The following is a 57,671-nucleotide window of genomic DNA, read 5'->3' as shown; positions in this document are numbered from 1 at the left end:
ACGGTTTCCGCACTCGCTGAACCACCGACATCAAGGAAGTTTGCCGGACGGCCCCCTTCATAGTTGATCGTATCCATCGTACCCATAGCAAGACCGGCACCGTTAACCATACAACCGACATCACCATCAAGTTTAATATAGCTGAGGCCGAATTTACCCGCTTCGATTTCAGTCGGTTCTTCTTCACTCAAATCACGCATTTCATTGACCTGAGACTGACGATAAAGTGCATTGTTGTCAAAGCCCATTTTCGCATCAAGTGCCAGGAATTTGCCGTCGCCCGTTTTAACCAACGGATTGATCTCGATCATCTCTGCATCGTGATCCATGTAAACTTTATAAAGTGCAGATGCAAATTTGATAAACGTATTGATCTCTTCAACCGGAAGACCCAAACCAAACGCCAATTTGCGACCGTGGAAGCTTTGGAAGCCTGTCAACGGATCGATAGAGACTTTGATAATTTTTTCAGGGGTATTGTGGGCAACCTCTTCAATCGCCATACCGCCCTCAGTTGATGCCATCATGATCGGCATTTCAAGTGCACGATCAAGCAAAAGTCCGAGATAATACTCTTTTTTGATATCGGCACCCTCTTCGATGTAAACTTTTTGAACGAGTTTACCTTCCGGTCCTGTTTGGTGCGTTACAAGCTGCATACCCAAAATTTGAGCCGCCATTTCACGTACTTCAGAAGTCGAACGAGCTAGTTTTACACCACCGCCCAAACCGCGTCCGCCGGCATGGATTTGAGCTTTAACAACCCAAATATTTCCACCCAGTTCTTGAGCTGCTTTTACCGCCTCATCGGGTGTAAATGCAATATGACCGCGCAAGGTCGGTACATTGTACTTTTTGAATAATTCTTTTGCTTGATATTCGTGAATATTCATCCATTCCTCCTGTTATAAGTTTACGCTATTGGTCTTGTCATCTCTTCAGGGATGACATATTTATCGAACTCTTCGGCTGTTAAGAGACCCAGTTTGATGGCGGTCTCTTTCAGTGTGGAGTTCTCTTTGTGTGCTGTTTTAGCAATTTTTGCCGCGTTTTCATATCCGATGTACGGGTTCAATGCCGTTACCAACATCAATGAGTTGTTCAAATACGCATCGATTTGATCACGTACCGGCTCAATACCGACGGCACAATTATCGTTAAATGAATTCATAGAATCAGCGAGTAATCGAACCGATTGTAAAAAGTTATAGGCGATAACGGGTTTAAATACGTTAAGTTCGAAATTACCTTGGCTTGCCGCGAAACCGATACAGGCATCGTTACCCATAACTTGGCACGCAACCATTGTTACTGCTTCAGATTGGGTAGGGTTTACTTTACCCGGCATAATCGATGAACCCGGTTCATTTTCAGGGATCGTGATCTCGCCGATTCCGCAACGCGGACCTGATGCCAACCAGCGGACATCGTTGGCAATTTTCATCATATCCGCTGCAAGTGCTTTCAATGCACCGTGCGCAAATACCAACGCATCGTGAGACGTCAACGCGTGAAATTTATTTGGAGCGGTAACGAACTGATGCCCTGTGAGTTCAGTGAGTTTTGCCGCAACGCGCTCTCCCAATTCAGGATGAGCGTTCAACCCCGTACCGACCGCAGTACCGCCAAGAGCCAGTTCACGAACCGATTCGAGAGAATTTTTCGCCATTTTTTCACATTTGTTAAGCATCTCTACCCAACCGCTGATCTCTTGACCGAGGGTCAACGGAGTAGCGTCTTGTAAATGGGTACGTCCGATCTTAACAATATCATTAAATTCAACCGACTTGCTTATCAATGTGTTTCGAAGATGGTCAATTGCCGGAAGAAGACGAGTCTCAACCGCAATAACCGCCGCAACGTGCAGCGCTGTCGGATAGGTATCGTTTGAACTTTGTGATTTATTGACATCATCGTTTGGATGAACCAATTTTTGGGTACGGAAATCACCGCCGAGGATCTCGGTTGCACGGCTCGCCAAAACCTCATTATTATTCATATTTGACTGTGTACCTGAACCTGTTTGCCAAACCACAAGCGGATAATGAGCATCGAGTTTACCTTCTAGCATCTCATCTGCCGCTTGAGCGATAGCATCCGCTTTCTCACGTGATAGCATCCCTAAGTCACAGTTGACCAATGCAACCGCTTTTTTAAGAAGAGAAAAAGCACGTGTAATTTCATACGGCATTTTTTCTTCGCCGATTTGAAAGTTTTCCAATGAACGCTGTGTTTGCGCTCCCCAATAGGTATCGTTCGGAACCCGAACTTCTCCCATTGTATCTTTTTCGACACGATAACTCATGCTTTAGCTCCTTCAAAAAAATTGTTTGTATTTAGAGTATCGATTAACGATTGAACCGATGCACACGATGCGGCAAACATCTCTTTTTCCGCATCATTCAAGGTCACTTCAATAATTTTTTCAGCACCGTTAGCTCCGAGCATAACCGGAACGCCGCTGACAACATTATGGAAACCATATTCGCCTTCGAGGAAAACAGCACACGGATGGATTTGTTTAGTGTCTTTTAAAATCGCTTCGACCATGATCGCCGTCGCTTTTGCAGGAGCATAATAGGCTGATCCCGTTTGGAGAAGAGCTACGATCTCCGCTCCCCCTTTTCGAGTGCGCTGTACGATCTCATCAATCTCATCATGTGTCAAAACATCCGAGAGAGGAACGCCGGCAACCGTCGAATAACGAGGCAACGGTACCATATCATCACCGTGACCGCCCATAACCGATGCACGGATCTGTCCGCCGCCGTAACCGAGTTTTTCTTGGATAAATGCCGCCATACGAGCGCTGTCCAACACTCCCGCCATACCGATCACTCGGCTGCGATCAAATCCGCTCTCTTTGAGTGCGACATACGTCATTGCATCAAGAGGATTGGATACCATAATAACGATAGCATTCGGAGAGTATTTGGCTACACCTTCGATGACTTCACGGGTTACTTTAGCATTGATCATCAGCAAATCATCACGGCTCATTCCCGGAAGGCGCGGACTTCCCGCAGTAATAACGACCACATCACAATCGGTCATATCTGCCATAGTTTCCGCAACCGTTACTATGGAATGTGATCGAACAGCGGCAGCAGCTTGAGACATATCAAGCGCTTTACCTTTAGCAATTTCGATTTTGTTATCACGCAAAATGATTTCATGGCAAGAGCCAAGCATTGCAAGTGAGTAGGCGATCGTCGATCCGACATTTCCTGCCCCTACGATTCCGACACGTTTTCCGTTTATCATTTTCCTGCTCCTTGTGTCATATCAGTATTTCTCGTTCATAAAGAAATAAAAGACGATTCAATCGCCTTTTATCTATAGAGCGACTCTACAGATAAAAAACGATTCCGGCGAACCGGAATCTAAACATTTAGATTGCGCTAATAATAGCATTTAATGTTGCACTAGGACGCATTGCTGCCGTCACTTTTGCGATATCAGGATGGTAGTATCCACCGATATCTTGATGTTTTCCTTCTACAGAGAGAAGTTCTTCCATGATTTTAGCTTCATTTTCAGACAATGCTTTAGCTACAGGGGCAAATTTTGCCGCAAGAGTGGCATCTACTGTTTGTTCAGCCAAAGCTTTTGCCCAGTATTGAGCCAAAAAGAAATGACTTGCTTTGTTATCCGGTTCACCCGCTTTACGTGAGGGCTCTTTGTTATTGTCCAAATACGCCGCATTCGCTTCATCTAATGCCGCTGTAAGAGCAGTCAATTTGTTATCTTTTTTCGTTTTGTTGATGTGACGAAGTGACTCAGCAAGAGCCAAGAACTCACCCAATGAATCCCAACGAAGATGACCTTCGTTTACGAATTGCTCAACGTGTTTCGGAGCTGATCCGCCCGCACCGGTTTCAAACAAACCGCCACCTGCAAGAAGAGGAACGATGGAGAGCATTTTAGCCGATGTTCCAAGCTCAAGGATTGGGAACAAGTCAGTCAAATAGTCACGGAGAACGTTACCCGTTGCTGAAATGGTGTTTTGACCGGCACGTACACGTTTCAAAGAGAACGCCATAGCAACTTCTGGTGCCATAATGTGGTACTCGATCCCTGATTTATTGAATTCAGGAAGGTACGCGTTCACTTTTTTGATGATTTCAGCATCGTGTGCACGGTTTTCATCCAACCAGAACACAACCGGAACGTTTTCAATCTCTGCACGCTCTACCGCAAGGCGAACCCAGTCTTTGATCGGAACATCTTTTGCTCTCGACATACGCCAGATATCCCCTTTTTCGACGTTGAAGCTCATCAATACGCCGCTATCATCGCTAACGGTTACGACACCGTCTTCCGCTAATTCAAACGTTGTCGGATGAGAGCCGTACTCTTCCGCTTTTTGAGCCATCAAACCGACGTTAGAAACAGAACCCATTGTGGTTACATCGAATTGTCCGTTTTTCTTACAATCTTCAATACACTCTGAATACATCGTAGCATAACAACGATCCGGAATAGTCACAACACATTGTTGTACTTTTCCCGCTGGATCCCACATTTTACCGCCATCACGTACAACAACCGGCAATGATGCATCGATAATCACGTCATTTGACGCGTGAAGATTGGTAATCCCTTTGTCAGAATCAACCATTGCCATAGCCGGTTGAGTCGGGTAAACCGCCATAATAGCCGCTTCAATCTCCGCTTTTTTATCGGCTGGAAGTTTTGCCAATTTTTTGTACAAATCGCCAAGTCCGAGATTTGGGTTAACACCGATCTCTTTAAATTCTGCCGCGTATTTTTCAAAGACATCTTTAAAAAATACAGAAACGGCATGACCGAACATAATCGGGTCAGAAACTTTCATCATGGTCGCTTTAAGGTGAATCGACCAAAGGATATTTTTCTCTTTCGCTTCAGCAATCGCTTCTTCATAAAATGAACGAAGTGCATTTACGCTCAAGAATGTGCCATCTAATACTTCACTATCAACCGCATTGATCTCTTTAAGCGTTTTTCCGTTCAAAGCGATAACAACCTTGCCATCGCCTTTTTTCGTAATGGATTGCTCATTTGCATAGAAATCACCGCTGTTCATATGTGCAACACGAGTTTTTGAACCCTCATCCCACGCACGCAGTTTGTGAGGATTTTTCTTAGCAAAGTTTTTAACCGCAACCGCAGCACGGCGGTCTGAGTTACCTTCACGAAGAACCGGATTAACGGCAGAACCGAGACAGGTTGCATAACGTCCGAAAATCTCTTTTTCTTCATCTGTTTTAGGCTCTTCAGGGTACGACGGAAGATCATAACCTTGAGATTGAAGTTCTTCAATACACGCTTTAAGCTGCGGAATAGAAGCCGAAATATTTGGGAGTTTAATAATGTTGCCATCAGGATGAGTAGCGATAACGCCCAACTGTGCAAGATTGTCGGGGATACGCTGAGCATCACTCATACGTTCTGGGAATGTAGCGATAACGCGACCTGCAAGTGAAATATCACTTGTTACAACTTCAACGCCTGCGGCTTGTGTGAATGCATTTACGATTGGAAGTAGCGAATAAGTCGCTAGTGCCGGTGCTTCATCAATTACTGACCAAATGATTTTTGCCATCAGGTTCTCCTGTCATTTTTTTTATGAAAGCATCATAACACTTACGTTCGCCATTTTTTCACTTTGCATCACTGAAGGGTATAAAAAGTTGCCAATTTGTTTCATTTTGTAGCATTTACTATGTTTTTATGGTGTGTAGAAAAGTAACTACTGTAGATATGTTCCCCATTTTTACCTCGTACAAAATAGAGGTAATCCGTATGCGCCGGATTGAGTGCGGCGTGTATCGCTTCTTTAGATACATTACATACCGGATCAGTAGGTAGACCCTTGTTTTTATACGTATTATAGGGAGTTTTGTCCGTTCGTATTCGACGGGCTGTCACTTTTTGATGCGAATATTCACCGTAGTTCAAGGTGCCGTCCATTTGAAGTCTCATCCCCTTTTTGATACGATTGTCAATCACGGAGCTGACAAACGGCATGTCACTCTCTGAAGCCGCTTCTTTTTGAATTACTGAAGCTTTTGTTACAATTTGTAACCATTTTTCTTTTTCAAAAGGCTGATGGTACTCATTTGCCAAGCTTTTCATCTTTTTATCAGATTCATGTAAGAGATGGACTATGAGCTTTTCTTCATTTGGTTCATTGGGAATGCTATACGTTTCCGGAACGAAATTTCCCTCTTTATACGTAGCATGTTGATCATACGCTTTTTGGAGTAACGTTACATCCATCGAGAGTGCATCGGCTATCTGCTTTAAAAACACCGCCGTTGTTTCACCCGGAATAAGTGTAATCTGGCGTGTTGCCGCTTTCGCCGTCGTGAGCTGGTAAAGATATGCTATGCGGCTCATCTTCTCTTCTTTGATACTTATCCACCCTTGTTGCGGGGCGCCCAATAATCGTAAAATAAATGCGTCAAAAAAATGAAGGTTTACCCCTTCGGACTGGAGGTGTGCTATACTTTTAAAGACGGAACCTTGGGGAATATAGACGATTTTAGGTGATGTAACAGTAGAGAATAGGTAAGTCATGAAAGAAAAAATCATCACCAGTATTATTCCAAAAACCCATCGTAATATCATTCTTTTTTTGGGCTTTACTTTTTTACTCGGCTTTTTCACGTTTATCGCTTTACTTGAAGGAATTTGGATTGATCACCTAACATTTAAAGGTGTCACCATTGAGAAATTATATCTCAAATGGAACAATGAGCTCCTGATTCGTGCCTCGAAAGTTGATCTGAGTGCCCTTAAAAGTGACAATACCCCGATTACGCTGGAACCTCTCTCTAAGCTCCCGCCGTTTGTACGAGAGATAGAACGTTGGGTCAATCAGATTGATATTGATACTATTCAATATGATAACATTTATACGTCACTTCACTATAAAAAAGGCTCCAATGGGGAGTTAATCGTACGTCAAGGGGATTACTCCTGCCGCGGAACGTATAGCCTCAATGAAAAAAGTTTTAATCTTATTCTCCCTCCCTGTCAAATCGCTGATGCAAATCTATCTCTCCATCTTTTTGTAGAACTTTCAAAACAGCATCTCAAAGCCAATTTGTTTGTCACTCTTCCCAAAACTCCCACGCTCCGTGTCGTAGCATCGGGAGATACCGATACCTTGAATTTTCGTATCTATGCAGACGGCGCATTTCAAACCATCAAACCTCTGGTTAAATTTTTCCGTATTGATCCTGAAATCGAACCTTGGATTGATGAATATGCCAAGATAAATTCACTCACGCTGAAGCGATTAGAAGGTAAATTTCATTACGATAAACCCGAAGAGGTGTTAAAAACTCTGCGTGCGGAAGCAACGGTTTATCAGGGCGAATACACGTTTGCTCAAGGATTTGAACCCATTAAAGCACCGCGTGTGGACCTCTCTTTTATGCATGGAAAGCTCTATATTGCCCCTTATCAGGGAACATTTTATGCTCTTCCAACCGAACAAAGTATTCTCTACATCGATTTTACGACCGAGCACACTACCCTCTCCACCCATATTCAAACAGCTCACGGAATGTTGAATGACCCGATTTTAGCTCTTTTGCATTTTTATAAGATTGATCTTCCCATCAAACAAACCTCCGGCATATGCAATGTCGATCTGAATCTTACCGTCAATCTCCATACGCTCGATACTACGGCTCAAGGGGTATTCCGACCTAGTGCATCGGAAATTTTACTCGATCAAATCCCTTTACGTTCGGAAGGCGGGATCGTTAAACTCGATAACACCCGTGTTGGTTTTGAGAATTTCACCGCCCACTATGGAGATGATATAGCTCATGCCTACGTCAAAGGAGAGTATGATGCATCAACCGGACATGGTATTGTTGCCATTGATGCGTATTCAGTAACGCCCTTAGTCAATAAACAGCATCTCAATCTTCGTAATTTTCCCGATCCGCTTAGGGTCAATTATATTATTGCACCGAAAGGCGATACTCTCAAAATCGCTTCTTCGCAATGGAATGTACTGGGAAAAATACTCCGCATTGATGCCTTTAGCGCTCCATTTGATTATCATAATGCCCGCAGCACTTGTCAATCCGTCGCTTTTAACCTCAATGATTCCATTCACGGTAAAATCAATGCTTTATTTGACGGTTTGAACAAACAAACCGATATTCAAATACAGCTTGATGACTTTAAGTTGGAAGATATACAGCTTCAACACTCTCCTTTGAATATCGATATTCACTACGATCATAACGGTACCTCTTTGTCTACTCCTAATGTATCGGCATGGTCTGTCCATCAGCTCCCCCTACTTCTCTCACCGTTTAGCGCATCGGTGAAAGGGGATGAAATCACCTTTGAACATATCGAAGCGGTCTTAGGAGATATGCTCAAAGGAAAGTTCACAGGTAACTATCGGTTAGACACGCATCAAGGATCACTCCTTCTTAGCGATATGATCCCGTTGAGTCCAAAAATTTCCCCTCTAATCGATGCTCAAAAATCCCTCAACTTGAGTATCGATGCCTCCAAAGATGAAATAATCTTAGATGTTGAAGCTCTCAAAGCCCGTTTTTCAACAATTCAGGACGGATGGAAAATAGCCCTTAGCGATATTTCGCTTCTTTCACAAAAATCTCCTCTTCTGCGACGATACCATATCGATAAGGGTTATCTCAACCTCTTTTATTCGCCGAAAAGCTCCCGTTACAATTTTAACGGCTCCATCATCTATCCCTACCCTATTATGATGGTGGATGAAAAACCTATTTCACGTTATAACTTTAGCGGTGTCTATTATGATGGCCAAACCTCCATACGTATAAATGATCGGCTTGTTTTAACACGAAACAGTGAAAAAATCGACGTTACTGCCAAAAATGCCGGTATCAATATGCCTCACCTTTTCCGTTTTCTCGCAGAAGAGCAGCCAACGCCCTCAAAAACAAATCAACCCGTCACTGAAGATGCGGTTCCAATCCAGATTCATGCTGTACATACCTACCTTTATCTCATGAAAGGGCGTCGTATCATTGCCGATAATTTAGATGCTCAGATCATCGATGAAGATATGGATGCAACCCTCACGCACATGGGAGGAAATGCGACGCTGAAAATTCGTGATGGAGTATTTTTTATCGATGGCAGCGGATTCAATGATAAATTTATGGAACATCTATTTTTATTCAGTGATTTCAACGGAGGGAAATTTTCGTTTCAGGCCAAAGGGGAAGCAGACACATTTGATGGCATTATGCGGGTCGAAAATACTATTCTTAAAGACTATAAAGTACTTAACAATGTCTTGGCATTTGTTAACACCGTTCCATCCTTAGCGACGTTTTCCCTTCCTAATTACAATAGAGTAGGACTTCCGCTTAAAGAGGGATATGCTCATTTTGCGTATGATCACAATGTAGTACATGTCGATAACTTCACCCTCAACTCTCCAGAAATGAAAATACTCGGTGAAGGGCAAGCCGATATGAAAAATCAGACATTAAACGGAACACTTACTCTTAAAACCGATCTCGGCTCCGTTTTGGGAAAAGTTCCGGTGGTAGGGTATATCTTGTTGGGAGATGACGGTTCACTCTCAACCACCCTAACCCTCAGCGGTAAACTCGACGATCCAAAAGTAGAAACCGCTATCGCAAAAGAGATTGTCACCGCACCGTTTAATATCCTGAAGCGGACATTGGTTTATCCGTTTTTATGGATGATACCGGATGAAAAGAAGAAAAAATAACTGCTTTTTACCGATTTTTATACACCGCTAAAGAGCTGAATACTCCAAAATACCAAAAATCCGGCAAACAGCCAGAGGGTTGAAGAAGGTTTCTCCTCTATGGTGTGCGCCTCCACCAAAAGCTCATCCGTTACGAGATAGAGCAATGCCGCTACACCGAAAGCGAGAATAGCGCTTATAACGCTCGTCGAAGCCCCTGATAATAGATAATTCCCAAGCAAGGTACAGAGTAAAACTACACCCGCCAAGGCAACGCTCATAAATACGACACGCCATCCTTTGATGGTGTTTGAGACTAACGACAAGCCTAAAAACAATAACTCTACCGATAAACCCAATGCCAAAATAAGCCCTGTATTTCCTCCGGCGGCGAATCCTGCACCGATAATAAAGCCATCCACTGCCACATCGATGAATGTTGCGGCGATCAAGCCGTAGTTAAAAGCATTATCTCCTAAATGCTCTGTTTTTTCTTCTAATCGCATACTCCAAAGTTTCATAATATACATCATCAATCCGCCGAAGGTGAATGAACCGATAAGAACCCATGCCGGAGCATGTTCACGACCGATTTCCGGCAAAACTTCCACAGCCAATGCCGCCAAAACGACTCCCGCCGCGAAGTGCTGGATCAAACTGCGTGTTTGGTGTGACGGGCTCCAATAAACGGCTAAAAGGCCTCCTAAAGAAGCGACAAGTGCTGGGATAAACATTGCAATTAACGGGGTCATAGTACTCTTTCCAATTTAATTTTTTAGTGGACAACAATAGAGAAACAGTGTTGTCCTTGGTCATAATCGTATACCAAGGAGAAACCGTGTTTAGCGACAATCTTACTGACGATATTTAGCCCAAGGCCAAACCCTTCGGTCGTACGTGAACGTTCCTGACGGGTAAAGGGTGTTAAAAAATAGCTGAACTCTTTTTCCAAAGGTTTACCGTGATTGAAAACACTGATACGATTAGAGGTGATCTCCAATAGGATCGGAAATGTTTCAGCGTATTTCAACGCATTATCGAGAAGATTTTTCAGTGCCAATGAGAGGTACTGCAAATCCCCGTTTAAGGTAAAATTCTCTTGAATATTAACCAATAGGTTTGATTCATCGGTTAGATTGAGTTTCGAAAGAGCTTCCATAACCAGTGTTTCAGCACTGAAACTCTCCGTTTGCATCGTATCGGTTGCCTGAAGCTTTTCGATCTCTAACAGTTCCTGAGTCAATTGATCGAGTTCTTTAAACGAGTGTTTAAGGGTATCTCGTATTTTTGAATCCTCAATCTGTTCCAACGCAAACAATCCGCGTGCTATGGGGGTGCGTAATTCGTGTCCTACATCACGTAGAAGCTCTTGACGTGATCGGATCAAATTCTCGATGGTTTGTGCCATCTCGTTATAGGTGCGAGCCACTTCCCCGATCTCATCGTGAGATTCTACACTGCTACGGTTGCGATAATCTCCTTGTGCAAATCGACGCATGCTTGCTGTAATAGAATTTAAAGGGGTTAACATCCTCAAAATGATAATAAAAATGACGGCTAAGACAATGATATCGGCAACTACCAAGGCATTAAGAATCCATCCCTCCCTTAGAGACTCTTGCAGCGTCGTATCTCGTAAATAGATCTCATCATCGATGTAACGGATATGGAGAATATAATCCCCCTCGTCACTTTTTAATATCTCAAATAATCCAAAGGTATGCGATTGCCGCATAAGAACTTGTTTGGTTTGCACCGGGGGAATTGTGATTAGATTCAACGTTTTAAATTTGTCTTGAAGTTCATCGGCAGATGATGTCGCCATCCATTTAAATATTTTCCGCCCGTCAATAAGATACTTTTGCAGTACTATCGATTCATATTTTTGGGTATTGATGGTATCGATCTTATATCCGATGCCGATCATAAGAGTCAAACTTATAAGAAATAAAACAGTTATTTTGGTAAATATTGACATCATTTATCCCGTAAATTTATAGCCGATGCCCCATACCGACTTAATATAGCGGGGTTCTTTGGCATCATCGCCGATTTTGAGACGAATATTACTGATATGCATATCGATCGTACGGTGTTTTATATCATCGGAAAGTCCCAATGAGCCGATGATTTGATCACGTGAGAGATTTTTACCCCGATTCTTGACCAACAGTAAGAATATATCAAATTCAATGCGTGTGAAATCGATCGGGTACCCCTCTATCATAACCGACTTTGCCGATTCATCAATCGTAAAATCCGATACGACCAGTTCATCTTTACGCCCGTAACGGCGTAACACTGCCTCTATCCGCAAAACAAGTTCACGAGGCTCATACGGTTTATCGAGATAATCGTCAGCTCCCAAATCGTAGCCGTATATTTTATTTCCGATATCGGTACGAGCGGAAGAGATGATGATAGGGATATCGAGATGACTTTTAATCATCTTTGCGACATCAAATCCGTCCATTCCCGGAAGCATCAGATCTAAAACAACGATGTCAAAAGGTTTTTTCTCCACCAACAATCGATCAAGCGCTTTTTTCGGATCGGCATACCCCTCCGTTTCAAATCCATACGGTTCCAAAAAGGAACCGATCAATTCCTGAAGAGGAATATCATCTTCGATTAGGAGCACTTTTCTACTCACTGTCCAACTCCTCCAGATGTCTGCTAAAACGCCGTTTTTGTTCAGGGGTAAGAATCGTATGCAGCCGCTCAAACAATCGGATTCGAATCTCTATCGAACCTCTCTCCATCTCCAAACTTTTAGCCCGGAACGCCTCTGCATCAAATGATGGATTGAGAAACAACGCGTTGAGCTCTTCTTGGGCTCTCTCATTCTGATGATGATAGCGGCGATACGCGTATTGATACTCTTTCATCGCCTCTTCAAGGGAACGGTGCTGTTGCTTTGTCAGTCCCAAATCATGCAAATCCATCGGAAAACGGTGATCGTCATCCGCATAAATTGGATTGATACCAGATAGACATAGCACGGCAATCACACAGAAAATCCACTTCATTCTATCCTCTTCATAGTGCTTTTATCGCGTTATCTTCGATTGTACCCTGCTCAACATCGCTATGACACGCTTTGCAGTTTGCACGGCTTTTAACACGATCGCTTTTAAAAATATCATCCGATATATGTTGATGTCTTTTTTTCCAAAACGGAGTTTGGGTAATTGCTATCATATCGCGATTTTTAAGCGATTGCATCATTTTAACCGACATCTCCTGATTTGACGTTTCTGCCGAATGAGTCAAAAGATACGCTAAAACCGTTGTATGATCAACAGGGTCAAGCGAAGCATCATCACCGAAGTGATTCGGCAAATCTCCCATAAGTTTTACCCACGATTCCTTCGGTAATAGCGTAGGCGGATAGAGGGTATGGCAAGAGCCGCATTCATTGACGAATACCGGATTCTCCTGTTTATAGTCCACTTTTGGGTTATATCCCGCTATCAGGATATTATTCGGTACACTCAGTGTAACCATAAGCAATCCAACCGTTCCGCCAATCCCTATAATCGCTATAACCTTTTGCGGCACCGACAAAAAGGCATTTTCACCTTCAATATTTTTATAACCGTCGATAATAGACGGAAGTGTTCGATCTGTTTTATGTAATAATCGATCAGCCAATACTCCGCCTACATGTGCCGCTATAAGTACCCATAAGAGATTCACAAAAAATTCGTGTATCTCTTTAAAATCATCCATCTTTTGAAAATACTCTCCGTGCAAAAATGCTAAAACTCCGCGATTTTCTTGAACACCATATGCGAATATTCCGCTGATCACAGTAAGAACAACCGTAATCAGCATGGCAATCATGACAAAACTGGCCGCAGGATTGTGCCCGATGTAATGGCGTGTTGGATGCAGAATGCTTACAAGGTACTCTTTAAGCTCGCTCGCTTGGAAGTTAAAATCACCGAAACGGGAATATTTTGGACCCATCATTCCCCACACGAATCGAAATATCACCAACACCCCGACAGCACTCCCCATCGCAACATGCGTTGAAAGCCACTGATCTTCCTGTACAGTAATCCAGGCACCGACAATTAATGATACAAACAGCCCGTGAAATAGCCGTGAAGGAAGTGTCCAAACATAAACCCGTTTCATAATGAGCTCCTATTTATTCCCAGCGTCCGTAATTCGGTATACGAATTTCGCGTTCACGGTAACTTCCGTTTGTTGCTTGCGTATGACATGCGTTACAGTTTGCAAAACTTTTAACTTCCGGCTGTGTTACCATCTTTTTGGTCACTTCACGATGTTCACGAACAAAATACGGAGTCTCCGAAATGCGCAGAGCAACAGCACCTTTCATATCGCTCATTCGATCATTTTTAGATGCATGAGTCGCCAAATAATTTTGTATTGTTTTATGATCAGCGGGATCAAGCGTTGCATCGGTGCTGAAATGATTATCCAGCGTGTTCATCGTTTTATCCCAAGAACGTTTCGGCAAAAACTGCGGCTGATACGCCATATGACACGCTCCGCACTCTTTGGTGTACAACGCAACCGTTGCTTTTTCCTGTGGTGTTACCGGTTGTGCAACTCTACTGGAACGATGATTTTCATGTTCTTCATGTTCATCATCATCGGCATAAAGAAAGGCACCTCCTGCCAAGAGCATGGCAGCTACTGATAGATTTAATAGTGTTTTCATCCTATTTCCTTTAAATTAGTTTTTCATGATATAGGTGAGGACGTCACCTTTTTCTTGAGCCGAACCTTCACGGGCATAAACGTCCATAAAATTACGTTTCAACCATTTGGTCACTTCTTTGGTGCTGGTTAGACGCTGAGGATTGGCACGAGGAGAGAGCGGATCGATCACTTTTCCGGTAAGGGAATTTTTGCCGGAATTGGCAAGATTGACCGTATGGCAGCTGGTACATGACATCGGTTTACCCTGTTTTCCGGTGTGAGTCGAGGTAAAAATCTCTTTACCTCTCACAGCATCGAATCCATTAAAAGAGCTGTTTTCCACTTTGGCCGTTTTGGAAAGTTCATTCATATACTGAACCACTTCGGGAGAAGCCGCCATAAGCGACATCGAGAAGAAACTTACAATTGCGAGGTATTTCATAACCTGCCTCCTACTATTTGATATTCAAATGTTAGGAGAAAGGTGTCAATAGTTCACGGTGATTTTATTGACACTTTCTTGACAGTTATAGAAGAATAGACGAAGAAAGATTTAGCTTTTGACTACTCGTTCCGTAAAACGGTCAAAACATCCACTTCGGAGGCTTTTTTAGCAGGATACCATGCGGAGAGCAAAACGATCACAAACGCACCGATAATGATGGAAAAGAAATCGATAACACTCAAGTCAAGCGGTAATGTCGAGGTAGGATAAACATCAGCAGGAAGTGATATGATATCAAAACTACCTAACACCCATATACCTAGAAGCCCTAAAATTGTCCCTGTCGTAATCCCTAAAACCCCAATCACTATACCCAAACGAAGAAAAATAGTTTTCACCTCTTGTTTCGATGCACCGAGCGAGATCAACAGAGCAATTTCGCTTCGACGATTCATCACCGTCATTAAAAGCGAAGAGATGATATTGATCGCGGCGATCAGGATGATAAGCATCAAGACGATAAAGAGCGACATTTTCTCCATTTTCAAAGCGGCGAAGAAATTACCGTTGTCTTCCCACCATCCACGTATCGAGACAGTATCGGGCAAGACTGCCGATATACGTTTAATATCGGCTTCGGGATTGGGCGAGTGGATATGGATTCCGTCATAAAGGTTTGAAGGGATACCCAAAACACGTTGCAGTGCATCAAGTGATGTATAGGAGAACCCTTTGTCATACGCACTGAGTCCCGAATTAAACGTTGATACAACACCAAAGCGTTTGATCTTCGGGGTCAAAGCCAATCCGCCCGGTTCCATCTGAGTAAAGATATAGGTGAGTTTTTCCCCATCGCTAAGGAGAAATTCTTCTTTGAGCGATTTCCCCACCATCACTTCAAAACGCGTTGGAATCCCCTCTTTCAACCCTTCAGCAACGATACGGTTAACCTTGGCTTCCTGAGCGAAATCAACACCGAAGAGATAGCCACCCTCCATTTGATCCCCGCTTCGGGAAAGTACGGCAGAGGTAACGTAAGGGCTAAACGACAAATCCGGAAATTTTTCTCTAAGCTGTTCAACCAAAACGGTGTCACATGTTCCGTAAAATTTAGGCTGGATGGTGAGAGGATAGTTCATCACAGTGAGTTTTTTCTTGAACTCGTTGTCAAAACCGTTCATGAGTGCCATCGCAATGATGAGAACCATCACTCCAAGGGCAATTCCGGAAAATGCAAGGAGTGCGGAGAGGAAAATAAAAGGCTGCTCTTTGTCAAAGCGTAAAAATCGTTTGACGAGATAAGAGACGATATTCAAGAGGCAAATACCCCTTTTTTAGGTCCGCTTTTGCCGCAGCAGTTTTTGTATTTGAGACCACTGCCGCATGGGCAATCATCGTTACGGGAGATTTTTTTATCTTCGCTCTCGTGCTCTTGATGGTTGAGACTCATACGGAATGCTTCCTGCTTTTTTTCCAATTCCATTTGACGGGCTAACGCCTCGGCTTCTTCTTCAGCATTGTCAACTCTAAAACGGATGACGTGAAGTGTTTTGATCGTATCGTATTTGATCGTTTCAACAAGCTCACTAAAGAGGTTGAAACTCTCTTTTTTATACTCGACCAATGGATCTTTTTGGTTGTAGGCACGAAGGCGGATACCCGTTTTCATGCTGTCCATTTGATAGAGGTGTTCACGCCATGCGGTATCAAGGGTTTTAAGATAAATCTCTCTCTCAATTTCGCTTCGAAGCTTGTCATCCACAACCGCCATTTTTGCATCATAGCCGCTCTTAAGCGCATTAATTGCCGTTTCTCGGAGTGCATTAAAACTTTTATCCGTAAAAATCGACGCCTCTATATCATCATTGAGTTCCTCTTTAAAGGTCAGAACGAGGCGTTCTAAATCGATCTCGTCTTCATTCATTCCATCAAAAATACCGCATAAAGTAAGAGTGCGCTCTACGTATTGTTCACGAATCAAATCAACCTTTTCTGCAATCGCATAAGACGGATTGAGCAATTCACCGCGGAATTTATAGACGATTTTGCGTTGTTCATTCGCGACATCATCATACTCAACGATATTTTTACGCCCTTCGAAGTGCATACTCTCCACTTTTTTCTGCGCTTTTTCGACCGCACGGGTTACCATTGCCGATTCGATGTATTCACCGTCCTCAACACCCAAACGCTCCATAATCGCTTTAATCTTGTCCGAACCGAAAATACGGAGCAAACTGTCCTCAAGCGAAAGAAAAAATTGACTTGTCCCCGGATCACCCTGACGACCTGAACGCCCTCGAAGCTGATTATCGATACGTCGGTTTTCATGACGTTCCGTACCAAGAATATACAAACCTCCGAGCGCTTTGATCTCATCGCTCACTTTGATATCAACACCACGTCCTGCCATGTTGGTAGCGATGGTCACTGCCCCTTTTTCTCCGGCACTTTTGATGATTTCAGACTCTTGCGTATGATTTTTGGCATTTAACACGGTGTGAGGGATTTTTTGTCCCTTGATCAATTCGTGCAGTTTTTCCGATTTTTCGATCGAAGCCGTCCCGATCAATACCGGCTGACCTTTGGCATGAAGCTCTTTAACCTTAGCAATAACAGCGTCAAATTTTTCCGATTCCGTTTTGTAGATCAAATCATTAAGATCCTGACGAATGACAAGAACGTTGGTCGGAATAGAGATAACATCGAGGTTATAAATCTGAGCGAACTCGGTTGCTTCGGTTTGCGCTGTTCCCGTCATACCGCCGATTTTAGAATACATACGGAAATAGTTTTGGTACGTGATATCGGCGAGAGTTTGAGTCTCTTCTTTGATAATAACGCCCTCTTTCGCTTCCAATGCCTGATGCAATCCTTCAGAGTAACGACGTCCTTCCGAAAGACGTCCGGTAAATTCATCGACGATGACGATTTGTCCGTCTTGAATGACGTAATCGACATCAAGCTCAAAAATATAATTTGATTTTAATGCTTGATCAAGGTGATGCGAAAGAGCCGAGTTTTCGATACTGTAGAGGTTATCGACTCCGAAAAGCTCTTCGGCACGGCCGATTCCTTCTTCAGTGATGAGGATAAGACGATCTTTTTCATCAACGGTAAAATGTTCGTCTTTGACAAGCGCTTTGGCTACCGCATCGGCGCGGGTATAGTTTTCGAGTGTACGATTGGTTGGACCGGAAATGATAAGAGGCGTTCGCGCTTCATCGATCAAAATGGAGTCTACCTCATCGACGATAACATACGAATGTCCGCGTTGAACCATGTGCTCACGGGAATAGGTCATATTGTCACGAAGGAAATCAAATCCGAATTCATTGTTCGTTCCGTAGGTAATATCACATGCATACTGTTCGCGCTTATTGGCCGGATTGTAACCCTCTTCGACCAGTATCCCCGTCGAGTAGCCCAAAAAGCCATAGAGTACTGACATCTGCGTACCGTCACGGGATGCTAGGTAATCATTGACCGTAACAACATGCACACCGCTTCCGTTCATGGCATTGAGAGCAACGGCTAGCGTTGCGACAAGGGTTTTCCCCTCACCGGTTTTCATCTCGGCGATACGTCCTTCATGCAGAACCATACCTCCGATAAGCTGAACGTCGAAATGACGCATGCCGAGGACACGTTTGCTCGCCTCGCGGGTAATCGCGAACGAATCGACCAACACATCGTCCAAACTTTTAGTACCGTTTTGTACCGACTCTTTTAGGGCAGCAAATGCCTGTTGTAACTCTTCGTCGCTTTTAGCACTGAAATAAGATTCACGGGCATTGATCGCCTCGACGTTTTTACGATATTTTTTGACTTCTCGATCGTTTTTGGTACCGAAAATTTTTCCGACAAGCGATTGGAGCATTAAAAGCCTTCATTATGAACAGTATTGAAAAAGTTGGTGATTTTAGCATACGAAAACTATGGTTTTGGTAAATGAGCATAGGGTACAATACCACATTCACTTCTTTCAAGGATTTTGTGTGCGTTTTTTACCCGTCTTGTTTCTCCTGAGCCTCACCCTCTTTGCTTCTCCCAAAGACCTAACCTCATTTAACTCGAAATTTGTTCAAACCATCATTGACGACAATAATAAAAAAATCACCTACACCGGTGAACTGTGGGCAAGCAAACCTCAAAATGCTCTTTGGGCATACCAGAAACCAATCCAAAAAAGTGTTTATGTAAACGGATCCAAAATTACGGTTATCGAACCTCAAATCGAACAAGTCACTCTTCGTAACCTTGATGATGAGATCGATTTTTTACAAATTGTCCAAAAAGCAAAAAAAGTGGATGGAGATAAATACACGGCAACGGTAAAAGGACAAACCTATACTGTTGTGTTTAAAAATGATCTCCTCTCTTCTATTAATTATCAAGACGGCTACGATAACCGTGTTACAATAGTCTTCACCAATCCTGCCCAAAACAAACCGATCGAATCAAGCCGATTTAAGCCTGTAATTCCAGCTGATTTTGATGTCATCAAAGATAAATAATTTTTCTTTGCGTGTTACCCATTAGTTACTCTAGTCATCTTATGCTTATGTCCGAGTAAGAAATTTATCTTGCTACACCCGACAAGGAGTATGTCATGACCGTTAGTTCCAACTACACTAATGCGTATTCATCTTACAGTTCTTCAGCGACATCTTCAACAAAACAAATGGATAAACCGAGTTTTGAAGATTTGGCAAAAAAGTTACTGAGTTCAATGGACACAGATAACAGCGGTTCGATCGATAAAGCCGAATTTAGCGCAGCGGCGCAGGCACTTGCATCGAACTCAAACAGTACCGACACAAATAGTACGTCGGCAACAGATGTTTTCAATAAACTCGATACCAACAGTGACGGAAGCATGAGTTCCGATGAACTTATGACGGCGCTCAAAAATTCAAAACCGCCTGAACCTCCGCAAGGAAAAGATGGAGAAATGCCTCCTCCACCACCGGGCGGAATGCCTCCTCCAAGCGACTCCTCTTCCGCATCATCAGACAGTTCTAGTACCTCAAGTACAAGCGATGTCTTTTCTGCGCTTGACACCAATAAAGACGGTACTGTCAGTATCGATGAGTTATTAACATCGTTAGAAAATTCTAAACCCGATTCGTCCGGTAAAAACAACTCTACGACATCCGCAACCGATTCTTCCACAGCATCACAAACGGATACCTCATCCCAAAAATTGAGTGACATGTTGCTCAAAAGTATTCTCTCTTCGTATGGTAACAATGCCGCTTCGAGTAACACCACCTCCCTTTTAAGCATCAGTGCTTAAATCTCTACATGCCCCTCTTGGGCATGTTACTTACTTGTTACTTTTACCCCGATATAATCGTTTTATGATAAATGTTTTAATAATTGAAGATGATATCGAACTGGCACAACTACTAAAAACACGCCTTTACAGAGACAATATCGATCTAACTATTGCGACAACACCTTTGGATGGATTGAGTCTTTTTCAAACACGCACTTTTGACTTGTTGGTACTGGATCTCTCGTTGCCGCAGATGGACGGTATAGAGATTTGCCGTCTCATACGTCAAGAAAGCACTATACCCATCATAATCTCTTCCGCGCGCTCGGATATACGGGATAAAATGATGGGATTTTCACGCGGTGCCGATGATTATCTCCCCAAACCTTATGATCCGCAAGAGCTTATTTTCCGTATCGATGCGATTTTGCGCCGTCTTCATCCGGCTATGGCTAAAAAAGCAACTCCCTTTATCGTCGATGACGAACGTCACGAAATCAGTAAAAACGGTTCTGTTTTACGATTGACCCAAGCTGAATACGATATCGTTGCTTACATGCTAAAAAAAGATCGATTCGCCATCTCACGCGAAGAACTGCTCATGAATATCGGTTCGATCAAATATGAGAGCAGTCTCAAAAGCATCGATGTCATCATGGGTCGTGTACGTCAAAAAATCGGCGATGATACCAAAAACCCGCAATTTATTCTCTCTGTACGAGGGGTAGGATACAAATTTGTCAATGAATAAACACTCTATCCTGAGGCTCATTACCCTCTTTTTCTTTTTTATCTTTGCCCTCATCAATGTACTGTTTTGGGTTGCGTATCAATACTTTCTCACGCAATATCAAGAAGAGCAGTTACGACGTTTTATGCTCGCCGAGAGACTCGTCCATCACCGAAGCGGAAATTTTGATCATGAGCTAAAACAGCTTCTGATCCGTGTCTCGTCACACAGCCCAAATCTGCTCCTTTCGGAAGGGGAAACGGTTCGAATTTTGCCTTTCGGAAAAATGATCGACTACCAGCATAAGCACTATTTTATAGCCACGCCCCCTCCGAAAATGCCATTTGATCGATTTCGTGAGCATTCATTTGAGCCTCATCTTCTGCCACCTCGTGAATTTTTTTCAGTGGCAATCGAAGATTTGGCACCCCAATCCACAGTGCCGTTTTGGAGCATTGTTGTCATCATCGATCTGCTGATCTTGCTCTTTTTTGCCTATCTGGTTCGTAAATTGCTCCCCCTTCAGCGTCTTAAAAATGCCATTGTCCATTTTAAAGAGGGAGATACTCATCTCAAAATGCCTATCAACGGCGAAGATGAAATTGCTCAAATAACCCAAGAATTCAATCTGGTACTGGAAAAAATCGCTTCAATGAAAGAAGCACGTTCTCTGTTCTTACGAAACATTTTGCATGAGCTTAAAACACCGATAATGAAAGGCTCTTTGAGTGCGGATTGTATCGATGCCTCCGAAGACAAAGAGAGACTCAAACGTATCTTTAACCGGATGGATTATTTGTTAAACGAGTTCTCTAAAATGGAGAAATTCAGCAGCGGTGAGTGGTATCTTAACACCCAAGAATACCGTTTTGTGGATATCCTCGATCATACCTGCGATATATTATTATGCGATAAAAAAGATATTACGCTAAAAGGGGAAGAGTCCGCCCTTATCATCAAGGTTGATTTTGAACTTTTCGCGATTGCATTGAAAAATCTCCTCGATAACGCCTTTAAATATTCAAATACCAAACCGACGCTTCTAATATTGGGACATTCGATAGAGATATACTCGCTGGGCGATCCTTTACCTGATGAGAACCGAACTTTTACCAAACCCTTTAACCGCACCTATGAAAGTTCTTTGAACGGGTTGGGATTAGGACTCTATATCACCAATGCCATCCTCAAAAAACATGGATATAAACTCGAATATCACTATGCCGCTGGGATGAACTGTTTTCGGATTCGACTACACTAGTCTGATTTAGATATAATCTCTGCAATTAATTTTTGTTGCGGAGTATGAATGTCATTAGCCGAGATTGATTCACAAATCAACCTAATAAATTTCAAAGCTAGTTTTCGTGATAATTCTCTCAACATACCTCTCCCACCTCTACACAAAGTGCCAACGGAGGGGTTTTCTTCATGAACGATTTACAATCCCAACTTCAAAATCTAAAAAATCAAACTAACGGTTACTCGAAACCTCCTAAAACTTTTGAAGAACAGCTCGTACATTTAAAAAAGAAAAATCTCATCATCACCAATGAAACGTATACTCTCAAAAAGCTCTCCCATATTAACTACTATAGACTAAGTGCCTATTTTTTACCGCTACAACATCAAAAGAGATCCGAATTAGATGGCATTTTTTTAGACGATGTACGATTTGAAGATATTTTGGAACTCTATTTTTTTGATGCAGAGCTTCGTAAAACCGTCTTTAAAGCAATAGAATCGATCGAAGTCTATTTCAGAACACAGATCGCCTATCATCATTCACTTACTTATGGAGCATTCGGCTATCTTGATCCTGCGAACTTTAAAACATCCGCTGATTTTTTTGACAAAGTCATGCTGGCTATTCGAAAAGAAACTGGCCGTTCAAGTGAAACCTTTATCGCCCATTTTAAGGAAAAATACAACACCACTGATCTCCCCGTCTGGACAATGGTCGAAGTTGTCTCGATGAGCACCCTTTCTAAAATCTATGCGATGCTCAAAACCTCTGAACAACAAGCCGTTACACAAGCACTACACGGTGTTAGCAAAGATTTGTTTCATAACTGGTTTCATGCCCTTACCGTCATACGAAATATTTGCGCTCATCACAGCCGATTATGGAATAAAACGCTGGGAGTCAGTTTCGAAAAACCGCGTAAAATCAAAGAATTTCACTCTATGGAAGGGGATAAAGTTTTCTTTGCCCTCAGCGTCATAGCGTATATTCTCGATGCCATCGGTGAAGAGAGCGATTTTAAAAACGATATAGAATCTCTTATCGCAACACATCCGAAAATTAATATCAAGGCGATGGGGTTTGTTGACAGATGGGAACTAATGGCAGTGTGGGAATGAATATTAAGATGGAGATTTATCGATGAAAAAAATAATTAATGAAGCAAAAGCTGATGCCATCGCTGTTTACAATGCACTTGATATTGCCAGTGGAGGAAACCTTTCACTAATCAAACAAAGTATAGCTCAAACGTTTCATGGATTTTTAGAAGCAAAATTCAATAATCTTGTTTTAGATGTACTTTCCAATGATATAAGTGAAAATGAACTTATAGACTTTATTCATTCTCAATCCAATAGCAATAAAGAATTCATTGCAAATATTATTTTAAAAAATATGCACGCCGATAATCGTATAACAACTTTTCTATTAGCAAAATTATTGATTCAAAAAATGAAAAATGGATCACTTAACTACTATGAATCATCACTTTTTACTAATATTAATTCTTTAACATATGAAGATTTTGTGATATTTTATGAACTATGGAAAAATAAAAAAATTACTAATAATGGAAATTTTTATTATGAAATCAATGAACATCAATATTTTTACATTGATGCTCAAAACAAGTTATTTAGTTTAGGAATATTAGAGAAGCCAAACTTATATGGCGGATTCGCTCCCGAAGGAGCAATAGAGAGACGACTGAAAATATTTGATGGGACTGGATTTAGTGATTTTCTTTTTGATTTGTTGAAAGAGTTTTTTGAAACAAACTAAATCAATCCGATCAACGCCACCAACAACACCGGCGGCGTAATCACCAACCCTACTTTCATATACTCGCCCCATCCGATTTTGACCCCTTTTTGCGCCAGAACATGAAGCCACAACAACGTCGCAAGTGAACCGATTGGGGTCATTTTAGGTCCCAGATTACATCCAATGATATTTGCATACGCCAGTGCATGATTCCCCGCTTCGCCGATGGCGATATCCATTACCATGATGGTCGGCATGTTATTCATAACCGAACTGAGGATGGCGGATAAAAAGCCCGTTCCGATCACGGCGTAGACATTACCCAACGCCTGCAACTGGGTAATCAATCCTGCTAAATAGGTCGTCAAACCGCCGTTTTTTAGCCCGTACACGACGACGTAAAGCCCTATACTAAACCATACGACCTGCCACGGTGCGGCTTTGATCGTCATAATCGGTTTGGTCGCTTTAAAATAGGTGGCGATAGCGAGAAATACCAAAGCGCCGCCGAGAGCAAATACCGATACGGGGAGATGATAACGATCACCGATAAAATACCCGATCATCAACAGACCTAAAAACCACCAGCTGAGGCGAAACATCGTCAGATTTTTGATAGCTGATTCAGGGGTCGCCAATTGCGATATGTCGATATGAGTCGGGATATCTTTGCGAAAGTAAATCCATAATACGGTGATGGAAGCGATAATACTGAGGAGGTTCGGCAAAGCCATCGTTTTAGCGTATTCCCAAAATCCGATATGGAAATATCCTGCCGTCACAATGTTCGTGAGGTTACTGATTACCAACGGATTGGAAGCACTGTCGCCGATAAATCCCCCCGCCATCAAAAAGGCAAACATCGCTAACGGATTCATCTTGAGATGTTTCATTTTAGCCAGAACGATAGGGGTGAGGATCAGCGCCGCTCCGTCGTTGGCAAACAATGCCGATACAAGCGCTCCGAGGATAAGGATATAAACAAACATCAAATGTCCGTTTCCGCCCGATAGCCGTGCCATTTTCAGCGCCGCCCACTCGAAAAATCCAATCTCATCGAGCACCATCGAGAGGAGAATAATCCCGATAAAGGCGAGTGTCGCATCCCATACGATGGAGGTCACCGTCCATACATCGGCAAGGCTAACAACACCTAAAGCAATCGCAGCAATCGCTCCGGCTACCGCAGATGTCCCAATCTGTAATCCGCGTGGCTGCCAAATGATGAATATGAGGGTAACTAAAAAGAGTGAAACAGCTAAAATCATAAGATATTCTCTTCCAGCGGATTGGCAATAAATGCCTGCACTTTTGCTTCGATTGTATCACGAACTACACGTACTTGTTCCATAATTTCCTCATCACTTCCACTAAACGTTGAAGGATCAGGAAAGCTCCACATAATGATACGGCTTATTCCGGGAAAGATGGGGCAACGCTGTGCCGCTTCCGCATTACACACCGTAATCACATGACTGAAAGTACGCCCCTCTTTATAAAGATTAAAGACCCCCTTGGTTTCATTGCTTGATATATCTATCCCTTTTTCACCCATTGCGCGGACAACATAGGGATTGAGAGTTCCGGGTTCAATCCCCGCACTCTCGCTACTATCAGTGTTTATTGCATACTGATTGAAAAAAGCTTCTGCCATTTGACTACGAGCGCTGTTGTGGACACAGACGAATAATACTTTCAACATGGTATACCTTTTATTTTTATGATAGCACTATAGCTAAAAGCAGCATATTAAATCAATATATCTTGATATATTATTTTTATTTTGTTACACTGTCACAAATCGGAGGTATCGTAATGGACGTTTTTTTAGAAACCGCTTCAGCACTGAATGACGAAACCCGCATTAAACTCCTCGCATTTTTGGATACGCACGGAGCGTTATGCGTCTGCGATTTGCAGGAAAGTTTCGGGATGATCCAGTCACGTCTCTCTCGCCATCTGAAAATCCTCAAAGAGGGGGGATTTTTACGGGTAGATCGGTGCGGTACGTGGGCCTATTATTCCATTCGTTCCCCACTTGATCGCTTCCGAAGCGAAGCGTTGGCCGAAATCCGTTGTTTGGGAATTGAGCTCCCTCCACTTATTAAACTATCACAAACTGAAGGTTGTAAATTATGAAAAATGTTCTTATCCTCTGCACTGGCAATAGCTGTCGTTCTATTATGGGGGAAGCCCTTATTAATGCTAAAATGGGTGATTGTGTCAAAGCGTTTAGCTCCGGTGTAAAAGCAAGCGGTAAAGTGAATCCTCACGCGCAAGAGCTTTTGGAATCCAAAGGGTACTGGAGAGAAGAATATCACTCCAAAGTGATCGATACGGTTATCGATACTCCATTCGATCTCGTCGTCACCGTCTGCGATCACGCACACGAAACCTGCCCGATGTTCCCTAAAGCAGTGAAAACAATCCATGTAGCGTTCGAAGACCCAAGCGGCAAAGAGGTGGAAGAGTACGCTAAGACACTCGATCTGATCGAAGCAACACTTCTTCCGATTATTAAAACGGAGCTGTGCGACTGATGTGGCAAGAGAGCGTCAACGTCCTCATTTATGAATGGCTTAAAATGCCGCATGGAGAGAAACTCTCTGATGCCCTCAACTTTTTTATCTACGACACGGTAAAAATCCTCTTTTTGCTTACTGCGATTATCTTCGCTATCACCCTATTACGCTCCTACTTTTCGACCGAAAAGGTGCGCGTATACTTAAGTAAAAAGCATGAATTCACCGGAAATGTCCTTGCCGCACTGTTTGGGATCATTACCCCGTTTTGCTCGTGCTCGGCTATTCCGCTCTTTTTGGGCTTTTTACAGGCACGTATTCCGCTTGGAGTGACGTTTAGCTACCTCATCTCCGCACCGCTCAATAATGAAATCGCTATTGCGATGCTATTAACCATGTTCGGCTGGAAAGTGGCGGCACTCTACATCGGGTTTGGCTTACTCGTCGCTATTGTAGGCGGTATCGTTATCGGGCGGATGGAGCTGGAAAAAGAGGTACTTATCGAGGTAAAACCGATCAACGGAGAGATCACGGTAGATGAGCAAAAAATAGCCTTTAGCGTAAGACTAAAAGATGCAAAAGAATACACGCAAGACATCCTCTATAAAACATGGATATATGTCCTTGCCGGTGTCGGAGTGGGTGCTTTTATCCACGGATATGTCCCAACTGAGTTTATTGTTCGCGTAGCGGGAGCAGATAACATCTTTGCTGTCCCTCTCGCGACGCTGTTAGGCGTACCGATGTATTCCAATGCCGCAGGGGTTATGCCGCTCATTGAGGTGCTGACCTCCAAAGGGATGCTGATGGGGACGGCATTGTCGTTTATGATGGCGATCACCGCCCTCTCGCTGCCTGAGGCGATGATTCTCAAGCGAATCATGAGCCTAAAACTGATAGCGATCTTTTTCGGTACGGTGACACTGGGTATTATCGGTGTCGGGTATTTGTTTAACGCAATTTTATAATTTAATAGGAGTTAATATGAAAATCGAAATGATGAACCATACAGGCGGAGTCAAAGCTTTTCTTAGCGGTTTTAGTACCGAAGAATTAAGTGCGAAAATTGAGGCGTGTAAAACTGGAGAATGTACGTGTGAATGTGACCCTGCGATGATGCAAAAGATTGAATCAATTGATCTCGTTAGCGTTGATGGCGGTTCTACCATTACGATTACCGGAGATGTAAATGCCCAAACCCTCGCGCCGATGATGCAAGAATGCTTATTAGGAGAAAAACAATGAAAATCGAAATTTTAGGAACCGGATGTTCCAAATGCAAAGCTCTCGAAGAGGCAACGAAGCAAGCGGTAGCACAAAGCGGTAAATTCGCACAGATCGAAAAGGTCGAAGACATCATGAAGATCATGGAGTATGGCGTCATGAGTACCCCGGGGCTCGTGATCGATGGCAAGGTTGTCAGTACCGGCAAACTTCTCACGATAAACGAGATTAAAGAGTTGATCCAAGCACATTGATGGAAAGTTTTCTTTTAGGTCTGCTTGAATCACACGGTGCCCTTGTCTTTGCCGGAGCGTTCTGTATCGGCGCTCTCACTTCTCTCGCCCCCTGCTCCATCGTCTCGGTTCCTTTGTTAGTCGGAAGTGCGTTAGGGATGAGTTCACACCTCTCTCCTCGTGAGCGGGTACACTTTACCTATATTTTCGCATCGCTGTTTGCGCTGGGTGTGGCGGTAAGTTTCTCTATACTCGCCTATATGGTTGCCAAGATGGGATACTTTTTCTCGATCGCACCGCTGGAAGCGTACATCGCGGGGGGAATACTGGCCATCGCCATAGGTCTGTATTCGCTAGGAGTTTTACCTGAAGTGATCGACAAATCACGCTGGATGAGCCGACTTATCACGCTACGCTACGTAGGAGCGTTTTTGATCGGGATGCTCTTCGGTCTCGTCTCGACACCGTGTGCGTCTGCCCCTTTGGTAGCAATCATATCGGTTGCGGCTAACGCTCCTGAGTCGTATGCCTATGCTTTGGTACTCACGTTTGCATTGGGGCATTCATTACTTCTGCTAGCAGCGGGAGTATCGGTCGGATTTGCCCAAAACGTCGCGTCGAACTCAAAGATCGCTACTATCACCTCGTGGATGACGAGAATTTTTTCGTTTGCCCTGATTGGTATCGGGCTTTATTTTTTTACTTTAGCCTATCAACAACTCTAAAAGGATAACACCATGATCAAATTTTTATCCCTTCTCGCTCTGTGCGGTTCCCTATTTGCCGCCGAATTACAGCCGCGCCCGTATGCTCTTGTCAAACAAGAGATCGGAAAGGGTCAAGTCGTCATGGTCGAAGCGGGTTCAACCCGTTGTTCGTCATGCAAAGAGATGGGAGAACTTCTCTATCGTGAGATGGAGATTAACCCTAAGCGTAAAATCTTTTTCGTCAATGTCGGCGAAGAACGTGATGCCGCCCGTGAGATGAAAATCCAGATGATCCCCACACAGATTATTTATGACGGCAGCGGTAAAGAGATCGACCGCCATATCGGAGGATTAACGACCGATGCGCTCAAACAACTTTTAGCCAAGCATAAAATCTAAATGATTCAATTATTTAAAAACCTCTCATCCGACCAACGCCGTATCGGATTGGTCATTGCCCTCAATATCGCCATTGTCATCATCGAAAGCGCCGTCGGGGTTATCAGCGGTTCGCTCGCCCTCCTCTCGGATGCGTGGCACAACCTGAGTGACGTTCTCGCCCTAGTAGTCACAGCAATAGCTTTAGGATTAGGAACCCGTCCTGCAAACTCAGAAATGACCTTTGGATATATAAGATCAGAGATGATGGCGACCTTTATCAATGCCGGCTTTTTGTCGCTCCTGATGATTTGGGTTGCTGTTGAGGCGGTGGATCGACTGCTGCATCCCATGCCGGTGGACGGATGGCTCATGATGATTACTGCCGGTATTGCACTGATCATCAATACCGCCAGCGCGATAATTTTGGGGGGACACGCCCATGCGCATACCCATGAGGATGACGAAGCAGATGAAGCGGAGCACGATCTCAATGTCCGCGCGGCGTTTTGGCATATGGCAAGCGATGCGATTCTTTCCCTCGCCGTCGTATTGGGGGGAGGTGCGATGATCCTATGGGGGATACCGTGGATCGACTCGGTGTTATCCTTGGTATTTGCGGTGGTAATCCTGATCGCCAGCGGTAAGCTTCTGAAACGTTCCTTCGAAAGTCTGATGGATCATGCTGATCCAAAAATGGTTGGCAAACTCTCGCAGATTGTAATGAATCATCCGATGGTATGCCAGACCCACGATATCCATATGCATTGCCCCTCCAGCAAAGAGCGCTATTTTTCCGCCCATATCATCCTCGATGAAGCACTGAGTTTAAAAGAGGTAGAAGCCGTTATCGAAACCCTCCGCCATGATCTCTCCTATGCAGGAGCGACTCATATTTTACTTCAGCCGGAGACGGCAAAATATAATGGCAGTAATGAGCAGTGCAATGGGCATATTTGGCACAACCATTGACATGAAAAAAATGGATATACTTAACAATAATATTTATAAGGATCAGGCATGAAAACTGTCTTGCTTATTGTGCTTCTTACTTTTCCAATCTTTGCAGATAGTTTCGATGAGTATCTCAAACAGTTTGATTACAACGAGCGAACCGAAATGAAAATCAAAAGTCTCGAAGCGGTTGAACTCTATAAAATGGGGGAAGTGGAGTTTGTCGATATCCGCTTTAAAGAAGAGCAATCAACATGGGGATTCTCCTTTATGAAACATATTCCCCTCAATGAACTCCCGAATCGTTTAAATGAACTGGATAAGAACAAAACGATCGTCACCGTCTGCCCTCACTATGACCGTGCGGAAATGGCACGCATCTATCTAACACTGAAAGGCTATAAAAGCCGTTATCTGACCGATGGGTTACTGGGGCTTGCCGATTATTTGCGTGGGGATGAAGCCAAAGAGTTTGTCGAGGAAATGAAAAAGAAATAAAGGTTAGATTTGAACCGTTATAATCGCTACATGAAAATCACCTCTTTAAACCGTAACATCATAGCCCTCGGAGCCAATAGTTTCTTCACCGATTTCTCTACAGAAATGATCCTTCCCCTCTTGCCGATCTTTTTGGAGCGTTTTTTACATGCATCTAAAAGCGAAATCGGTCTGATCGAGGGGATGGCGGAGTTCGGGGTTGCAATGCTGATAGCCTTATCGGGTTTCTACTCGGATCGTCTCGGTAAGCGAAAAGGGATCACCGTATTCGGCTACGGCATGTCCAACCTCATCAAACCACTCGCATTTTTCGCCCAAAGCGCCACGATGATCGCTATGATACGGATCGGTGACCGTTTGGCAAAAGGAGTTCGTGTCGCTCCGCGTGATGCCCTCATAAGTGCCTATACCCCCAAAGAGATCAGCGGTTTTGTCTTCGGGTTTCACAAAATGATGGACGGTGCCGGAGCACTTGCAGGCTCGCTCACCGCATTTGGCGTCTTATGGTTCTGGGGGGAGAGTGAATCGTCATTCCGCACCGTTTTTGCCATCAGTCTGATACCGGGTCTAATATCCATGATGATCCTCATTTTTTTGGTTACCGACGTCCCCTTTACCCCCGTCTCAATCCGCCGATTTCGTCCGGAGGCACTCCCCGCACCGTTTTACTATCTGGTGGTATTTCAGAGCCTCTTTAGTCTTTTTGCAATGAACTACTCGTTTATGCTTCTCAAAGCCGAAAACAACGGTATCGCATTGGTCATGATCCCCCTCGCTTATGCCCTCTACAATCTCACCCAATCAGCGTTTGCCATACCGATCGGAAAAGCAGCCGACCGTTTCGGCAAACCGGTATTGCTATCCTTTATCTACCTAGCCTTTGGGTTGGGAGCGCTCGCTATGACTACAGGTTCAACTTTGGGCGTATGGCTCGGATTCGGCATTTACGGATTTTTTGCCGGAGGGTTTAACGCACTGGCCAAAGCCATCATCTCCGACACCGCTCCGCAAGAGCTCAAAGCAACCGCGTACGGAGTCTATTACACGGCGGTCGGAATCACAACCCTCATCTCTTTAACAGGTGCAGGATGGTTATGGGATCACTATGGAAGTAATATCCCTTTTATCATTGCATCCGCCTCGTCACTGGTTTTGGCGATCGCCCTCTTGTATATGCGTCGTCGTTTTACCCATTTATCTGCTATTTAAACACAACTTTGTTGTATCGATCATAGATCCATTCCGCAACTGCTTGACGTTCGTCATCTGAAAGTTTTCCTTTGAGCGAAGGCATTATTCCGAATTTTTCTATCGCCATCGGATGACACATACTGTACTGAACACTCGGATTTTGAATGTAGTCTTTAATAAACGCGACAATCACCTGCCGCTTAACATCATTATCATCATCAGCAATCAGGACATTCTCTTTAAGTCGATTCGAAACTTCAACCATCGGAGGTGCCTTCAATGAGCCTAAGTGCTTCATAACCTCTTGTTTTTCCATCATTTCGACATGGCATTGCATACAGTGTTTCTGATAAATACCGTAACCGTCCGCCCCCAAAAGTGTATATCCCATCATCGCTAAAATCCAAAATAGTTTCATTTATTCTCCCCTTTTGTACAACGTACCAAACGTTCATCATCTCTGTAATCAATCATTATTTTTCGTACACGCTCTTGCCAAAGTGTTCCAAACATATCGCGTTCACCCTGATCCGCCCGATTAGAGAGAATAAGCGGTAATAGCGCCCCAATCATTGGATCAGCAGGAACGAAAGAGGGATCATAATTCAACACAACACGTTCAAGAGTATCGGTTCGTTCCAATGCCATCTCACCCTCTATCTCTGCCTCGTAACTCAATAAATCACGCCGATCAAATTGTCCCCCTAAACCATGGAAACCGCCTTTTTCGGTTGCACCCGTAATCATCGAAGCGACATTGGCGATCACTCCTACGACACCATCACCTAGTTTACCCTTCATCAGAACTTTAATCTCGCCTCGAATAGGAGTTTTATCACCGTAAAGAGCCTTTAGCCCCTTTTGAATGATTAGATACGCACCTGCAACCGTAGGACAGGAGTGTCCTGCCAATTTCACCACCTCTTCGTAGTGATATTCCAAAATACCGTTCTCTGCCACCCCTAACACCTTCGCCAACGGATCAGCCATCGTGATTGGCGAAATAAGGTTAAAAAAATCGGGAGTTTTCATTTGTTGCCTTGCATAAATAAATTATTGAGATTATAAAGAAATAACGGATAATTTGACTTGACCGATATCAAGTGATACACTGTCGCAACACGTTATCCAAGGATGATCTTCGATGCTGCGCTCGATTCACGACTCATTAGAGCCTAAACTTGTTACCCTTTTTCGTCGCCAAGGCTACTCATGGTCTGATTTTAGTGCTGATACGATCGCCGGTCTGGCCGTTGCCATTGTCGCACTGCCACTCGCCATGGCAATCGCTATTGCTTCCAATCTCCCACCTGAACGAGGACTCTTTACCGCAATCGTTGCCGGTTTTTTGATTTCAGCACACGGAGGTAGTCGCTATCAAATTGGTGGTCCTACAGCCGCGTTTATCGTAACCGTTGCCACAGTTGCCATGAAACACGGTTACGAGGGATTGGTGCTCGCCACGTTAATGGCCGGAGGCATACTCATCATCATGGCTTTCTTCCGCGCAGGGGAGATGATTAAATTTATCCCCTACCCTGTCATCGTCGGGTTTACATCCGGGATCGCACTATTAATCGCCTTTTCACAGATACGAGATTTTTTCGGCCTTTCCATTACAACCGTCCCTCCCGATTTTCTCGATAAACTCACCGTTTATGTCACTCACTTGCATGAAACCAATTTTATCGCCATTCTTGTTGCGCTTACCTCTATCGGCATCATCCTCCTCACCAAACGCTATATCCCTAAAGTTCCGGGACCTATTGTCGTCGTGGTGCTCTCAGGGATGGCAGTTTGGGCATTGGGACTCCCAGTGGAGACGATCGAAAGCCGATTTGGGGCAATTCCCTCCATGCTACCGACCCCAGTATGGCCGACAATCACATTTGAAAAAATGCGTTTGCTTCTCCCCGATGCCATCACCATTGCCACCCTTGCCGCCATCGAATCGCTCTTATCGGCGGTAGTTGCTGACGGGATGAGCGGAACACGCCATAAATCAAATGCCGAACTCATGGGGCAGGGAATCGCCAATATCGCTTCCGCTATTTTCGGCGGCCTCCCCGCCACAGGAGCCATCGCCCGTACTGCCACCAATGTCAAAGCCGGTGCACGAACGCCGGTAGCTGGGATTATGCACGCAGTATGGCTATTTTTGTTTATGCTCTTACTCTCACCCTTAATTGTAAAAGTTCCTCTGGCGGCTTTGGCAGCTATTTTGATGGTCGTTGCATGGAATATGTCGGAACTAAAACACGTCCGAGAGATTATGCAGGCTCCTCGAAGCGATAGGATCGTCTTGATCGTTACCTTCTTGCTGACCGTCCTCGTCGATCTGAACTTCGCCATTCAAGCGGGGATTGCCCTTGCCTCGATCCTCTTTATCGATCAAATGATGAAAGCGACGCAAATACGCTCCGTGGAGAGTGAAGAGGATGATCCCGACTCAATCCACAATAAATCAATCCCAGAGGGTGTAGAGGTCTACGAGATCCAAGGCCCCCTCTTTTTCGGTGTTGCCGAAAAACTGGTAGATACCCTTTTACTTTTTGAAACCCCTCCTAAAATATTTATCCTGCGTATGCGATACGTCCCGCTCATTGATGCTGCAGGTTTGCATGCTCTCGAGATTTTACATGAACGTCTCACCCATAATCATACGGTATTATTACTCTCAGGAGTTAATCCTCAAGTGCGTCGCTTTATATCCCAATCCCATATCGATGAAAAAATCGGGGAAGAAAATATCGTCGATCACATCGACAAAGCAATCCTGCGGACAAATGAAATTTTAGGGCGAAAAAGCTAAAAAAGCCAATCGATGTTAATAATTCGATTGACAGCTCTGGATATCATAATTCAGTAACTCTTCAAACGTCGGTACCTGTACCGGCTTACTGCAAAGATACCCTTGGAAATAGCCGCATCCATGACGTTCTAAAAAATTAAACTGCTCAATCGTCTCAACCCCCTCCGCAATTACATCGAGATTAAAAATCGATGCTATCGAAAGGATCGTTTCGACCAATGCCGCATCATCTTTATCCGACATAATGTCACGAATAAAACTGCGATCAATTTTGAGCGTCGTAAACGGAAGCCGTTTGAGATATGCAAGCGATGAATACCCTGTACCGAAATCATCCATAGATAGACTGATTCCGGCCGTGCGAAGTCGATTCATTTTATTGATAACACTGTCCATTTTGTCAATAATCATCGATTCGGTAAGTTCAAGTTCAAGCATAGATGGGACAATTCCCGTTTCCGCAACAATACGGATCACTTTATCAACAAAATCACTCTGGCGAAACTGTACCGCACTGACATTAACCGCTATACGTTCAATATGCCATTTATTCATGTGAGCGGCTCGCCATTGTACAAACTGTGTACATGCTTCACGAAGCACCCATTCCCCAATAGAGACAATCAATCCGCTCTCTTCGGCAATATCGATAATTTCATCAGGCATCACCAATCCCATTTCAGGATGATTCCACCGTAATAATGCCTCTGCACCGACAATCCTTTTCGTCACAATTTCGAGCACTGGCTGATAATAAAGTTCCAATTCGCCATTTTTAATGGCATGACGCAGACCGTTTTCCAAAAAGAGCCGTTTCTTGATCCATTGATCCATCTTTTCCTGATAGAATCGGGTCGTATTTCTCCCCTCTTTTTTTGCTTGATACATTGCGGTATCAGCAAATTTTAGTAAATCATCCGCATTTTGATTATCAGAGTTAGCAATAGCAATTCCAATACTGGAACTGGTTATTATCGCTTCTGTCTGCCCTACATCAAATGGAATAGAAAGAGCATTATGGATTTTTTCAGCTACAGTCTCCGCACGCGTTGCTGCAACGTGAGGATTAGTTCCGAGTTCATTCAATAAAATAACAAACTCATCGCCGCCTAGACGAGCAACGGTATCCCCCTCTCGACAAATAGAGGTCAATCGTGATGCCGTTTCTATTAAAAGCAAGTCACCGATATGATGTCCCAAAGAATCATTTATACTTTTAAAATGATCCAAATCCAAAAACATTATTGCGATCAGATTATGATGGCGTCGATAGTGAGCTAATGACTGTTCGATCCGGTCTTTAAGCAGTATACGGTTAGGTATATCGGTCAGAGCATCAAAGTAAGCTTGATGTTTTATCTTTTCTTCGGCATTAATCCGTTCCGTAATATCGGTGACAATAGCGACACCGCCGATAATATTACGCTTAGTATCATACATCGGCGACGTACGTAACGTAATCCAAAGCTCAAGCTTTTTGATCATTGACGTATAGGGACCCTCATAGTATCCCTTATGCTCCCCGAATGGTGCACTTATTGCCTCATCTAAACACTTGTCGGGAAGTTTTTTCAAATCCAAACCGATCATATTTTCTTTGTTGATTTTCAATATTTGCATCATCTCAACATTTGAATCGATAACAATCAAATCACTGTCATAATAGAAAATACCGGCAGGTGCATCTTTAAAAATCGTTTCAAAACGCTCTTCGGAGAGATTCAAAGCTTGTGTTGCTTTTTCATGCAATATTTTAGATTTAAGAGCATTCATAATATTTTGATGTATTCGTCTAGCCGCACTGACCAAAAGAGCGAAGAATGCTATAACCAAAATACCCATCATTTGGTATTCCATACCACCGGTAAAAAACATCACACAAAACAAAGGAGCGAGAAGAAGTAATAAAAAAAGCACTGCTAACCCAAACAGTGAAGCCAACGTTCCCGATGCAATGGATGAAATTCCGGCAATCAGAAAAATGAGAAAAAATTGTTGAAGAACATTAGGCGATTCAAAAATAAAAAACGCCACACTACCCCACACCACTGCCGAACTCAACATCACATAGGCAAAATGCCTTTCCCATGTCCTCGTATCATGCTTTTCTGGATGAATACGGAAGATACGCAATAACCAAAGACGCCAAAGCAAGGTCAAAATAACTGCCAGGAACCATACAGTGGTTATTAAAAAAACTGGCGTTTGAAAAAACATATGCGCAATTATCACTCCTGCGAAAAAAAGAGGAAAAACCGACACAAATGATTGTTTATAAGCAATCCTAACTTGTTCAGTCCGGATTTGTTCTTTTTCACCCGTATCCAATTCCATTAAAAAATCTTTTTTTCTAAAAGTCATATCACAATCTACTTGATTTATAAAATATAAGAGGTAGGATAACGTAAGAGAGATGAAAAACAAATTCCGTTATGTTACAATTATAGAATGTATAAATTACTGCTGTTGATGTTTTGTTTTTTTACTCTAAATGGCTATGACTTGGCTGAAAACTATGAGTATGTTAATCACACGATTTATTCCAATGATCTGGTTCCCGATATTCCCAAAAAATTTGAACTTCTCCAAATTCCCACCGATAAGACTCAATACCGTATAGATGCTCAGGTCATTGCCAAAACATTTGAACTTAACGGATTTATACTCGATATTTCAAAAACCCGCTACGTCAACTTTACTCGCCATAGCCCTGTAGATTTCACCCCTATTAAACAACAACTTTCCGATTTGCTGAGAGAAAAATACCCTTCGATCCATATCGAAGGAATCACTATTACGCCGCGAGGCTATTTAGCTTCTTTAGGAAAAGAGACACGCGGTGTATTTGATTCAAGATTCTATCAAAATGCTGGCGGAACCTTTTATATTCTCGATCGTGAGGGCCTTAGACACTATCTCGATTACGCTGTTAATGCCTCTCTCGATGTTCTCCACACAAACCAAAAAGTTTTACGCAAAGAAAATCTGAACAATTCGAATACACAGCTCCAGAACATCCCGTTTAAATCATTTAGAGACACTCCCCTGACAGCCTTGCCTGATCACCCTTCACGATTTCGTTCCACGATCAAAGCTTCTCAACTTTTAACCGTCCGTAATGTCGAAGAAATTCCATTGGTTTTAAAAAATGCACAAGTAATCGTCGAGGTCCAAAATGAGTCAGTTATTGTGGAGTTTGGGGCTACTGCAACACAAGAAGGGTTACTCTATGATATTATTACGATCCAAAAAAGTGACGGCAAGCGTGTCAAAGCCAAAGTAATCGGAGAAAATCGGGTGGAATTACAATGAAAATCGTCGTAGGGATCAGCGGAGCAAGCGGTGCAGCGTTGGGTCTAAAACTCGTACGCGCACTCCCTTCTAATGTGCAAAAACACCTCATTGTATCTGATCATGCCAATATCGTTTTAGAAAAAGAAGAGAATCTTACCCTTCATAAAAACGACGAAATCTGGGCTTCCGTAGCATCAGGCTCGTATGGCGCCGATGCGATGATCATCACTCCCTGCAGTATGAATACCCTCGCTAAAATTGCCTGCGGGATTGCCGACAACCTCATTACCCGTGCCGCTGCGGTGATGATTAAAGAACGCCGCACCTTAGTCCTCGCTCCACGTGAAATACCATTTTCACCGATTGCCTTGGAGAATATGCACAAGCTCTCGATGATGGGAGTTATTATTGCCCCGCCGGTATTAGCATACTACGGGGATCAAGAAGACCTTGAATCAATGGAAAACTTTATGATCGGCAAATGGTTCGATCTTCTCGGAATCGAGAATAATCTTTATAAACGATGGAATCCTGATGCATAAAATTGCTCTTTATCCAGGGACATTCGACCCTATAACCAACGGCCATTTTGATATTATTGAACGGGGTATCAAACTCTTTGATGACGTAATTATTGCCGTTGCCGATTCTCAGGAAAAAAAGCCTATGTTTACTTTGGATGAGCGTGTCGAGATGGTTAAACTGGCGGTCAAAGACTTAGAACGAGTACAGGTTGTCGGATTTGACAACCTTACGGTTGAACTTGCCAATGCACTCGGTGCAACTGTCCTTATACGTGGTCTTCGGGCGGTAAGCGACTTTGAATTTGAACTGCAACTTGGCTATCTCAACAACTCACTCGATCCGAACATCGAAACCGTTTATCTGATGCCGAAACTCAAACACGCTTTTATCAGTTCGTCTATTGTTCGAAATCTGCTTAAGTTCAATGGCAAAACGGTCCATCTTCTTCCAACGGCTGTCCAAAATGTTATCGGGAGCATGAAATCATGTACGTTGCAATAGAGGGGATCGATACTGCCGGAAAAAGCACTCAGATCGAAGCATTACGTTCCCTTTTCCCGGATGCTTTGATTACAAAAGAACCGGGCGGTACACCGACAGGTGTTGAAATCCGGAACATGGTACTCTTTGGCAATCTCAAAAGCAAAATGGCCGAGATTTTGCTCTTTTTAGCCGATCGTGCCGAGCATACCGAATCGGTAATATTACCCAATATGAACAAGCTTATCATTAGTGACCGCTCCGCTGTATCGGGTATGGCGTACGCAAGCGTCCAAGATCTGTGTGACGAAGCAACACTGGTTATGCTCAACCGTCTCGCCACCGGAGGAACGTTGCCCGACACCGTATTTATTTTAAAGCTCACCCCCGAAGAGTTAGGCTATCGTCTAAGCCAAAAAGAGCACGATGTTATCGAATCACGGGGAATTGATTACCTCCTTAGTATCCAAGATGCTCTCATCGCTTCGGCGTATGCACTCGGAATCCAAACGCATGTAATCGATGCGACACAATCTATCGATACAATTACCAATGAAATTACCACCCTTATCAAAGGAGCCTTATGATCCAATCTTTGCGCGGAATGAACGATATCCTCTCCGAGGAGTATGAGCGTTTTGAATACTTTTTAACCACCGCTTCCACTATCGCCAAGCGATACGGGTTTCATTACATCGAAACTCCCCTACTCGAAGAAACGGCATTGTTCAAACGTTCCGTCGGCGAATCCAGCGACATTGTCGGCAAAGAGATGTATCAATTCATCGATAAAGGTGAGAATGATGTTTGTTTACGCCCTGAAGGAACTGCCGGAGTTGTCCGCGCATTCGTTCAGCACAAATTGGACAAAAAAGGCGGTATTCACCGTTTCTACTATAACGGACCGATGTTTCGCTATGAGCGTCCCCAAAAAGGCCGGCTAAGGGAGTTCCATCAATTTGGGGTTGAGAGTTTCGGTGTAGACTCTGTTTATGAAGATGCGCTGATGATCATGATGGTAGCTGATATCCTAAAAGCACTGGGAATCGGATACCGCCTTAAACTCAACTCTCTCGGAGATCAAAACTGTATGCCAGCCTACCGTGAACAGCTCGTCGGCTTTATCGAGAGCTGCGGTGATGCGATTTGTGGTGACTGTGAACGACGTAAACTTACCAACCCTATCCGCGTGTTGGATTGTAAAAATGAAGCCTGCCAAATCTTGTACATCAATGCTCCAAAACTTATCCACCACCTATGCGAAGGGTGTCAAAGCGATTTTGATACCCTTAAAACGATTTTAGATCAACACGACATCGCGTATGAGATCGATACGAATCTCGTACGGGGATTGGATTACTATTCCAAAACTGCCTTCGAATTCGTCAGTGATAACATCGGGAGCCAAAGCGCTATCGCCGGCGGCGGACGCTATGATCGTCTGATCGAGTTTCTGGACGGTAAACCGACTCCTGCCGTCGGATTTGCCTTGGGGATTGAGCGTTTGATGGAACTCATCGTGATGCCTGAAACGGTACGCGAGGGATACTATCTGGGCGCAATGGATGCCCAAGCCGTTACCCCTATCCTTTTGTGCGCTGAAAAAATCCGCCGTACCCAAAAGGCAGTCGTTGAATACGAACCTAGATCACTCAAAGCGCACCTCAAGGGTGCTGATCGTATCAATGCCCGCTATTGCGCCGTTATCGGTGAAAACGAGCTGGCTCAAAACACGATTTGGATCAAAGATTTGGTGGAAAAAACCGAATCGGTGATCCCGATGAACGAACTATTATCTCTATTAGCCCTATAAAGGATCAACATGCAAAACTATGGTATAGATATTTGGGGTGAAAACAACTTTATGATCGATCAGGGGATGGTTAAAGTTAACTATAAAAGTTCCCCCTCATTGATTGAAATCAGCCAAAAAATACGTAAAACCAACCTTCGCGGGCCATTAATCTTGCGTTTCCCCCATTTGATCGGAAAACAAATCGATCTTTTGTATTCTAATTTTCATCGCGCTATCTTTGAAAACGATTACACCGGAAAATTCCGGGCAGTATTTCCGCTTAAAGTAAATCAATTTCCTGAAGCGGTCGATGCAATCGTCGAACACGGCGAACGATACGGATATGGCTTGGAAGCCGGTTCTAAAGCCGAGCTTGCCATTGCTATGGCAAAAACAGCTATCGGTTCACCCATTACCGTCAACGGATTTAAAGATGAAGAGATGGTACGACTCGGATTTATGGCAGCCCAAATGGGTCATGACATTACCATCACGATCGAAGGTCTCGGCGAGCTTGAATGGATTATCGATGTAGCCCAATCATGTAATCTCAAAATACCGAATATCGGAATCCGTATCCGTCTCCAATCCGAAGGAAGCGGTATCTGGGCAAAAAGCAGCGGATTAGGTTCTAAATTCGGTCTAACATCAACCGAGCTTATCGAAGCAATGAACATGCTCCAAGAAAACAACCTCGTCGATCATTTCAGTATGATCCATTTCCATGTCGGTTCACAAATGCAGGATATCTCTACTCTAAAACGGGTTTTGCGTGAAGCGGGAAATATTTACGCCGAACTCAAAAAGATGGGAGCAGATAACCTCGGAGCGATCAATATCGGTGGGGGACTTGCGGTTGAATATTCTCAACATACGTCAAATCGGATGCGTAACTATACACTCGAAGAGTTCTCCAACAGTGTTGTTTTCCTTCTTCGTGAGATCATGAATGCAAAAGGGGTTGATCATCCTGATATTTATACCGAATCAGGCCGTTTTGTTGTTGCATCCCACTCCGTTTTGATCGCGCCGGTACTTGAGCTTTTTTCACACGACTATCAAGCAAAATCGCTCAAACTCAAAGAGAATAATCCGCCTCTCATCGAAGAGCTGCGTGAATTAAATTCGCTGCTCTCACCGCGTACCTGCATCGAGTACATGCATGATGCGTTGGATCACATGGAGTCATTGCTTACTTTGTTTAATTTGGGGCACATTGACTTGCAAGATCGTTCCAATGCAGAAATTTTAGTGCATCAGATTATCAAAAAATCGCTCTATCTTTCCCAAGACAACCCTATGCCTGAAATCGAACGTCTGCAAGTGAAGCTCCAAGAACGCTATCTGATCAACAGTTCTATCTTCCAAAGTATCCCCGATTACTGGGGATTACAGCAGCAGTTTCCGATTATGCCGCTTGATCGTCTCGATGTCCCAGCCATCCGTGCGGCAAGCTTGTGGGATATTACCTGTGACAGTGACGGCGAGATCCGCTTCAAACCTGAGGCTCCTCTTTATCTGCACGATATTGATTTGGACGAAGAGGAATACTTTCTTGCCTTTTTCAACGTCGGTGCTTATCAAGAGACATTAGGGATGAACCACAATCTCTTCACCCACCCGAGTGAATGTACCATCTTAATCAGTGATACCGGATATGAAATTGAAAATTTCACAGAGTCCGATAACATTCTCAATATCCTCGAAGATATCGGCTATGACGCTTCTAAACTTCTGACAAACCTTAAAAATAAACTTGCCGTGAGTGATTTTAGGACAGAAGAAGAAAAAAGTGATACACTTCAAAAACTCGAAATGTACCTGTACCAAAACGGGTACTTGCGAACCACACGATAAGGATTGAATTTGGGACTTTTTTCTGAAATTGCCGAAGATTTTTCGAACGTTTACAAGAATGATCCCGCTATCAGTTCTCGCATCGAACTCTTTTTCAACTATCCGGGTGTGTGGGCCATTTTTTGGTACCGTATCTCCAACCGACTCTATCGAAACGGCTTTCGTGCCGTTGCCCGCATATTGATGGGTATAAATCAGCTTTTCACCAACATTGATATCCATCCGGGAGCTACGATCGGTCGACGTGTCTTTATCGACCATGGCTTCGGCGTTGTCATCGGACAGACAACCGTGATCGAGGATGATGTACTCATTTATCAAGGGGTTACCCTTGGAGGGGTGAGCCTTGTCGCCGGTAAACGTCACCCTACGATCAAAAGCGGTGTTGTTATCGGTGCAGGGGCAAAAGTTTTAGGGAATATTACAATCGGAGCCAACTCTAAAATCGGAGCCAACTCCGTCGTCGTACGCGAAGTACCTGACAACAGCACCGCGATCGGTATCCCCGCCCACGTCATCCAAAAAGGGCGAGATAAAGACCCGTTCAGTCATAACAAACTTCCCGATATCAACAAAGAGATGTTTGAATATCTCCTCCGCCGAGTCGCCGTATTGGAACACTATATGGTGCAGGACAACACAGAAATCCTCGAACAAGATTTACAGCTCGAAAACATCTATGAATCATTTATCAAGGCAATGAAAAATTGATCTCTAAAATCGCTTTTTTTTGTAGCTTGATCATTATCTCTACACTCGCATTTCTCCCTGATTATTCGGGGCTTCCTCCAATTGCTTCTTTCAGTGACAGACTCAATCATGCAGCCGCATTTACAGTATTACTATTACTCTATCGTTTTGCTTTTATCCATACGATACAGCGTATTGTAGTGTCTATGCTTTTCTATGCACTCTTTATCGAAACGGTTCAATCTTTTTTACCGACACGAACGGCATCTATTGAAGATATTTTTGCAGATAGTATCGGATTAATGTTAGGGATAGTACTAAGTCGATTGATAGAAAAAAAGCGCCCCGTAATGGGGCGAGAAGGTATTAATTAAAAAAGTCCTGAAAGTGATTTTCCCAATGCTTCCTGTAACACCGGCTGCGCTTCCGCAAAATCGAGATTTACTTTATTTGCCGTGCTCACAACACGCGTACGATACGTTTTCCACTCTACTTTGCCACCTTGAATATCTTGTTTGACCTTAGTGGAAGTTCCTTGTTTAATATTCGCCGCTTGTGTCTGCGTTACTACTTCCCCTGCTAACGGGCGCTCACGAATCTGTACATCGGTAATCATACTAAAATAGGTATCATCTACCAATGCATCACCGATAAATCCAAGTGCCGCACCGGCAAGACCAACCGCAGCAGCATCTCTATTCCCGCCGTTAAATGCGTATCCTGTCGCAACACCTACAGCAGCTCCTGAGACAGCTCCGCCAAATCCGCTGGACAATGCACCCTGTGCTTCGCGAAGATCAGTTTTACCCACTTGGAGTACATTCACTTGCAACATAAAGTTGGCTTTTTGCGGACTATTGGTAATGGTATACCCTTGTGCTTGAAGGGCAGTGATGATAGGTGCTTTGACATTGATATCTTTATCGGATGTATTACGAACATCAATAAAAATTATTTTTTTCTCCGCTTCTGTCGGTTCTAAAAAGATCGTTTCCGACATTTTGGTCTGTACATCAAGATTACGTTTTTTGATCGCCGTATGAGCTGCCCCACATCCGGTAAATTGAATCGCGACCATGCTGAACATCCCTGCCAGCAAAAGCGATTTTGCAATAGTTTTTAATTCCATTCTCATATCCTCCGTTGTTAATACAATTTATTGTAAACAAACTCGCCTTAAATAAGGATAATAACGATTAATGTTCATCCATGGGATTTATCGTCTCTATGACATCTAATCCGAAACCGCTAAGCCCTGCAAAATCAGACACTTTTGATTCCGCAATAAGACGCATATGTTTCACCCCTAAAGATTTGAGAATTTGAGCACCTATACCGTATTCCTTCATATTCACCTGCTGATGATGCGGTTTGTTGATAAAGAGCAATACACCGCTATTATGTTTGAGATAATGGATCGAATCAATCAGATGAGCGTATTTGCTTTGATTAAGCAGTAAGTCGATATCCGGAACAACATTATGAACTTTAACATTCGCTGTCTCTCCCGCTTTATAGAAAACCACAGCCGTATGACGATTATCCTGATGATCGGCAAACTCGTATTTTTTAACGTGAACACCGAAAAACTCGATCTCCTCTTCTGACACTGCTTTAACCAAAGTCTCATTCGCGAGACGAAACTCAACGATGTCTGAGATATACACCGTTTTAAGGTTATGTTTTACAGCAAAGACATCCAAATCATCCCGACGTGCCATTGTTCCGTCTTCTTTCATGATTTCACAAATGACCGCAGATTCAGCTAGTCCGGAAAGTCGGCACAAGTCGACAGAGCCTTCCGTATGCCCGATTCGAACCAGAGTTCCTCCTTCTTTTGCGATCAGAGGAAAAATATGCCCTGGAGCGACCAATTCAGAAGAATGCGAAAGAGGATTGGCCAGAATTTTGATGGTCATGTCCCGCTCTGCCGTTGAAATCCCCGTAGTCGCTGCTGTAGCGTCCACTGAGATCGTAAATGCTGTTTCATGCATCGAAGTATTCGATTTCACCATCGGCTCAAGACTAAGGCGTTTAGCGATACTTGGATTGATAGCGACACAAATCAGTCCCTTTGCATGAGTAGCCATGAAATTAACATGATCCGGGGTTGAAAAAACAGAAGCGTAAACAAGGTCTCCCTCGTTTTCACGATCCTCATCATCGACCATAATTACCATTCGCCCTTTTTTAAACTCTTCGATAGCATCCAAGACCCGTTGCACTGCTGACATAAAAACTCTTTTGTGTAATATTTGGACTAATTATAAAGTAAAAGGGTTAAAAAACTATCACAATAAAAAAAATGCTCTTTTTTAACGCCGTTATTATCGAAGCACTTGACAAATTTGTTAAAAGTGTCTATAATTTCGGCCTCACAACACAATGTTGGGGTATAGGCAAATGGTATGCCAACAGTTTTTGGTACTGTAGATTGTAGGTTCGAGTCCTACTACCCCATCCACTTTTATACCGCGGAATAGAGCAGTCCGGTAGCTCGTCGGGCTCATAACCCGAAGGTCGTAGGTTCAAATCCTGCTTCCGCAACCAATCTAGACTTTAGACTTCTACCCTATAAAATATAGATAATAGAAACCCACTTTTTTTACCGCGGAATAGAGCAGTCCGGTAGCTCGTCGGGCTCATAACCCGAAGGTCGTAGGTTCAAATCCTGCTTCCGCAACCAATCACTAATTTATCTCTTATGTTATACTTCTTAATATGAATGAACTTCCAATGATAACTCCTTATATACTTTACATTCTTAGATGCAATGATGGAACTCTCTATACCGGAATCACCAATAATCTGGACAAAAGGATACTAGAGCATAATACCTCTGATAAAGGGGCAAAATATACTCGATATCGTCGTCCTGTGATACTGGTATATCAAGAGGCATGCATGGATAAAAGCACTGCCCTCAAACGTGAGCTTGTAATCAAAAAAATGAGCCGTCAACAGAAAAATGACTTATTAAGTCTTTCTCCTTAGGTGAGACCGTATCTCTGTTTTCATTTTGTTCTTAAAACAGTGTACAATCTCTTATTAAACTTCAACTATTACCATTAATCATTAAAGAAAAGGGTTTTTATGGCGCTATCACTACAGCAAAAAAACACTATCAAAGAGTCTAGCCTGCTTTACCGTTCTGAGATCAACCAAATCAACACTTGGGTCTATAATGAGCCTGATGATGATCGATGTGAAAAGCTCTATCTTCTCCGTGCCCTCTCCACCATCGAGCATACGAATCGTATCGGATTGTTAAATGATGATGAAATCTCTGAAACAGATCTTGAACTCGTGGCACAGGAAGTAAACCGTTATTTCCCGGAAAAAGATGATGCTGAGCTTTTCGATGACATTGCAATCTTGGAAGATGATATCAAAGATCGCTTTTTCGATAACCCAGCCAAAGAGAAACAAGCCCTTTTAAGCGAACTCGGACTGAGTTTTTAAATTCTAGGATACCCAATATGACTGTAATAACTGACGAAAATAATCATAACGTTTGCGTAGAATACCCTCGTGGAAGAACGTACGGGGAGTGCGTTTATGATGAGATCATGAGTATCCAGATGATAGAGGGAAAGTTTATTAGTACCTTGCATATCAAAGACAAACCTAAACGGATGAAACGCTCGGATGCCCTAACCTATTACACCCAGAAATTACGAGATGTCTGGGGTAATCATCCACTCAATGACAGTAATCCGCTATGAAAACGCTCATTCTGATCCGTCATGCAAAATCTGATTGGAGCAATCCCTTTTTACATGATTTTGACAGAGAATTGAATGCACGAGGTTTGTATGATGCTCCGTTGATGGGGACATCATTATCTCAAAAACATATTCATCCCGATTTAATCCTCTCCAGTCCGGCACAACGAGCCAAAACTACCGCTATGGAAATCGCCCGAAAACTCTCCTACCCGGAAGATACTATCACCTATAACGCATCCCTATATGACAGCGATATTGAAACCATCTTCGAAGTGATACGAGCTGTTTCAGACACATGCGAAACTCTCATGGTGTTTGGACACAATCCTGAGTTTACCGAGTGTGTCAATGCACTGTGTGGTGCAGATATAGAAAATATCCCCACCTGCGGCGCTGTAGCAATGCAGTTAAAAGAAGCCAACTGGAAAACTATCGGATTTGATGCAGCAGAATTACTCTTTTTTGATACACCGAAACAACACCGATAACGACTTTATATATTGTATTATGCTTTTTCATTAGAAATCACTTAATATTTACATGATAATATTTCCATGTATTACCCTTTTCTTCTTCAATCTTCATCGAATAGAAAAAATTGTTATTATCTTGCCAAAATTCATCAGTAAAGTAACAGCCAACATCATTTGAAAAATTATAAAAAGTTTTATAATTCCTATTTTGACTGATCATTATATGATTTCCATAACATTCCATCCCATTATATGCACCTGTAATGATATATTTACTATTTGGAGAAATATATGTATCTTCGGGACTGCCCATTTCTATATTTCCAGTGTTCAAATCAAATCCATAATCAGCCGGATATTCACCTTCTACAGATAAATAGTTTTCATTTGGATAGTAGGCTACAAACCAAATTGGATCATCGGGATTTGCTTTTGTTATTATTTTTCCTGCTTTAGTTGAAATTTTTATAATCATTCTCTGTGAATCATTTGGTACATCTAACATTTTTTTTGGTATACCAAGTTTAACCATTCCAGCCAATAGCTTTTTAGCAATATTTATGTCTGTTACTTTATAAATACTTTTTGGAGAATGTTTAGTACTTTTATAAGCTTGCAGATAAATCGATTTTGAAATTTCATTAATCCTCACATCTTTACTATTTTTAGCATGAAGCATAACTCCAGAAAAAAGTAAAAGAATGATTAAAGCTAAATATTGATTCATATTTTATTTTCCGCTATTTGATTTTTTCAAAGTGATAATGTCCGACTTGTAGGTTGAACCAACTTTCATGTAAAGTCCGCCGTCTTTTTCAAATAAAGTGGGAGTTATTGGAAGATATTTTTGTTGATTTAGTAGTTTTTTTGGAGTATAGCGCTCATCATCGAAGTTATCTCTGTAGAGTTTTTTAGCGGTATTATTCGATATGTCAATGACTAAAACTCCAGTTCCACTACCTGCATCTTCACCTTCCCATTCATCTTCAATAATAATGTATTCGTTATTTTTTGTATTGTTACATATTGATGCCTCAGTATGAATCAATGTTCCGGTATTTTTTAACGTCAAAGTATTTAATCTTATATTATTATTTTTAATTATATAAGATGTGTCTACCATAGTTCTATCATCTGGCTGTATTAAATAGTTTTTATACACAAAATATGTATTCATAGGTGGATCATAATCTTGTACTCTTTTATGCAATTCCATCTTATTGCAAGTCAAAAACTCACTATTAGCAGGCAGCTTTTCAGAAGCCGCATTAACTATTGAACTTACAAATAATGCTATAAAAACAGCAATTTCAAAACATTTCATCAGATTTCCTTTCTTATCTTAGTGTACTTGGATCGCCCTGTCTTTTTTTAGCAACCTCTTTTTGTGATGCACTTTCATCTGATGTTAATTCAGCAGGCAGCTTGTACTTCATATAAAAACCGGGATTAGCCCTATTATTTGAACCTTTTTTCAAATTGTTACTGCTTCTAATTTCAAAATGCAAATGTGGATCGGCACTTGTATCATATCCGCTTGTCCCCGTTTTTCCAATTTTATCACCAGCTTTTACTTCAACTTTTTCTCCACGTTCAAAAGCTTTTTTGATGGCTTCATCCACTTCTAAAAGATGAGCATAGAAAAAGTATAAATCACCGTTTTCAGTAAATTCAGACTCTTTTTCCATTTCACCTTGTTTCTTATAGGGCAAAGAATAAGCTTTTTTTTGACTTCTTACAAATGCAGGACATTTTGCTTTTAAAAGAATATATTTGCCATAACTAACTTTTTGTGGTGGCTTTGGTTGCATATCTCCAATTGATATGGTTCCATCTACACAAGCATATACTAATGTCTTTGGCATTGCTAATAAATCGACACCCCCATGCATTTTCCCCTTTCTACCCGTACCAAACACATTCCAATACGGAGCTTTACCCCCACCTTTTGTATAATTCGCCAACTGCGGATCTTTAATAGGATCAAACCATTTCTGATCTTTGCACTTTTCATCCACAATCGGCTTGACATCCCCTTTTATTTTTGTTCCATCACCTTTATTGGTTTGAGCTGTCTTTGATGTCGTTTGTGCCGTCTTAAGTTTATTGGTTTGCGTGTTTGTTTTCCCCTGTGGTAGGGTCGAGTTAGGAGCAACGGTTTTAGATAGAGAAGTATCAGGAACGATACCGTTAAACGGATTGCCATCAGAGTGTCCACGGTTAATAGAAGCTAATTGTGCCAATGCGCCTGCCATGTTTGCTAGCAACCCGCTCGGATCCACAAAGTTCACCGGATCATTCCCGACATATCTATAGAAGTTCGTATCCCCACCTGCAAATCCTATCGGGTCAGGGGTAATAAATCTGCCGATGGTGGGATCATAGTATCGTGCTCGGTAGTAGTACAGATCATCGGTGTCTGCTTCTCGTCCTGTGTAGCCGTAGGGGTTATAGGTCTCTAGGGTTTTGGTGTGCTGGGTGATGTTTCCGAAAGCGTCATAGCTGTAGCTCTCGATGCTCTTTCCCTCTTTATTTGTTAGAGAGAGAATCGAGTTTTGGTAATCACGTACTGCAATATTTAAAGTCTCCATAATTTAAATGAGTACTCTTCAATTTGCCCTTTATTACCATTATGTGTGCCATCTATGCCAATCAATACATTTTTTTCATCTTGACTGAAAATCACAGAACTAATCCGTCCTTCATAATGCATTTTCTGTAATATTTGATTTGTTTTCATAAAATGTAATTCTAAAATTTGATTGACTTCATCTACTACAGCTATATATTTTTGATTTTGACTTATGGAATAAATATATGTATCAGAATGTTTTCTAGTTGTTTTTCCATTTTTTTTATTTATCTGTAGTAATTTACTACTTCCAGCCAATACTGACTTTCCATCTTTTTCGCATACTGCATAATGAATATAATCATCTTGAAAAGGGTTTATTTTATTATTCCATATAAACTTTTTTGAATGATAGTCATATATAGACAAATGGGTATCATTGTAAAATAAATACGTGTTTGCATCACAAACTTTCATACTTGTAATCAAGTAGCTACTATCTGTTTGATACTGAACTTTATCACTTTGGATATCCCAAAAATTGATAGCAAACTCATCCTTCGTTTCAACTGAGTAGAGAATATTCCCATGAAAATCAAAAGCTGCTGTGGAAATTTCTCTGCCTTTAATTGATTTAATTAATGCACCAGTTGAAATATCCCACAATTTGATGGAGGTTTTTTCTGCAATCATTAGATAACTTTTATTATTGTAAATATCTATAGAAACAATTTCCCATTTATTCTTTGTATCGATTGGGAATTTGCGTAAACATTTTAATTCTTTTGTATCCCACATTTCAACGAAATTACCATTTCGAAAATAAAAATACTTACTATCTGAACTAAATAGCTCTTTATGCAATTCATTTCGTATTGTAAAACTATAGATATTACTACTTTCAGATGCTAAAATTATCGAAGTAAATAGTAAAAATATCAAAAAAATTAGAACTTTTTTCATGGTATTTCATCCGTCATCACCAATACAAATTTTTTCCCATTCCAAAATAAATAAGTATCAATACCAGCTCCCGTAGGAAGTATGATTCCTTCTTTAGTTTTTATAGTTTTCGGTAAAAAATCAGATAGTTTTTTTGCAGAAAAAAATTGGATTTTAAATGGGTATACCGAGCCAATTGTCTCTTGATAGTTACTATAATGTTCAACTACTACCTGCACTTTATTGCCTGTAATAATCAAAATTGCATTTCTCTTTTTACCGTTATACACTATCTTTGAATTCGTGAATGGATCATATACATTAGCTTTTGTAAAGTTACTATCCAAAACAATCTTCCCTAAAACAACGGTACTTTTTAGATTTATGTCTTCTACATAACCTTGATCGATAGAAGCAATATTGACAATATTCACCCCAATATTTTGAAGTGCCTGTTGTTCACTAGAATTTAATACCAATTCTTTTGCCATTAACTGAGTTATAGCTAGAAAAAAGATTATCGCGATACCTTTAAACATTTTTATTCTCCCTTTGGTAAGTTTGTAGATGATTGATCTAAAAATGCAGTAGGATTGATCAAATCCTCTCTCCTCAAATAAGGTGGATTTGATACATTTGTGAATTCACCTGTTGCTGTTCCTGTATACATTTCTAAGTGTAACATAGACATAACCGTTCCATCAGCAAAAACGAGTCTTCCAACATAACCAATATGCTGTCCTTGTTTTACTGTAGAACCAATTGATAAACCAGATGCAATTCCATGAGCATCAGGTTTTACTTCTCCATATCGAACAATAAAATCACCATGATCAATAGTAATTTGCCATGTGCCTGTATAAAAAAATCTATGTGCAATTATTTTACCATCTGACATAGCATAAATTTTCGTTCCTGCTGGAGCATACAAATCACAGCCAGCATGCTTTCTGGCGCCATTAGAACGATTTGATCCAAAACTTCTCATTCCAATCTTATAACTTTCTGATGGAATATGATCAAATGGGAACATTAACCCTCTCTTTTTCACCTTCAACGCTTCTCCATTCCCTTGTAAACAATTCATCTGCTTGTTTTTGGCAGATGGACAGCTGACGTTGAGCCATAAATGATCGAATTTATTAGGAGTAAACTTCTCCTGCCACAATTCCAAACTCGGTGATGTATCGGTTGGTGATGACTTTCTATCTTTTTTCGGACGTAGCTCCACTTCGATAGCTGCGTAAGTCCCTTGTGAAGTTTCAGTCACTTCGGTGAGTTCTGCTCCGTCTTTCAGTACGATGAGTTCTTTACCTGCTGTTGTCAGCATCGGTGATTTCTCATAGATTTTAAAGGTAACGTTTTGTCCTGCTGGGCATCCTCCTAAGGTTGCTACCAAAGTTACCTTTTCTCCAATAGATGCTTCGGTGATACGTAGAGACACTTCTTGTTTTTTGTAAAGTTTGAACGTGATTTTCTCCCCTGCATTGTAGCTATCTTTTGTTAATGCCTCTTCGATAGAAGCTTTGGTAGGGTATTTATCTCCGTAGGCACTTTTGACTTTCTCGTAGATAACTTTAGCAATTTGTTTTTTATGTGTGCCGCTTGTATTGTTATTATGTTCAAATACATAATTTGCGGTTCCGTCAACTACTTCTTGTTTGGTACGTTTAGCAAAATAGGCATTCGTAATCATGCAGTCTTTGGATGCTGTTCCGATAATTTTGCCTCCATCTCCTTTATTGACGGTTGCAGATTTATTAGGATTCGGAGAAAAGAAATTTCGTATTGCGTTATTGAAACTTTCAAAGCTACTCGATAGTGTATTTTGAGAAGAGTTTTGAGGATACCCGGTTCCTAGCAACCCACTCGGATCCACAAAGTTCACCGGATCATTCCCGACATATCTATAGAAGTTCGTATCTCCTCCTGCAAAGCCTATCGGGTCAGGGGTGATAAAGCGTCCTAGGGTTGGGTCATAGTATCGTGCTCGGTAGTAGTAGAGATCATCGGTGTCTGCTTCTCGTCCTGTGTAGCCGTAGGGGTTATAGGTCTCTAGGGTTTTGGTGTGCTGGGTGATGTTTCCGAAAGCGTCATAGCTGTAACTTTCTACGATTTCTCTCTCTTTGTTGGTTAGAGCGATTATAGAATTCTGATGATCTCTGTGGTAGTAGCAGGTATGGATAAGTGATTGTTCGTAAAGGTAATGTTCATCCGGATCGAGTTTTTCCATTTCCCAGGTACTGAGGGTGGGTTTATCGTAACGGCTGATGGAGAGCGGTGTGTCTATCCCCTCTTCGTGTAACAGTGTCGCCAACAGCTCATTGGTGTCGTTATCGTAAATCGCTACGATGTTATCTCCTGCGTAGAGGTAACGGTGGTGATAGGTCTCTTTTGAACTTTTATAGTGTTTACTGAGTCTTCGTCCTAATGGATCATAGATGAAAAAGATCGAAACGAGAACCTCTTGATGCAATCCGTCGTAACGGATATAGGCTCCGAGGTATCCTTCGATATTGTAGGTGTATTCGGTGATGGTGCTCGGTGTTTTTTTCTCTATCAGTCGTCCGAGGGTATCGTATTGGTAGGTTTCATCACCTCGTTGCATTAGGCGGTTGGTGATGGGGTCTATAAGACTCTGTTCATCATCGATACGGTTTCCGCTGATATCGTAGAGATAGGCGTTCTCCCCTGCTCTGATCAGTCGACACAGCTCATCGTAGGTATATGCGGTATCGTTACGGACGGTGATCATCGAGCTTTTATCGTAGGTGTAAGTTAGCTCAGTATCGGGGAGTTTTTTCTCGATGAGTCTGCCCAATGGATCGAAGGTGCTTTTCTCAGCGGTTTGGTTCGGGTAGCTGATGGAAGCGAGACGGTTTCCATAGAGGTAGCTTAGTTTATACGATTCGAGGGCTTTTTGTATTTCACTGAGGTTTCCGCTCTCATCACGTTTGAGCATATAGTGAGCGTTTGCGTATCCGATAAAGCGTCGGGTTCCATCAGCGTTATAGGCATACGAAACACTGTCGTCTCCTAAACGTTCCAATACGATATTGGCATTGACGTCATAGACGTATTCTACCACCGTTGTGCCGTCGTCTACACTTAGGATGTTGCCTAGGGTGTCGTAGGTGGTGCGGGTTGTCTTATCGCCAATGGTTCGTGAGATTAGGCGTCTCATTTTATCGTAATCCATTCGAATGTTTTTACCATCTTCAAGGGTCATCGATGTTCGCAGCCCTCGCTCATACGTAAAGGTACGACTTTCACCGTTTGGGAGGATCTCGCGAGCCAAAAATCCGTTCTCATCATAAGCATAACGGGTTGTGTTTCCAAGTGCATCGGTAAGTGCACTGTATCGCCCTGCTTTGTCATAATAGAGACGTATCGTATTTTTGGCGTTATCCGAGATTACAATGAGGCGGGAAAGTTTATCGTATTCGAATCTTGTGATTCGCTCCATCGGATCGATAATGGTGGTCATGTTGCCCAGTTCATCATACACGTATTGGGTGACTCCGCCCAAGGCGTCACTGACACGGATATGCTGTCCAAAATCATTATAAGCATATGAATACATACTTCCTGAACGATCGGTTTCGGAGACCATGTTGCCTCGATCATCGTAGGCATACATCTCTTTTGATTTGTCGTGATACGTGACACTAAGGAGGTTATAGCGCTCATCGAATGTCCGGGCGGTAATTTTATCCCACCGTGTCATTGATGTGTAATTCGGGTTGTTTCGATCATAGATATAGAGTGTCTCACGTTTATCTGCGCTGACTTCGCGAATCAAACGATGACGTTCGTCAAATACCTTACTATAGCTATTCCCACCCTGATCGACAGTGACGGAGGTACCGTCGTTAAACTCTTCGCGCGTTGTGGAGCCATCGGGATACGTAATAGCCCGAATTACACCCCAATCATCTAAACCGTAAAATGTTTGGTACCCTACTTCACACCCCAGGGTGGTATCTCTGGCTTCGCCATTCACCTTCTCGGTCTTTACCACCCGGTTCTTCTCATAGCGGTACGTGTAGCTTATTCCCCCTTCGCGGTAACTCAATACACATCCTGTCGTATCGTAACCCACTTCGAGAATCGTAATATTGCTCGGATCGATGATACGTTCCAGTAAATGAGGCTTTTGAACACCGTAACGATGATAGGTTACACCAGCCAGAGGATCGATGACCTCTATGAGATTATAGTGTTTATCATACGTATAGTTCCATGTACGATTGGTATGATCAACAATACGAGAAACGTGACCGTTGCGGTTATACTCAAATGTCAATGATGCGGAGGCGGAGGTCATCCGAACCAGTTTTCCGTTCGCTTCGCGGACAAAATTTAGAGTATTGCCGTTTAGGTCTTTAATCTCCAAAAGATGAGTGTTAACATAAAGTTCACTGCGAGGTTCATTATAGTATTCGAGTAAAAAGGTTTGAGCGCTGAGCAAAGTGAGTTTGGCACCCAATGCGTCGGTATCGATAAATCCTTTGTCGCTGTAAGAAAAACGGAACACCTGATCATCTCTGAACGTGAGACTGAGAGTATGCGGATCGGTTCGTATCAGTCTCGTTTCATAACTGCATTGCCATCCATTACCAAATATTCCAATACGAGCATCACCGATATAAATACGCTGAAGATGAAATCCGATCGGTGCGATAAACGTCGCGTCACTGACACGATAAAGCAGTTTCCCGCTTTTGAGGAGGACGGGTGAGCCTGTGCGTGCGCCTAAGGTTCCCGTTCCTGAATTATTTGTGGGTTTATTTTTGGCATAGGGCATTGCAATCGGCTCAGGTTGGGTATCTCCCTCGATTTTCCCTTCATCGGTAATATGCGCCGCGCTCCCGCTCTCGGAAGTGGTCACTTTACCGACGGTGTTTTTGTTTTGCATATACTGCACGTCGCCGACACGCACTACTGCTTTACCGTTTACAAATACACTCGGACTTGCCTCTATGGGATCGGATTGAGCTCCGACGGTTCCGGATTTGACACCACCCTTACTCCCTTTTTCATCTCCGGTGACTTTGGTACTGTGGGAAGTTTTTACATAAACGGGATCGCCATTAAAAAAGACATTCGGAGATACGGCATCTGCACCACTCAAATCCTGCTGTACGTCATAAGGGACATCCGGTGTGGAATCGCCACGGGGGGTTTTATTAACACTCGGAGAGGAACTTACGACTTTGTATTTGCTGTTTTTTCGTGCTCCGAAATTTTTAGCCATGATTTTCCTCTTGTTTGAATGAAATTTCTACTTTTTGGATCTCTTCTTCGATCAGATAACGGCTCCGCCATGTTACATATACTGAGCGTTTTTCGGGGTCTTCATCTTCGATATCGATAATCACCGTATCGATATTCATCGATTTTTCTATCGATCCCGTATTCATTACGAAACGTGCTATCAACGAGTATCCGGGCAGGTTAAAGGTAATGTTCGCATGCTCTCGCGTAAGATTAATCATTCGAAATTTCGCTGTTGATTGAAGATACCCTGGGTAAATAAGATCAGGATGGGCAGCTTGGTTAAAGGCCTCGTTATAATCTTGCGGCAAATTGGGGTGATGTGTCGCTAGCCATTCCTCATCGTATCGACCCGCATGTGCGAGTCGTATGTTCGTCACTCGATCGATTGCACCAAATCCCTGCGGCACATAGCGATGATACGGTTTACCCTCATCAATCGGATCATCAATAGCCTCTATTTGCGGAGCCATCTGTATTTTCAAAGAGTGTTTTTTTTCCAGTAATCCTCTTCCGGCTATGTTATCATCGTAAGAGAGTACACGCGTCCCCTCTTCATCGATAATTTCACCGCCGTACGCATACGCATACCGAATAGGCACTTGTAAACATTCACTAGGTTCATCAAGCTTCCAACCGATAAATCCACGCCGCCAAAAACGCTCACCGCACACCTGCAAGGTTTTATGAAGAATCGCTCTATCTTCTACATCCGCTATTTCCACCGAACATTGCCATCGTTGGCTTGGCTGATTATCGGGCGCAAAACTATGGGCATTGACAATAATATCGGTGTTCTTTTTGTAGGCTATATAATCGGATGGATAACGTAATTCTCGATCATCATCCTCATAATAGATATCACGTCCAAACAACTCACCCTGCTCCGGATCGATACGTAAATGGGTACCTGCATGATCCATAACGATTTTAAATTTAACACGACATACGACACTTATATAGGGTGTATTATTCTGATCCAGAGTTTCCCATGCCAGTGCCGGAAATGGAGTGTGATTTTTCAAACTCATATTAGTTAATATCCACCAATTTGCTTTTCATATCAACATGTTCACTGCCCACTATCGATATTTTTTTTCCCTGAATCATAATAGTTCCATCGTCATTCATAATCATACTGCTTGCTCCGACTTGCACTTCGTATCGTTTCCCGACTATCGTATATTTCATCACTCCCACTTGCTCCGTACTACTAATCCCCACCGTTTCATTCTTACTAGCCCCAACGGATACCTGATACCCTGCACCTATGGTTAGGGCTTTTGCTATGTCTATGGTTTCTGTTTTGCTTTTGTTGACTCTCTCAGTTCGGTAGCCGTGGATAGTAACGTCTTCGTTGTTGTCGACTGTTTCACTTCTATCGTGTTGGATATGTTCGGTTGCGTCATGGAGGACTAAGAGGCTGTAATCTTTTTGGGCTCGGATGTTGAGTTGTTCGTTGGAGTTAGCGTCTTCGAAGAGTATTTCGTTGTACCCTTCGGTATCGGTGTATTGTGGGGTGGTTTGGGTTTTGATGTAGGATTGGGTTTTGGTGTTGGGTAGATCGTAGGGGATGGTGTTCTCACCGTTATGGAGCATTCCGATAATGATGGGTCTATCGATATTACCGTTAAGGTAACTGATGATGA

At 42.6% G+C, this 57,671-nt stretch carries 58 protein-coding genes, 3 tRNA genes and 1 pseudogene (1 of these 62 running past the window's edge); 33 read left to right on the top strand and 29 right to left on the bottom strand.

Annotation, left to right across the window (positions count from 1 at the left end; translation table 11 throughout):
• The 5 genes from sucC to mltG all read right to left on the bottom strand — a co-directional run.
• Positions 1 to 893, bottom strand: partial view of an ADP-forming succinate--CoA ligase subunit beta gene (gene sucC, locus PHI47_RS12425; protein ID WP_299937930.1) — the 5' portion only. The gene continues 277 nt to the left of window position 1, outside the view; 893 of the gene's 1,170 nt are visible here — the first part of the coding sequence; the start codon lies at positions 891 to 893; its stop codon lies off the left edge, out of view.
• Positions 894 to 913: 20 nt separating this feature from the next.
• On the bottom strand, positions 914 to 2,305 hold the full coding sequence (fumC, locus tag PHI47_RS12420; protein ID WP_299937927.1) for a class II fumarate hydratase: 1,392 nt from the start codon (positions 2,303 to 2,305) through the stop codon (positions 914 to 916).
• Complete coding sequence (gene mdh, locus PHI47_RS12415) at positions 2,302 to 3,264, bottom strand: malate dehydrogenase (RefSeq protein ID WP_299937924.1); 963 nt, start codon at positions 3,262 to 3,264, stop codon at positions 2,302 to 2,304. Before mdh ends, fumC begins: the two co-directional genes overlap by 4 nt.
• Before the next feature lie 127 nt (positions 3,265 to 3,391).
• On the bottom strand, positions 3,392 to 5,587 hold the full coding sequence (locus tag PHI47_RS12410) for an NADP-dependent isocitrate dehydrogenase (protein WP_299937921.1): 2,196 nt from the start codon (positions 5,585 to 5,587) through the stop codon (positions 3,392 to 3,394).
• A gap of 101 nt (positions 5,588 to 5,688) precedes the next feature.
• Positions 5,689 to 6,579 (bottom strand): endolytic transglycosylase MltG, encoded by an 891-nt coding sequence (mltG, locus tag PHI47_RS12405; protein WP_299937918.1) that lies wholly within the window; start codon positions 6,577 to 6,579, stop codon positions 5,689 to 5,691.
• Here mltG and PHI47_RS12400 point away from each other — a divergent pair.
• A complete protein-coding gene (locus tag PHI47_RS12400) occupies positions 6,563 to 9,748 on the top strand; it encodes an AsmA-like C-terminal domain-containing protein (RefSeq protein WP_299937916.1) in 3,186 nt (1,061 codons plus the stop codon). The two genes, mltG and PHI47_RS12400, sit on opposite strands and share 17 nt — an antisense overlap.
• Before the next feature lie 17 nt (positions 9,749 to 9,765).
• Here the strand turns inward: PHI47_RS12400 and PHI47_RS12395 are convergent, their stop codons facing one another.
• From PHI47_RS12395 to secA, 9 genes are all read right to left on the bottom strand, one after another.
• Positions 9,766 to 10,479, bottom strand: coding sequence for a hypothetical protein (locus tag PHI47_RS12395; protein ID WP_299937913.1), 714 nt, complete (start codon positions 10,477 to 10,479; stop codon positions 9,766 to 9,768).
• A gap of 23 nt (positions 10,480 to 10,502) precedes the next feature.
• Complete coding sequence (locus PHI47_RS12390) at positions 10,503 to 11,708, bottom strand: ArsS family sensor histidine kinase (protein ID WP_299937910.1); 1,206 nt, start codon at positions 11,706 to 11,708, stop codon at positions 10,503 to 10,505.
• Positions 11,709 to 12,380 (bottom strand): response regulator transcription factor, encoded by a 672-nt coding sequence (locus tag PHI47_RS12385; protein WP_299937908.1) that lies wholly within the window; start codon positions 12,378 to 12,380, stop codon positions 11,709 to 11,711. It lies immediately after the preceding gene.
• Positions 12,373 to 12,756 carry a periplasmic heavy metal sensor gene (locus tag PHI47_RS12380; RefSeq protein WP_299937905.1) on the bottom strand — a complete coding sequence of 128 codons (384 nt, stop codon included), beginning with the start codon at positions 12,754 to 12,756 and terminating at the stop codon, positions 12,373 to 12,375. Before PHI47_RS12380 ends, PHI47_RS12385 begins: the two co-directional genes overlap by 8 nt.
• Before the next feature lie 10 nt (positions 12,757 to 12,766).
• Complete coding sequence (locus PHI47_RS12375; protein ID WP_299937902.1) at positions 12,767 to 13,870, bottom strand: cytochrome b/b6 domain-containing protein; 1,104 nt, start codon at positions 13,868 to 13,870, stop codon at positions 12,767 to 12,769.
• Between the two features lie 13 nt (positions 13,871 to 13,883).
• Complete coding sequence (locus tag PHI47_RS12370) at positions 13,884 to 14,423, bottom strand: diheme cytochrome c (protein ID WP_299937899.1); 540 nt, start codon at positions 14,421 to 14,423, stop codon at positions 13,884 to 13,886.
• 15 nt (positions 14,424 to 14,438) lie between these two features.
• On the bottom strand, positions 14,439 to 14,846 hold the full coding sequence (locus tag PHI47_RS12365) for a DUF1924 domain-containing protein (RefSeq protein WP_299937896.1): 408 nt from the start codon (positions 14,844 to 14,846) through the stop codon (positions 14,439 to 14,441).
• A gap of 122 nt (positions 14,847 to 14,968) precedes the next feature.
• On the bottom strand, positions 14,969 to 16,165 hold the full coding sequence (locus PHI47_RS12360) for an ABC transporter permease (RefSeq protein ID WP_299937893.1): 1,197 nt from the start codon (positions 16,163 to 16,165) through the stop codon (positions 14,969 to 14,971).
• Positions 16,162 to 18,729 (bottom strand): preprotein translocase subunit SecA, encoded by a 2,568-nt coding sequence (gene secA, locus PHI47_RS12355; protein WP_299937891.1) that lies wholly within the window; start codon positions 18,727 to 18,729, stop codon positions 16,162 to 16,164. Before secA ends, PHI47_RS12360 begins: the two co-directional genes overlap by 4 nt.
• 118 nt (positions 18,730 to 18,847) lie before the next feature.
• Here secA and lolA point away from each other — a divergent pair, with 118 nt between their 5' ends.
• The 6 genes from lolA to PHI47_RS12325 all read left to right on the top strand — a co-directional run bounded on the left by lolA (position 18,848) and on the right by PHI47_RS12325 (position 23,888).
• Entirely contained in the window at positions 18,848 to 19,366 is a 519-nt protein-coding gene (lolA, locus tag PHI47_RS12350) for a LolA-like outer membrane lipoprotein chaperone (protein WP_299937888.1), read from the top strand.
• 95 nt (positions 19,367 to 19,461) lie between these two features.
• A complete protein-coding gene (locus tag PHI47_RS12345; protein ID WP_299937886.1) occupies positions 19,462 to 20,148 on the top strand; it encodes an EF-hand domain-containing protein in 687 nt (228 codons plus the stop codon).
• Between the two features lie 64 nt (positions 20,149 to 20,212).
• On the top strand, positions 20,213 to 20,881 hold the full coding sequence (locus tag PHI47_RS12340; RefSeq protein WP_299937884.1) for a response regulator transcription factor: 669 nt from the start codon (positions 20,213 to 20,215) through the stop codon (positions 20,879 to 20,881).
• Entirely contained in the window at positions 20,874 to 22,121 is a 1,248-nt protein-coding gene (locus tag PHI47_RS12335) for an ArsS family sensor histidine kinase (protein WP_299937881.1), read from the top strand. The genes PHI47_RS12340 and PHI47_RS12335 overlap by 8 nt, the downstream gene beginning before the upstream one ends.
• Before the next feature lie 170 nt (positions 22,122 to 22,291).
• Complete coding sequence (locus tag PHI47_RS12330) at positions 22,292 to 23,224, top strand: Abi family protein (protein ID WP_299937879.1); 933 nt, start codon at positions 22,292 to 22,294, stop codon at positions 23,222 to 23,224.
• Positions 23,225 to 23,246: 22 nt separating this feature from the next.
• Positions 23,247 to 23,888 carry a hypothetical protein gene (locus tag PHI47_RS12325; RefSeq protein WP_299937876.1) on the top strand — a complete coding sequence of 214 codons (642 nt, stop codon included), beginning with the start codon at positions 23,247 to 23,249 and terminating at the stop codon, positions 23,886 to 23,888.
• On the opposite strand, the gene PHI47_RS12320 is transcribed toward PHI47_RS12325, so the two are convergent.
• The gene (locus tag PHI47_RS12320; RefSeq protein WP_299937873.1) at positions 23,885 to 25,138 is read right to left on the bottom strand and encodes an arsenic transporter; all 1,254 of its coding nucleotides are present in this window, start codon (positions 25,136 to 25,138) and stop codon (positions 23,885 to 23,887) included. The two genes, PHI47_RS12325 and PHI47_RS12320, sit on opposite strands and share 4 nt — an antisense overlap.
• Complete coding sequence (locus PHI47_RS12315; RefSeq protein WP_299937871.1) at positions 25,135 to 25,572, bottom strand: arsenate reductase ArsC; 438 nt, start codon at positions 25,570 to 25,572, stop codon at positions 25,135 to 25,137. The genes PHI47_RS12320 and PHI47_RS12315 overlap by 4 nt, the downstream gene beginning before the upstream one ends.
• 113 nt (positions 25,573 to 25,685) lie before the next feature.
• Here PHI47_RS12315 and PHI47_RS12310 point away from each other — a divergent pair, with 113 nt between their 5' ends.
• The 10 genes from PHI47_RS12310 to PHI47_RS12265 are packed head-to-tail and all read left to right on the top strand — an operon-like array spanning position 25,686 to position 31,595.
• Positions 25,686 to 26,009, top strand: a complete 324-nt coding sequence (locus PHI47_RS12310) for a metalloregulator ArsR/SmtB family transcription factor (protein ID WP_299937868.1) — start codon at positions 25,686 to 25,688, stop codon at positions 26,007 to 26,009.
• Positions 26,006 to 26,410 (top strand): arsenate reductase ArsC, encoded by a 405-nt coding sequence (locus PHI47_RS12305; protein ID WP_299937865.1) that lies wholly within the window; start codon positions 26,006 to 26,008, stop codon positions 26,408 to 26,410. Before PHI47_RS12310 ends, PHI47_RS12305 begins: the two co-directional genes overlap by 4 nt.
• The gene (locus tag PHI47_RS12300) at positions 26,410 to 27,360 is read left to right on the top strand and encodes a permease (RefSeq protein WP_299937964.1); all 951 of its coding nucleotides are present in this window, start codon (positions 26,410 to 26,412) and stop codon (positions 27,358 to 27,360) included. Before PHI47_RS12305 ends, PHI47_RS12300 begins: the two co-directional genes overlap by 1 nt.
• A gap of 16 nt (positions 27,361 to 27,376) precedes the next feature.
• Entirely contained in the window at positions 27,377 to 27,637 is a 261-nt protein-coding gene (locus tag PHI47_RS12295) for a hypothetical protein (RefSeq protein ID WP_299937862.1), read from the top strand.
• Complete coding sequence (locus tag PHI47_RS12290; protein ID WP_299937860.1) at positions 27,634 to 27,870, top strand: thioredoxin family protein; 237 nt, start codon at positions 27,634 to 27,636, stop codon at positions 27,868 to 27,870. The genes PHI47_RS12295 and PHI47_RS12290 overlap by 4 nt, the downstream gene beginning before the upstream one ends.
• Positions 27,870 to 28,574 (top strand): cytochrome c biogenesis protein CcdA, encoded by a 705-nt coding sequence (locus PHI47_RS12285; RefSeq protein WP_299937857.1) that lies wholly within the window; start codon positions 27,870 to 27,872, stop codon positions 28,572 to 28,574. The genes PHI47_RS12290 and PHI47_RS12285 overlap by 1 nt, the downstream gene beginning before the upstream one ends.
• Before the next feature lie 12 nt (positions 28,575 to 28,586).
• Positions 28,587 to 28,955 (top strand): thioredoxin family protein, encoded by a 369-nt coding sequence (locus tag PHI47_RS12280; protein ID WP_299937854.1) that lies wholly within the window; start codon positions 28,587 to 28,589, stop codon positions 28,953 to 28,955.
• Positions 28,956 to 29,906, top strand: a complete 951-nt coding sequence (locus PHI47_RS12275; protein WP_299937852.1) for a cation diffusion facilitator family transporter — start codon at positions 28,956 to 28,958, stop codon at positions 29,904 to 29,906.
• Positions 29,907 to 29,954: 48 nt separating this feature from the next.
• The gene (locus PHI47_RS12270) at positions 29,955 to 30,386 is read left to right on the top strand and encodes a rhodanese-like domain-containing protein (RefSeq protein WP_299937850.1); all 432 of its coding nucleotides are present in this window, start codon (positions 29,955 to 29,957) and stop codon (positions 30,384 to 30,386) included.
• Between the two features lie 30 nt (positions 30,387 to 30,416).
• Positions 30,417 to 31,595 carry an MFS transporter gene (locus PHI47_RS12265; RefSeq protein ID WP_299937847.1) on the top strand — a complete coding sequence of 393 codons (1,179 nt, stop codon included), beginning with the start codon at positions 30,417 to 30,419 and terminating at the stop codon, positions 31,593 to 31,595.
• Here the strand turns inward: PHI47_RS12265 and PHI47_RS12260 are convergent.
• Entirely contained in the window at positions 31,588 to 31,995 is a 408-nt protein-coding gene (locus PHI47_RS12260) for a cytochrome c (protein ID WP_299937844.1), read from the bottom strand. The genes PHI47_RS12265 and PHI47_RS12260 overlap by 8 nt on opposite strands.
• On the bottom strand, positions 31,992 to 32,609 hold the full coding sequence (locus PHI47_RS12255) for a hypothetical protein (protein WP_299937843.1): 618 nt from the start codon (positions 32,607 to 32,609) through the stop codon (positions 31,992 to 31,994). Before PHI47_RS12255 ends, PHI47_RS12260 begins: the two co-directional genes overlap by 4 nt.
• Positions 32,610 to 32,721: 112 nt before the next feature.
• Between PHI47_RS12255 and sulP the strand changes: the two genes are divergently transcribed.
• On the top strand, positions 32,722 to 34,389 hold the full coding sequence (sulP, locus tag PHI47_RS12250; protein ID WP_299937841.1) for a SulP family inorganic anion transporter: 1,668 nt from the start codon (positions 32,722 to 32,724) through the stop codon (positions 34,387 to 34,389).
• A gap of 15 nt (positions 34,390 to 34,404) precedes the next feature.
• Here sulP and PHI47_RS12245 read toward each other — a convergent pair whose 3' ends face one another.
• Positions 34,405 to 36,423, bottom strand: a complete 2,019-nt coding sequence (locus tag PHI47_RS12245) for an EAL domain-containing protein (protein ID WP_299937839.1) — start codon at positions 36,421 to 36,423, stop codon at positions 34,405 to 34,407.
• 414 nt (positions 36,424 to 36,837) lie between these two features.
• Here PHI47_RS12245 and flgA point away from each other — a divergent pair, with 414 nt between their 5' ends.
• Genes flgA through PHI47_RS12205 form a run of 8 tightly spaced genes read left to right on the top strand, consistent with a single transcriptional unit; the run spans position 36,838 to position 43,404 of the window.
• A complete protein-coding gene (flgA, locus tag PHI47_RS12240; protein ID WP_299937837.1) occupies positions 36,838 to 37,701 on the top strand; it encodes a flagellar basal body P-ring formation chaperone FlgA in 864 nt (287 codons plus the stop codon).
• Positions 37,698 to 38,225: a UbiX family flavin prenyltransferase gene (locus tag PHI47_RS12235; RefSeq protein ID WP_299937835.1), complete on the top strand. Its 528-nt coding sequence runs from the start codon at positions 37,698 to 37,700 to the stop codon at positions 38,223 to 38,225. Before flgA ends, PHI47_RS12235 begins: the two co-directional genes overlap by 4 nt.
• Positions 38,218 to 38,709 carry a pantetheine-phosphate adenylyltransferase gene (gene coaD, locus PHI47_RS12230; protein WP_299937832.1) on the top strand — a complete coding sequence of 164 codons (492 nt, stop codon included), beginning with the start codon at positions 38,218 to 38,220 and terminating at the stop codon, positions 38,707 to 38,709. Before PHI47_RS12235 ends, coaD begins: the two co-directional genes overlap by 8 nt.
• Positions 38,694 to 39,275 carry a dTMP kinase gene (gene tmk / locus PHI47_RS12225; protein ID WP_299937829.1) on the top strand — a complete coding sequence of 194 codons (582 nt, stop codon included), beginning with the start codon at positions 38,694 to 38,696 and terminating at the stop codon, positions 39,273 to 39,275. Before coaD ends, tmk begins: the two co-directional genes overlap by 16 nt.
• A complete protein-coding gene (gene hisS, locus PHI47_RS12220) occupies positions 39,272 to 40,501 on the top strand; it encodes a histidine--tRNA ligase (protein ID WP_299937826.1) in 1,230 nt (409 codons plus the stop codon). The genes tmk and hisS overlap by 4 nt, the downstream gene beginning before the upstream one ends.
• A gap of 9 nt (positions 40,502 to 40,510) precedes the next feature.
• Positions 40,511 to 42,340 (top strand): biosynthetic arginine decarboxylase, encoded by a 1,830-nt coding sequence (gene speA, locus PHI47_RS12215; RefSeq protein ID WP_299937824.1) that lies wholly within the window; start codon positions 40,511 to 40,513, stop codon positions 42,338 to 42,340.
• Between the two features lie 9 nt (positions 42,341 to 42,349).
• Positions 42,350 to 43,051: a serine O-acetyltransferase gene (gene cysE, locus PHI47_RS12210; RefSeq protein ID WP_299937821.1), complete on the top strand. Its 702-nt coding sequence runs from the start codon at positions 42,350 to 42,352 to the stop codon at positions 43,049 to 43,051.
• The gene (locus PHI47_RS12205) at positions 43,048 to 43,404 is read left to right on the top strand and encodes a VanZ family protein (RefSeq protein ID WP_299937819.1); all 357 of its coding nucleotides are present in this window, start codon (positions 43,048 to 43,050) and stop codon (positions 43,402 to 43,404) included. Before cysE ends, PHI47_RS12205 begins: the two co-directional genes overlap by 4 nt.
• On the opposite strand, the gene PHI47_RS12200 is transcribed toward PHI47_RS12205, so the two are convergent.
• Positions 43,401 to 44,159 carry a complement resistance protein TraT gene (locus PHI47_RS12200; RefSeq protein WP_299937817.1) on the bottom strand — a complete coding sequence of 253 codons (759 nt, stop codon included), beginning with the start codon at positions 44,157 to 44,159 and terminating at the stop codon, positions 43,401 to 43,403. The two genes, PHI47_RS12205 and PHI47_RS12200, sit on opposite strands and share 4 nt — an antisense overlap.
• A gap of 67 nt (positions 44,160 to 44,226) precedes the next feature.
• Positions 44,227 to 45,264 carry a bifunctional 3,4-dihydroxy-2-butanone 4-phosphate synthase/GTP cyclohydrolase II gene (locus tag PHI47_RS12195; protein WP_299937815.1) on the bottom strand — a complete coding sequence of 346 codons (1,038 nt, stop codon included), beginning with the start codon at positions 45,262 to 45,264 and terminating at the stop codon, positions 44,227 to 44,229.
• A gap of 155 nt (positions 45,265 to 45,419) precedes the next feature.
• Here PHI47_RS12195 and PHI47_RS12190 point away from each other — a divergent pair.
• The 7 genes from PHI47_RS12190 to PHI47_RS12160 all read left to right on the top strand — a co-directional run bounded on the left by PHI47_RS12190 (position 45,420) and on the right by PHI47_RS12160 (position 47,246).
• Positions 45,420 to 45,494 (top strand) — tRNA-Gln (locus tag PHI47_RS12190).
• 9 nt (positions 45,495 to 45,503) lie between these two features.
• Positions 45,504 to 45,580: transfer RNA gene (locus PHI47_RS12185), tRNA-Met, on the top strand.
• 59 nt (positions 45,581 to 45,639) lie between these two features.
• A tRNA-Met gene (locus PHI47_RS12180) sits at positions 45,640 to 45,716 on the top strand.
• Positions 45,717 to 45,751: 35 nt separating this feature from the next.
• Positions 45,752 to 46,024 (top strand): GIY-YIG nuclease family protein, encoded by a 273-nt coding sequence (locus tag PHI47_RS12175; protein WP_366882966.1) that lies wholly within the window; start codon positions 45,752 to 45,754, stop codon positions 46,022 to 46,024.
• A gap of 99 nt (positions 46,025 to 46,123) precedes the next feature.
• A complete protein-coding gene (locus PHI47_RS12170; RefSeq protein ID WP_299937813.1) occupies positions 46,124 to 46,492 on the top strand; it encodes a hypothetical protein in 369 nt (122 codons plus the stop codon).
• 17 nt (positions 46,493 to 46,509) lie between these two features.
• On the top strand, positions 46,510 to 46,755 hold the full coding sequence (locus tag PHI47_RS12165; RefSeq protein ID WP_299937811.1) for a hypothetical protein: 246 nt from the start codon (positions 46,510 to 46,512) through the stop codon (positions 46,753 to 46,755).
• A complete protein-coding gene (locus tag PHI47_RS12160) occupies positions 46,752 to 47,246 on the top strand; it encodes a histidine phosphatase family protein (RefSeq protein WP_299937808.1) in 495 nt (164 codons plus the stop codon). Before PHI47_RS12165 ends, PHI47_RS12160 begins: the two co-directional genes overlap by 4 nt.
• 37 nt (positions 47,247 to 47,283) lie before the next feature.
• Here PHI47_RS12160 and PHI47_RS12155 read toward each other — a convergent pair whose 3' ends face one another.
• The 8 genes and pseudogenes from PHI47_RS12155 to PHI47_RS12120 all read right to left on the bottom strand — a co-directional run.
• Positions 47,284 to 47,958: a hypothetical protein gene (locus tag PHI47_RS12155; protein ID WP_299937805.1), complete on the bottom strand. Its 675-nt coding sequence runs from the start codon at positions 47,956 to 47,958 to the stop codon at positions 47,284 to 47,286.
• A 3-nt stretch (positions 47,959 to 47,961) separates the two neighbouring features.
• A complete protein-coding gene (locus tag PHI47_RS12150) occupies positions 47,962 to 48,555 on the bottom strand; it encodes a hypothetical protein (protein WP_299937802.1) in 594 nt (197 codons plus the stop codon).
• Positions 48,556 to 48,568: 13 nt separating this feature from the next.
• A complete protein-coding gene (locus tag PHI47_RS12145) occupies positions 48,569 to 49,822 on the bottom strand; it encodes an RHS repeat-associated core domain-containing protein (protein ID WP_299937800.1) in 1,254 nt (417 codons plus the stop codon).
• Positions 49,810 to 50,766, bottom strand: a complete 957-nt coding sequence (locus PHI47_RS12140) for a hypothetical protein (RefSeq protein ID WP_299937798.1) — start codon at positions 50,764 to 50,766, stop codon at positions 49,810 to 49,812. The genes PHI47_RS12145 and PHI47_RS12140 overlap by 13 nt, the downstream gene beginning before the upstream one ends.
• Positions 50,763 to 51,236, bottom strand: a complete 474-nt coding sequence (locus PHI47_RS12135; protein WP_299937796.1) for a hypothetical protein — start codon at positions 51,234 to 51,236, stop codon at positions 50,763 to 50,765. The genes PHI47_RS12140 and PHI47_RS12135 overlap by 4 nt, the downstream gene beginning before the upstream one ends.
• Positions 51,237 to 51,286: 50 nt before the next feature.
• Positions 51,287 to 56,002: an RHS repeat-associated core domain-containing protein gene (locus PHI47_RS12130; RefSeq protein WP_299937793.1), complete on the bottom strand. Its 4,716-nt coding sequence runs from the start codon at positions 56,000 to 56,002 to the stop codon at positions 51,287 to 51,289.
• Positions 55,995 to 57,053 (bottom strand): DUF2169 domain-containing protein, encoded by a 1,059-nt coding sequence (locus tag PHI47_RS12125; RefSeq protein ID WP_299937791.1) that lies wholly within the window; start codon positions 57,051 to 57,053, stop codon positions 55,995 to 55,997. The genes PHI47_RS12130 and PHI47_RS12125 overlap by 8 nt, the downstream gene beginning before the upstream one ends.
• Before the next feature lies 1 nt (position 57,054).
• Positions 57,055 to 57,671: pseudogene (locus PHI47_RS12120) on the bottom strand (hypothetical protein); the annotation flags it as partial.

The sequence above is a fragment of the Sulfuricurvum sp. genome, from assembly GCF_028713855.1.
Classification (GTDB): Bacteria; Campylobacterota; Campylobacteria; order Campylobacterales; family Sulfurimonadaceae; genus Sulfuricurvum.
Note: the sequence above shows the minus strand (reverse complement) of the source record. Positions and strands in the feature narration are given on the sequence as shown.

Coding starts and splice junctions, on each gene's coding strand:
- fumC (WP_299937927.1), bottom strand. CDS start 2,305: ATGAGTTATCGTGTCGAAAAAGATACAATGGGAGAAGTTCGGGTTCCG.
- mdh (WP_299937924.1), bottom strand. CDS start 3,264: ATGATAAACGGAAAACGTGTCGGAATCGTAGGGGCAGGAAATGTCGGA.
- PHI47_RS12410 (WP_299937921.1), bottom strand. CDS start 5,587: ATGGCAAAAATCATTTGGTCAGTAATTGATGAAGCACCGGCACTAGCG.
- PHI47_RS12400 (WP_299937916.1), top strand. CDS start 6,563: ATGAAAGAAAAAATCATCACCAGTATTATTCCAAAAACCCATCGTAAT.
- mltG (WP_299937918.1), bottom strand. CDS start 6,579: ATGATTTTTTCTTTCATGACTTACCTATTCTCTACTGTTACATCACCT.
- PHI47_RS12395 (WP_299937913.1), bottom strand. CDS start 10,479: ATGACCCCGTTAATTGCAATGTTTATCCCAGCACTTGTCGCTTCTTTA.
- PHI47_RS12390 (WP_299937910.1), bottom strand. CDS start 11,708: ATGATGTCAATATTTACCAAAATAACTGTTTTATTTCTTATAAGTTTG.
- PHI47_RS12380 (WP_299937905.1), bottom strand. CDS start 12,756: ATGAAGTGGATTTTCTGTGTGATTGCCGTGCTATGTCTATCTGGTATC.
- PHI47_RS12375 (WP_299937902.1), bottom strand. CDS start 13,870: ATGAAACGGGTTTATGTTTGGACACTTCCTTCACGGCTATTTCACGGG.
- PHI47_RS12370 (WP_299937899.1), bottom strand. CDS start 14,423: ATGAAAACACTATTAAATCTATCAGTAGCTGCCATGCTCTTGGCAGGA.
- PHI47_RS12365 (WP_299937896.1), bottom strand. CDS start 14,846: ATGAAATACCTCGCAATTGTAAGTTTCTTCTCGATGTCGCTTATGGCG.
- secA (WP_299937891.1), bottom strand. CDS start 18,729: ATGCTCCAATCGCTTGTCGGAAAAATTTTCGGTACCAAAAACGATCGA.
- PHI47_RS12345 (WP_299937886.1), top strand. CDS start 19,462: ATGACCGTTAGTTCCAACTACACTAATGCGTATTCATCTTACAGTTCT.
- PHI47_RS12340 (WP_299937884.1), top strand. CDS start 20,213: ATGATAAATGTTTTAATAATTGAAGATGATATCGAACTGGCACAACTA.
- PHI47_RS12335 (WP_299937881.1), top strand. CDS start 20,874: ATGAATAAACACTCTATCCTGAGGCTCATTACCCTCTTTTTCTTTTTT.
- PHI47_RS12330 (WP_299937879.1), top strand. CDS start 22,292: ATGAACGATTTACAATCCCAACTTCAAAATCTAAAAAATCAAACTAAC.
- PHI47_RS12325 (WP_299937876.1), top strand. CDS start 23,247: ATGAAAAAAATAATTAATGAAGCAAAAGCTGATGCCATCGCTGTTTAC.
- PHI47_RS12320 (WP_299937873.1), bottom strand. CDS start 25,138: ATGATTTTAGCTGTTTCACTCTTTTTAGTTACCCTCATATTCATCATT.
- PHI47_RS12315 (WP_299937871.1), bottom strand. CDS start 25,572: ATGTTGAAAGTATTATTCGTCTGTGTCCACAACAGCGCTCGTAGTCAA.
- PHI47_RS12310 (WP_299937868.1), top strand. CDS start 25,686: ATGGACGTTTTTTTAGAAACCGCTTCAGCACTGAATGACGAAACCCGC.
- PHI47_RS12305 (WP_299937865.1), top strand. CDS start 26,006: ATGAAAAATGTTCTTATCCTCTGCACTGGCAATAGCTGTCGTTCTATT.
- PHI47_RS12300 (WP_299937964.1), top strand. CDS start 26,410: ATGTGGCAAGAGAGCGTCAACGTCCTCATTTATGAATGGCTTAAAATG.
- PHI47_RS12295 (WP_299937862.1), top strand. CDS start 27,377: ATGAAAATCGAAATGATGAACCATACAGGCGGAGTCAAAGCTTTTCTT.
- PHI47_RS12290 (WP_299937860.1), top strand. CDS start 27,634: ATGAAAATCGAAATTTTAGGAACCGGATGTTCCAAATGCAAAGCTCTC.
- PHI47_RS12285 (WP_299937857.1), top strand. CDS start 27,870: ATGGAAAGTTTTCTTTTAGGTCTGCTTGAATCACACGGTGCCCTTGTC.
- PHI47_RS12280 (WP_299937854.1), top strand. CDS start 28,587: ATGATCAAATTTTTATCCCTTCTCGCTCTGTGCGGTTCCCTATTTGCC.
- PHI47_RS12275 (WP_299937852.1), top strand. CDS start 28,956: ATGATTCAATTATTTAAAAACCTCTCATCCGACCAACGCCGTATCGGA.
- PHI47_RS12270 (WP_299937850.1), top strand. CDS start 29,955: ATGAAAACTGTCTTGCTTATTGTGCTTCTTACTTTTCCAATCTTTGCA.
- PHI47_RS12265 (WP_299937847.1), top strand. CDS start 30,417: ATGAAAATCACCTCTTTAAACCGTAACATCATAGCCCTCGGAGCCAAT.
- PHI47_RS12260 (WP_299937844.1), bottom strand. CDS start 31,995: ATGAAACTATTTTGGATTTTAGCGATGATGGGATATACACTTTTGGGG.
- PHI47_RS12255 (WP_299937843.1), bottom strand. CDS start 32,609: ATGAAAACTCCCGATTTTTTTAACCTTATTTCGCCAATCACGATGGCT.
- sulP (WP_299937841.1), top strand. CDS start 32,722: ATGCTGCGCTCGATTCACGACTCATTAGAGCCTAAACTTGTTACCCTT.
- flgA (WP_299937837.1), top strand. CDS start 36,838: ATGTATAAATTACTGCTGTTGATGTTTTGTTTTTTTACTCTAAATGGC.
- PHI47_RS12235 (WP_299937835.1), top strand. CDS start 37,698: ATGAAAATCGTCGTAGGGATCAGCGGAGCAAGCGGTGCAGCGTTGGGT.
- coaD (WP_299937832.1), top strand. CDS start 38,218: ATGCATAAAATTGCTCTTTATCCAGGGACATTCGACCCTATAACCAAC.
- tmk (WP_299937829.1), top strand. CDS start 38,694: ATGTACGTTGCAATAGAGGGGATCGATACTGCCGGAAAAAGCACTCAG.
- hisS (WP_299937826.1), top strand. CDS start 39,272: ATGATCCAATCTTTGCGCGGAATGAACGATATCCTCTCCGAGGAGTAT.
- speA (WP_299937824.1), top strand. CDS start 40,511: ATGCAAAACTATGGTATAGATATTTGGGGTGAAAACAACTTTATGATC.
- PHI47_RS12200 (WP_299937817.1), bottom strand. CDS start 44,159: ATGGAATTAAAAACTATTGCAAAATCGCTTTTGCTGGCAGGGATGTTC.
- PHI47_RS12195 (WP_299937815.1), bottom strand. CDS start 45,264: ATGTCAGCAGTGCAACGGGTCTTGGATGCTATCGAAGAGTTTAAAAAA.
- PHI47_RS12175 (WP_366882966.1), top strand. CDS start 45,752: ATGAATGAACTTCCAATGATAACTCCTTATATACTTTACATTCTTAGA.
- PHI47_RS12170 (WP_299937813.1), top strand. CDS start 46,124: ATGGCGCTATCACTACAGCAAAAAAACACTATCAAAGAGTCTAGCCTG.
- PHI47_RS12165 (WP_299937811.1), top strand. CDS start 46,510: ATGACTGTAATAACTGACGAAAATAATCATAACGTTTGCGTAGAATAC.
- PHI47_RS12160 (WP_299937808.1), top strand. CDS start 46,752: ATGAAAACGCTCATTCTGATCCGTCATGCAAAATCTGATTGGAGCAAT.
- PHI47_RS12155 (WP_299937805.1), bottom strand. CDS start 47,958: ATGAATCAATATTTAGCTTTAATCATTCTTTTACTTTTTTCTGGAGTT.
- PHI47_RS12150 (WP_299937802.1), bottom strand. CDS start 48,555: ATGAAATGTTTTGAAATTGCTGTTTTTATAGCATTATTTGTAAGTTCA.
- PHI47_RS12145 (WP_299937800.1), bottom strand. CDS start 49,822: ATGGAGACTTTAAATATTGCAGTACGTGATTACCAAAACTCGATTCTC.
- PHI47_RS12140 (WP_299937798.1), bottom strand. CDS start 50,766: ATGAAAAAAGTTCTAATTTTTTTGATATTTTTACTATTTACTTCGATA.
- PHI47_RS12135 (WP_299937796.1), bottom strand. CDS start 51,236: ATGGCAAAAGAATTGGTATTAAATTCTAGTGAACAACAGGCACTTCAA.
- PHI47_RS12130 (WP_299937793.1), bottom strand. CDS start 56,002: ATGGCTAAAAATTTCGGAGCACGAAAAAACAGCAAATACAAAGTCGTA.
- PHI47_RS12125 (WP_299937791.1), bottom strand. CDS start 57,053: ATGAGTTTGAAAAATCACACTCCATTTCCGGCACTGGCATGGGAAACT.